Below are 55099 nucleotides of genomic sequence, written 5' to 3' on the forward strand. Positions count from 1 at the left end.
GCAAGATCGTCGAACAGTATCTGAAGAAGGGCGCAAAGGTTTACATCGAAGGCGCGCTCCAGACCCGCAAGTACACCGACCAGAGCGGCGTCGAGAAATATTCGACCGAGGTCGTGCTGCAGGGCTTCAACTCGACGCTGACGATGCTGGACGGCCGCGGTGGCGGCGGCGGAGGTGGCAGCTTCGGCGACGAGCCGGGCGGCGACTTCGGCTCCTCCGGACCCGTCAGCAGCGCGCCGCGCCGTCCCGTTGCCGCCGGTGGCGGCCGCAACAGCGACATGGACGACGATATTCCGTTCTGAGGTCAAATAGCGGGCGCTCGTCCTTTGCATCGGTGTGCTCGCGTGCCGCGCTTGGATTTCTCGTCAATCAACGGGCAAGGCTTGATTTTCTAAGCTTGCCTCATGTTGTGCGTCAGACGGCGAGCCGCTGCCGATCGGGGACTGCTGCATGAGTCTTGGACCGCTTCTTGCTGCTGCTCCGGCGATCCCGCTGCATGCCTTTGCCGCGATGGCTGCATTCGTCCTCGGAATTGTTCAGCTCATCGCCCCCAAGGGCACCCTTCCGCACCGGGCTCTGGGCTGGGTCTGGGTGGTGCTGATGCTCGTCGTGGCGCTCACCTCGTTCTGGATTCACGAAATCCGTCTGGTCGGTCCATGGAGCCCGATCCATCTGCTCTCGATCTTCGCGTTGGCGATGCTCGTATTGGGCGTGACGGCTGCAAGAGCTCACAATGTTCGCCGCCACAAGATCACGATGGCCTCGATCTTCTTCGGCGCACTCGTCATTGCCGGGCTGTTCACCCTCATGCCCGGCCGGCTCATGCATACAGTGGTTTTCGGGCCTTGAGCCGTGGCCGAAATCCACTCTCCGGCGCAGGGGTTGCCGACGTCCGAAGGCTGTCCGGAAATGACCTCCCGTCACCCCGGTAAGTGCATGAAAAAACGAAGGGAAAAAGCGCTTCCGGCGGCCCTGTCAGGGTGGTTATCCAACCCTCGATGCGTTATATGATTCCCAGATAAAACCTCACCGGATTTCCCCTTGGCTGACGACGATAACAAGCCCGGCGACCAGCCGGCGCAACCCTCGGACATTCGCCCCGTCTCCATCCTCGACGAGATGAAGAAGTCCTACCTCGATTACGCCATGAGCGTGATCGTATCGCGCGCGCTGCCCGATGCGCGCGATGGCCTGAAGCCGGTGCATCGGCGCATCCTGTTCTCGATGAACGAGCAGGGCTTCACGCCCGACAAGAAGCACAAGAAGTCCGCCGGTATCGTCGGTGACGTCATGGGTAAATACCACCCTCATGGCGACCAGGCGATCTATGACGCGCTGGTGCGCATGGCGCAGGACTTCTCGATGCGCGAATTGCTGGTGGACGGGCAGGGCAATTTCGGCTCGGTCGATGGCGATCCGGCGGCGGCCATGCGCTACACCGAGTCCCGCCTGACCAAGATCGCGCTGAAGCTGCTCGAGGACATCGACAGCGACACCGTCGACTTCCAGGACAATTACGACGGTTCCGAGAAGGAGCCGGTGGTCCTGCCAGCGCGGTTCCCGAACCTGCTGGTCAACGGCGCCGGCGGCATCGCCGTCGGCATGGCGACCAACATCCCGCCGCACAATCTCGGCGAGGTGATCGACGCCTGTATTGCGCTGATCGACAATCCCTCGCTGACCATCGACGAGCTCATCAACATCATTCCCGGCCCGGATTTCCCGACTGGCGGCATCATCCTCGGACGCCAGGGCATCCGCAGCGCGTACCATCTCGGCCGCGGCTCCATCGTGATGCGCGGCAAGGTCACGTTCGAGACCATTCGCAAGGATCGAGAGGCGATCGTCATCACCGAGATTCCTTATCAGGTGAACAAGGCGACGATGGTCGAGCGCATCGCCGAGCTCTACAAGGAAAAGAAGATCGAGGGCATCTCCGACCTGCGCGACGAGTCTGACCGCGAAGGCTATCGCGTCGTCGTCGAGCTCAAGCGCGACGCCGTGCCCGACGTGGTACTGAACCAGCTCTACAAGTTCACCCCGCTGCAGACGAGCTTCGGCGTCAACGCAGTTGCGCTCGATTCCGGGCGTCCGCAGACGATGAACTTGAAGGATATGTTGACGATCTTCGTCGGCTTCCGCGAGCAGGTCGTCACCCGGCGCACCAAGTACAAGCTGCGCAAGGCGCGTGAGCGCGCCCATGAGCAGGTCGGCCTCGCCATCGCGGTCGCCAACATCGACGAGATCATCAAGGTGATCCGCACCTCGCCGACACCAGCGGCGGCCCGTGATACCCTGATGACGCGCGATTGGCCCGCGCGCGACGTCGAGGACATCATCACGCTGATCGATGATCCGCGTCACCGGATCAACGAGGACGGCACGATCCGCCTGTCGCTGGAGCAGGCGAGGGCGATCCTCGAATTGCGTCTCGCACGTCTCACCGCGCTCGGCCGCGACGAGATTGGCGGCGAGCTGTCGAAGCTCGCCGGGGAGATCGGCGACTATCTCGCGATCCTGCGCTCACGCGCGCGCATCCTGGACATCATCAAGACCGAGCTTGCCGAGGTGAAGGCCGAGTTCGCCTCGCCCCGCCGCACCGTGATCATGGAGCAGGAGGGCGAGGTCGAGGACGAGGACCTGATCCAGCGCGAGGACATGGTCGTCACGGTCTCGCACGCCGGCTACGTCAAGCGCGTGCCGCTGTCGGCCTACCGGGCGCAGCGCCGCGGCGGCAAGGGCCGCTCCGGCATGCAGACCCGCGACGAGGATTTCGTCAGCCGGCTCTTCGTCGCCTCGACCCATACTCCGGTGCTGTTCTTCTCCTCGCGCGGCCAGGTCTACAAGGAAAAGGTCTGGCGGCTGCCGATGGCCGCGCCGAACGCGCGCGGCAAGGCCATGATCAACATCCTGCCGCTGGAGCAGGGCGAGCGTATCACCACCATCATGCCGCTGCCGGAGGATGAATCGACCTGGGGCCAGCTCGACGTGATGTTCGCGACCACGGGCGGCAACGTCCGGCGCAACAAGCTGTCCGACTTCGTCGACGTCCGCCGCTCCGGCATCATCGCCATGAAGCTCGACGACAACGAGGCGATCGTCGACGTGCAGATCTGCACCGAGCGCGACGACGTGCTGCTGACCGCTGCCGGCGGCCAGTGCATCCGCTTCCCCGTCACCGACGTGCGCGTGTTCACCGGGCGCACCTCGATGGGCGTGCGCGGCATCGCGCTCGGCGACGGCGACAAGGTGATTTCGCTGGCGATCCTGCGCCACGTCGACACCACCTCGGACGAGCGCTCGGCCTATTTGAAGATGCGGCGCGCGGTCGCGGGCGAAGCCGCCGCGGAAGAGGCACCGGCCGATGCCGAGGCCGAGGAGACCTCGGGCAGCTTCCAGCTCCCGCAGGAGCGCTATGTCGAAATGTCGGCGCAGGAACAGGTCGTGCTGACCGTCTCCGTCAACGGCTACGGCAAGCGGACCTCGTCCTACGAGTACCGCACCACCGGCCGCGGCGGCAAAGGCATCGTCGCCATGAGCGTCAACAACCGCAACGGCAATCTCGTCGCCTCGTTCCCCGTGGAGGAGGCGGATCAAATCATGCTGGTCACCGACAAGGGTCAGCTGATCCGCTGCCCGGTCGAAGGCATCCGCATCGCCGGCCGCTCGACGCAAGGCGTGATCGTGTTCGACACCGCCGAGGACGAGCACGTGGTGTCAGTCGAGCACATCACCGAAGAGGCCGAGAATGGCAACGGAGCGAACGGGGAGTAACGCTCAGCCAGGCAGCCCGAATTGCGCTGCGCTCGATCCGGGCTGTGAACCGCCTAGCTGACGCGAAATCGTCAAGCCCGATTACGGCGTGCGGTTGGCGGTCACGAGGCGTGCCTCGCGGACATTGGCCTTGGTGCCGGCGCTACGCAGGCAGGAGGCTTCGAAGTTCGGCCAGGCCTGCTGCGAGCAGTCACGGCCGATGCTGCGGATGTCGAGCCGGTCGCTCTTGGCCAGCGGCTGCGGCACGCTGGCTTCAACCTTCGGGGCAAAGCCGGGCAGGAGCGTGAGGGCCGCGGCAACACACGCAGACAGAGCGATCGCTGAAATGGTCTTGATCATGACAGTCCCCTGTGATGCGGCCGCCTACGCCCAGTACGCGGCCCGTCGTTCGTTGGCCCGGATTAGTAACCATGGCCAGTTTCCGGACGTCTTCGCCGATGTGGGAAATGGTTTCGTTCCCGCTCCGTTTTGTTTCGTGGTCGCCCCGAGGGCGAAACAAACCGGCTGCCGCTGACGCCCGACGGGACATTTTCGGAGGGGCTGGACCGGAAACGGGCAAGGAACCTGCCCGGCTTGCCGGCCCGGGCCGGGCGCGGTAGGACGGGGCCATGCCGCGCATCGCCTTCTACCCAGGTTCCTTCGACCCCATCACCAACGGCCATCTGGACGTGGTCCGGCACAGCGTTTCCTTGTGCGACAGGCTCGTGGTCGCGATCGGGGTGCATCCCGGCAAGAAACCGCTGTTCTCGACCGAGGAGCGCCTCAAGATGCTCGAGGACGTCTGCGGTCCGATCGCGGCGCAGGCCGGCTGCGTGCTGGAGGCGACGACGTTCGACGATCTGTCGGTCACCGCAGCGCGCAAGCACGGCGCGACCATCATGATTCGGGGCCTGCGCGACGGCACTGACCTCGACTACGAGATGCAGCTCGCCGGCATGAACGAGGCCATGGCTCCCGAGGTGCATACGGTCTTCCTGCCGGCCTCTCCCATGGTCCGCCCGATCACCGCCACTTTGGTGCGCCAGATCGCCGGCATGGGCGGGGACGTCTCGGCCTTCGTCCCGCCGCAGGTCGCGGCACAGCTCAAGGCCAAATTCGCCTGAAAACGGCGCGCTTCCTCTTCTCTCTGATCCGGAGTTGTCATGATCCGAATTCTCGCAGTTCTTGCCGCGCTTCTGTTCGCGGTACCGGCGGTGGCGCAGCAATTGCCGGCAAATCTCGACAAGGCCAACGCCATCGTCATCGACAGCACCAAGGGCCGCATCGTCATCAAGCTCAGGACCGACATCGCGCCCCAGCATGCCGAGCGCATCAAGCAGCTCGCGCGCGAGGGCTTCTACAACAACGTGCCGTTCCACCGCGTCATGGACGGCTTCATGGCGCAGACCGGCGACGGCGAGAAATTCAACGGCACCGGCGGCTCGAAATACCCGAACCTGAAGCAGGAATTCTCCAAGGTGCATTTTGCCCGCGGCATCGTCGGCATGGCCCGACGCGGCGACAGCGTCGACAGCGCCAACTCGCAGTTCTTCATCATGTTCGCCGACGGCGGCAGCCTCGACGGCCAGTACACCGTGATCGGCGAGGTGGTGCAGGGCATGGACGTCGTCGACAAGCTCAAGAAGGCGCCCGCCGGCTCGCCCGGCGGCTCTGTCACCGATCCCGACAAGATGGTGAAGGTGCAGGTCGCCTCAGACATCAAATAGGCGGGGGCCATGGCGCGCCGCGGTGGCAGGCTCCTGCTGGTTGCCGTGGTGCTGCTGCTCGCCACCTCCCGTGCGGCCGTGGAGGCCGCCCAGGTCGACACGATCCAGGACATCTTCCGGCACCTGCGCACCTGCTGGAGACCGCCGTCGCCGGCGAGGGCCCGCCCACTCGACATCACCGTCCTCGTGAGCTTTAACCGGGCCGGAAACATTCTGGGCCATCCGAGGATTACCTATGAATCCGCGGAGGCCTCCGACAATGACCGGCTGCAATACCGGATCGCGGTGATGGAGGCGTTGCAACGCTGCACGCCGGTGCCATTTACCGATGCAATGGCCGGCGCCGCCGCGGGACGTCCATTCGCGATCCAGTTCCGCAGCCGCAAGACGTCACCCGAGAAGACTTCACCCCCAACGCAAGAGAGACGAGCATGAGCGTCACCGAAAACACCCTGATCCTCGAGACCACGCAGGGCCCCGTCACCATCGAAATGCGCCCCGACCTCGCGCCCGGCCATGTCGCGCGCATCAAGGAGCTGGTCCGTGAGGGCTTCTACGACGGCATCGTGTTTCACCGCGTGATCGAGGGCTTCATGGCGCAGACCGGCTGCCCGCACGGCACCGGCACCGGCGGCTCCGGCAAGAAGCTGAAGGCCGAGTTCAACAAGGAGCCGCATGTGCGCGGCACCGCCTCGATGGCCCGCGCCGCCAATCCCGATTCCGGCGACAGCCAGTTCTTCATCTGTTTCGACGACGCCCGCTTCCTCGACAACCAGTACACGGTGTGGGGCAAGGTCACCGAGGGCATGGAGAACGTCGACAAGATCAAGCGCGGCGAGCCGGTGCAGAACCCCGACAAGATCGTCAAGGCGCGGATGGCCGCGGACAAGGAATAGTCACTCGATCCTCATCCTGAGGAGCGCGGAACGCGCGTCTCGAAGGATGAAGGCCCCACTGCTGCAACCCGGCCTTCATGGTTCGAGACGGCGCTAAGCGCCTCCTCACCATGAGGGTCTGGCTGTGTCGCGCCAAGCCTGCTCATGCGCACCGATCTCTTCGATTTCGATCTGCCGCCCGAGCGCATCGCTTTGCGCCCGGCGAGCCCGCGCGATTCCGCGAGGATGCTGGTCGTCGAGAATGGCGCGCTGCGCGACCAGATCATTTCCGACCTGCCGCAATGGCTGAAGCCCGGCGACCAGCTCGTCGTCAACGACACCAAGGTGATTGCGGCGCAATTGAAGGGTCGCCGCATCGGCCGCGACACCGAGCCGAAGATCGAGGCGACACTGATCAAGCGTCTCGACGGCTCGCGCTGGCAGGCGCTGGTGAAGCCGGCCAAGAAGCTCGCCCCCGGCGACCGCATCCGCTTTGGCAACGAAGGCAAGGTCTGCCTGCTCGGTCATCTCGACGCCGAGGTCGAGGCCAAGGGCACCGAGGGCGAGGTGACGCTGGCGTTCTCGTTCCACGGCCCGGCGCTGGACCAGGCCATCGCCGATCTCGGCAGCCCGCCGCTGCCGCCCTACATCGCCTCCAAGCGCACGCCAGACGATCAGGACCTCGCTGATTACCAGACCATGTTCGCGGCGAATGAAGGCGCAGTTGCAGCGCCGACCGCGGGACTGCATTTCACGCCGGCGCTGGAACAGTCGTTGCGCGACCGCGGCGTTGCCCTCAACCGCGTGACGCTGCATGTCGGGGCAGGGACGTTCCTGCCGGTCAAGGTCGACGACACCGACGGCCACAAGATGCACGCCGAGTGGGGCACGATCTCGGCCGAAACGGCGGAGCGGCTCAACGTTGCGCGGAAGAACGGCGGCCGCATCGTTGCGGTCGGCACGACGTCGTTGCGGCTGCTCGAAAGCGCCGCGAGCGAGGACGGCACGATCCAGCCATTCGCAGCCGAGACGTCGATCTTCATCACGCCCGGCTACCGCTTCCGCGCGGTCGACGCGCTGATAACCAATTTCCACCTGCCGAAGTCGACGCTGTTCATGCTGGTGTCGGCCTTCTCGGGGCTCGCGACGATGAAGCAGGCCTATGCGCACGCGATCGCGCAGGGCTATCGCTTCTATTCGTATGGCGATGCGTGTTTGCTGTTTCGGGCCGAGCGGTAGGGTGGGTTAGCCGCAAGGCGTAACCCACCACTGCTCGTCTCCGCGGAAGCGAAGAGGTGGATTACGCCTTCGGCCAATCCACCCTACGCAACCTTCGTTACGCCATCACCCGCTGCGGCAGGAATTCCGCGATCTGCACCGCATTCAGCGCCGCGCCCTTGAGCAGCTGATCGGCCGCCACGAACATCGAGATCGAGTGCCCGGTGGGGTCGCTGAGATCCTTGCGGATGCGGCCGACCAGGACGTCGTCCTGGCCCGAGGCGTCGATCGGCATCGGGAAGTAGTTCTTGGCGCGGTCGTCGACCACCTTCACGCCGGGCGCCTGCGCCATGATGGCACGGACCTGGTCCTCGCTGATCGGCTTCTCGCATTCGAAGGTGATGGCTTCGCAATGGGCGCGCAGCACCGGCACACGCACGCAGGTGACGCCGACGGCGATGCTGTCGTCTTCGAAGATCTTGCGGGTCTCCTTGATGACCTTGGTCTCTTCGTCGTTGTAGCCGGTCTCGGGGTCGATGGCGGTGTTGTGGTTGAACAGGTTGAAGGCGTAGGGGTGCGGCATCACCTTGGGCGTATAGACCTGCCCGTTGAGGTTGGCGCGGGTGGACTCCACCAGCTCCTCCATCGCGGCGGCGCCGGCGCCGCTGGCCGCCTGATAGGTCGAGATGATCACGCGCTTGATGCGGTTCTTCTGGTGGATCGGCCACAGCGGCACCAGCGCGGTGATCGCGGCGCAGTTCGGGTTCGCAATGATGCCCTTGTGGTCGCGGATGCGGCTCGCGTTGATCTCGGGGATCACCAGCGGCACGTTCGGATCCATGCGGAAGGCCGAGGAGTTGTCGACCACGACGGCACCGGCCTTGACCGCGATGGGGGCGAACTTCTTGGAGATGCTGCCGCCGGCGGAGAACAGGGCGATGTCGACGCCGTCGAAGGAGCGCTCGGTCAACTCCTCGATGGCCACGCTCTGCCCGCGGAACGACACCGTCTTGCCGGCCGAGCGGGCGCTCGCCAGTGCCTTGAGCTTGCCGACGCGAAAGCCGCGCTTGTCCATGGTGGCGATGAATTCGGCGCCCACCGCGCCGGTGACGCCGACAATCGCGACGACGGGATCGTTACTCACTTTGTCCTCCGTTGCATTGAGAATTTAGACAACAAAAAAGCCCCGGACCATCGAGGGCGGGGCTTGCCGTAGAGCTGATGCGTTTAAGTCGACGACCTACGCGCGCACGCCTCCCCGGGCCCCTTCGGCCGTGGTGGTTTTGGTCGTGCGTTTGGTGGTCGTGAACATGGCGGCGACTTATGCGGGAGAGTCTTGCCCCCGTCAATGGCTTTTCGGTCCGGACGATGCCGGGGGCAGCCTGCCGCTATTTGGCACCCGCTATTTCCCCTTGGCGCCCGGTGGCTCCAGGGTGACCTCCTTGAGGTCGTCGCCGCTGACGACGACGATCGAGAAGTTCAGCCGACCGCGTTCACGGACCAGCCCGCCGCTGATGGCCTTGCCCGCGGCGGCACGCTCGGCGACGCGCACGGCATCGGAGAGGCGGTGCCTGATCGCACCCAGCGCTGCGAGGTTGCTACGGTCCTCGCGGTCGAGCTCGGTGAGGGGCAGGGCGGCTTCCCCGCCGACCAGTTCGCCGGTCGAAGCATTGATGGTGTGGCGCCAGATCCGGTCGTTGTGCAGGGTCTTCACCCGGTAGACCGGCACGCCCGAGCCGCCGTCGAAGCTCACATCGGCAGTGGTGGCGCCGGCATGGCGGGCTTCGGCAATCGCCATGGCCTGGCTGATCGTGATCGAGGAGCTGCGGAATCGCTCTATTTCGCGGCTGACTGCCTGGCGGTCCGCTTCGGCATCACCATCTGTGTCGCTGTGAAGCGCGGTCGGCGTGCTCGCGGTCACGACAGCCTGTGCCGGCGCGGCGATGAGCAGCGCGGGCAATGCGATCGCAAGCAGGTGCGAGGTCCATCGTTTGGCAGTCGTCATGCTCGAAACCCTCGGCCAGCGAGTGTGCCGGATGATCGTAAAGAATTCGCGGCCGGCCTTGGGCATCGGCCGGCCGCGGAGCGTCGCGGCAGGCTGTACCCGGCGCGGCGATCTGGGTGATACGGGCCTCCTTTGGGGCTGGTGAAAAAAGCGGTCCGCATCGCCTTATAACTAAACCATACCGTATCGTTTTATTTCGGTCAATGACGCCGCACCGTCGCCCCTTGGGGAAAGCACGCAAGCTCACGGAATTGTCAGCGGGAGGAGCGGCGCCGTGGCGCGAGTTTCGAGGTGTCCTGGACGCGGTCGGCAGGCCCCAGCGCGCCGGCCAGGAACAGCTTGATCGCCGCGCGCATGCGCTTCTCGGCAGCCTTCAGCTCCAGCGCCGTTCCGAACGTCGCCATACGATGGGTGTGGCCGACGACGACGTCGAGGAACACCTCGGCTGCGATGGTGGTGTCGTCGACATCGAGCGCGCCTTGCGCCACCAGATGGTCGAAGAAGCGCGCCGTGGTGGCGACGGCCTTCAGCCAGCCTTCCTCCTTGCCGAGCTTGGCGACGTCGGGGAAGTTGATCGCCTGTGCCGTCATCATGCGGCTGAAGGCGACGGCATCCGGGCCGCAGGTGAAGGTCAGCATCTCGCGTCCGATCTCGACCAGCCGCTGCTCGACCGGGATGTTCGAGGCGCTGGAGAGCTGCGTCTCCGCCGCCGCCGACAGCGGCGCAAGCCAGCGCTCGATCTCGCGCCTCAGCACGGCCGCGAACAGGCCGCGCTTGTCGCCATAGCGGGAATAGACGGTGGGCTTGCTGACCCGCGCAGCTTCCGCGACCGCATCGAGCGAGGTCGCATCGAAGCCGCGATCAAGGAACAGGCGGGTGGCGACCTCGATCAGCCGCAGATCGCGCTCGATCGCAGCAGTCTTCGTCGGCCGGCCACCGCGCGATTTCGGTACCTCGCGCCGTGGCGCTGCCGGTCTTGTCCTGGTCGCAGTCAATCCCATGCCCAATGATTCCTGCGCGGTCGCGATATCGGTCATTCGCTCTATATCGCGCAGCAGCGGAGGCGTCATCGCGAATCTGGCCGAATTGGCCATATCGTCAACGGTTTCGGTACTGCCTCGTTCCGTCACGAGGGATCACGGCAGGGTCGAGGACCAGGCCTGGCCGGATGCAGCCTTCTCGTATCCGTACTGATACAGCGCCCGCATATAGCCGGTATCGAATCCTTCCGACGGCGGGGCGGGATAGTCGCGCGCGATGTAGGAAAGATGGAAGCCCAGCCGGTTGCGCTTGGCGAAATCGTAGGTCGAGAAGATGATCGAGCGCGTCTGCGATTGGGTGATCGCCGACAGGCTGCGTGAAGCGACGTCGATGGTGCCGTTGGAGACGAGCTCGAAGTTGCGTTCGATCTTCTTGTTGACGAGGATGTAAATGTCCATCTTTGTATTGCCGGGCAGACGGCCGCTCTGGAACAGCAGAGCTTCGGGCAAGGTCAGCACCGGCGCGGTCACGCCGCCATCGACATGCATCTCCTGAAACTTGCGGCCCCCGCCTTCGGCATCGATCATGATGGGCGGAAACACCAGGGGAATGCTGGCGGAGGCCGCCATCACGTCGCGAAACAGCTTGAGCGCCTCGGGCGTTCCGACCGCGGCAATCCTGCCCATGTCCCAGATCGCGGTGCGCTGCGTGTCGAGGTCGGTCGTCACCACCAAGAGCCTGCGGCCCTTGGCATTCTCGCGCGCGACCTGCGCCATGATCTCGGGTCCGACATAGCGTGCGACGAGCTCGCGCAGCCGGGTGTTGCCGAATAGGCCGGATCCGAACAGCACGCGCATGATGCTGGGATCGTTCAGGAGACTCTCCGCGATACCGCTGGTGTAGACCTCCTTCAGCGTGTCGTCATATTGCGGTCCGAGAAACGCGAACGGTGCGATCAGGCCGCCGGTGCTGACGCCCGAGACGACCGAGAAGCTGGGGCGGGTTCGGGTCGCGGTCCAGCCGGCGAGCACGCCGACGCCGTAGGCGCCGTCAGCGCCGCCGCCGGAGAGCGCCAGATAGGTTCTCGTGGCAGTGCTGTTGTCCTTCTCGAAGCTGAACTTGGTGACCGGCTCGTCGGCGTAGCGCCGCAGACCCTCGATATCGAGCACGCGCGACGTGCTCGCCTCCGCGGCGGTATAGGGCGTGCGGGGCAGGGAGGTGCAGGCGCCGAACGCCAGGCTGCAGATCAGGAGCACTAATCCGATCAGGCCGACACCAGTCTGCCTGATCCGGTCACGCGAGGAGACGGATGCGTCGGTCGAACACGAAGGGTACGGCATTGTCGGTGGCTGGCGATCACGCATCTACCGCCGCCGGCAAGTTCGCCGCGGCATCTCGTCCAGCCCCGCGTACAAAACTACACTGTATCGTTTCGTTTGACAAGGGCGCGGCGTACAATCCTTGTGTGGTCGGTGTCCCAGTCTGATGCACGAACCGGCCCAAGCGCGGTCGGCGGGTTGATCAGCCTGCTCCGACACGCAATAAGCACCGCCATGAATCCCGACAATGACCTTCCCAATCACTTTGAGTTGCTCGCCACCGACGGGGCCGCGCGCACCGGGCGGCTGACCACCCCGCATGGCGTGGTGCGGACCCCGGCCTTCATGCCGGTCGGCACCGCCGGTGCCATGAAGGGCATGCACTGGCGCGAGGTGCGCGATGCCGGCGCCGACATCGTGCTCGGCAACACCTACCATCTGATGCTGCGTCCAAGCGCCGAGCGGATCGCGGCGCTTGGCGGCTTGCAGACGTTCACAGGCTGGAACGGACCGATGTTGACGGATTCCGGCGGCTTTCAGGTGATGTCGCTGGCGGATTTGCGCAAGGTCAGCGAGCACGCCGTCACGTTCCGCTCGCACATCGACGGCGCCAAGGTCGAGCTGTCGCCGGAGCGGTCGATCGAGGTGCAGCGTTTGCTCGGCTCCGACATCGCCATGCAGATGGATGAATGCGTGCGGTTGCCTGCCGAGCGCGCCGACATCGAGCGCGCGATGCAATTGTCGCTGCGTTGGGCGGAGAGAAGCAAGCGCGCCTTCGCGAGCGCCCCGGATGGCTACATGCTGTTCGGCATCGTGCAGGGCGGCGACGTGCCCGAGCTACGACACGCGAGCGCGCAAGGCCTAGTCGGGATCGGCTTCCATGGCTATGCGATCGGCGGGCTCGCCGTCGGCGAACCGCAGGCGGTCATGCTGGCGATGATCGACGAGACCGCGCCGCTGCTTCCGAAGCAGCGGCCACGCTATCTAATGGGCGTCGGCACGCCCGACGACATCCTCGAAGCGGTGAGGCGCGGCATCGACATGTTCGACTGCGTGATGCCGACCCGCAACGGCCGGCACGGCGTCGCCTTCACGCGCCACGGCCAGGTCAATTTGCGCAACGCGCGCCATGCGGACGATCCGCGTCCGCTCGATGAAGAGAGCTCATGGCCGTCGACGCGGAACTGCGCGCGCGCCTATCTCCATCATCTCGTCAAGGCGGGCGAGACGCTGGGCGCGATGCTGCTGTCCGAGATCAATGTCGCGTACTACCAGTCCCTGATGCAGGGCATCAGGGACGCGATCGCACAAGAAAATTTTGAGGAGTTCTATCAGCGTACGCGCGCGGACTGGGCGAGGGGCGATATCGCCCCGCGCTAGATCAATGGTCCAAACTCAGTTGCACACGAGCCGCCGCTTCACGGCATGCTTGGTCACGAAGCCGTAGCCGCAATTGTCGCACGTCCAGAGGTAGCTGATGATGTGGTCCGAGACGTAGGCAGACGCTTCAGCGGCGACCATGGAGTCGGCGCAGACGGGACAGGTCGGCAACTCGCTGCAACGCGGATCACGCCTTAGCGCTACGGTCGACATCACTTCAGCAACCGCTGACATCGTGGTGACCTCCCTGCTTTCTAGACCTAAGTCTAACATAAGCAGAATCAGTTGACGAGGTCGCAACACAAATGCGTTGGTTTTCTGCTAATTAAAGCTCACGCGATTTTGCGATGCAGCGTATTTAACATGTGCTGCATTGCCGCTTGCGCGTCGCCGCAAGCTGTCCGTAACTGCGCAAGGCCGCGACAGACGTGCAGATCGTCGCCACAGGGAGTTCATCATGGACGCATCGTCCAACACGGGTGCAGCGCACCAACCCGGCCGTGGCCGGATCTATGACTCGATCGTCGATGCCTTTGGCAACACGCCCATCGTGCGCTTGCGCCGGCTGCCCGGTATGCACGACGTGAACGCGACCATTTTGGCAAAACTTGAATATTTCAATCCTGCCGCGAGCGTGAAGGACCGTATCGGAGCGGCCATGATCATCGCGATGGAGAAGGCGGGCATCGTCAAGCCGGACACCGTGCTGATCGAGCCGACCTCCGGCAATACCGGCATTGCGCTCGCCTTCGTGGCGGCTTCCCGCGGCTACCGGCTCAAGCTGGTGATGCCGGAATCGATGTCGATCGAGCGACGCAAGATGCTGGCCTTTCTCGGCGCGGAGCTGGTGCTGACGCCGGCGGCGCAGGGCATGAAGGGTGCCATCGCGGCCGCCGAGGAGCTCTTGAAGACGACGCCGAATTCAGTGATGCCGCAGCAGTTCAAGAACCTCGCCAATCCGGAGGTGCACCGCCGCACCACCGCGGAGGAGATCTGGAGCGACACCGGCGGCAGCATCGACTTCTTCGTGGCCGGCGTCGGCACCGGCGGCACGATCACCGGCGTCGGCCAGGTTCTCAAGCCGCGCAAGCCGGGCTTGCGTGTGGTTGCGGTCGAGCCGGAGGAGAGCCCGGTGCTCTCGGGGGGACAGCATACTCCCCACAAGATCCAAGGCATCGGTGCCGGCTTCGTCCCTGACATCCTCGACCGCTCCGTGATCGATGAGATCGTGAAGATCAACTCGACCACGGCGATCGAGACCTCGCGCGCGCTGGCGCGGCATGAGGGCATTCCGGGCGGCATCTCCTCAGGCGCTGCGATCGCCGCCGCGCTCGAGATCGGCAAGCGGCCGGAAGCTTCCGGGAAGACCATCCTGGCGATCGTGCCGTCCTTCTCCGAGCGGTATCTTTCGACGGCTCTGTTTGAGGGAATCTAGGACATGGCGGATCAAACGAGACGGCCGCGCACGCTGGGCGATGCCAGGACCGAGGCCGAGGCGGCGTTCAAGAAGGTAACGGCCAAGGTCGCCGCCGCGCCGCCCAAGCAAAACGCCGTGCCCGGCATCAAGGAGCAGGTCACGCTGCGCATCGACCAGGACGTGCTGGAGTTCTTCCAGGAGGGCGGTCCCGGCTGGCAGGATCGCATCAACGAGGCGCTGCGCAAGGTGGCAGGGAAGTAGGCTCCGACCGGACACGTCCGACCAGCGGCGTCTCTCCGCAGACTGTGACATCCGTTTGGCGCACATCTCTATCATCGTCGTTGCGAGGAGCTCTTGCGACGAAGCAATCCAGGCTGTCACCGCGGAGAGATTCTGGATTGCTTCGTTGCGCTCGCAATGACGGAGTACGCGGCAGCATCATCGCACCAACGAAAAAGCCCGGCGCGAGCCGGGCTTTTTGCATTGTCGATCTCGTTTCGACTCAACGACGGAACATGCCGCCCATCATGCCGCCGACGACGCCGCCGACGAAGGCCGCACCGGCAGCATCGCCGGGATTGCTGCGTGGCTGGGGAGCCGGTGCCGGCGCGCTGCTCTGAGCCGGGGCGGTGGCGGCGCGCCGAGCCGGCTTCTGGCTGCCGTCGCTCGCCGTCGCCGGGGCAGCCACGATTTCCGAGAGCAGGGCCTTGTGCTGGTGCTTGTTGAGGTAGCCTGACGACGGGTAGCCGCGCGCCGTCTGCCAGCGCTTGAGCACGGACCGCGTTTCGTCGTTGAATACGCCGGTCTGGTTGGTGTCGAAGCCGAGCGCCGTGAGTCGACGCTGCACGTCGCGACGCTTGTTCTTGTCGAGACCGATTTGGTCCTCGGTCACTTGGGTAGCCTCATCCGTGAAGGTGGCGGGATCGACGCCGGCATTGAGCGTGCGGGTCGCGGTCGAGGGGCCGCTCTTGATCGCCGCCAGCCGCGCCAGCGCCAGCGCCTTGAACTGGCCGTTCGGGTAAGCGGTGAGGTAGGCATTGAGCTCCTCGGCCTTGTTGGACTCCTTGACCGAGCGCCAGTATTCGAGCTCGACACCGTCCGAGCTTCCGGTCGCCGCCGGCACGATGCCGGTCGCGGTCGGGGCCGCAGCGGCGACCTGGGTGGTCGGCGCCTGATTGAGATAGACGGAGCCGGTCAGGTTGGTGTGGCCCCAGGGCAGCTGGCCCTTGCGGGTCTCTTCATTGACCTGAGCGCGCACCGACGTCATGGCCTGCTGGATCTCGACGCCAGGCTTGGTGATGTTGTCGATCAACGCCCGCGTGAACGGGCTGTTGTTGCCCTCCTGGCCGTCGAGTGCGGTCTGGCCCGGGCCGGTGGCGAACGCAATCAGCGTGCCTTCGCCGGACTTCATCTCGGCGAGGCCGCTCTGGACGTTGACGCTGCGCGTCGCCGAATTCGACTTGATCTTGGCGGCGAACGGATTGTCGCGGCAGGCATCGAGGAAGACGAGCTTGACCTTGGCATCGCCCATGGTCTGCTCGAGAGTCAGGTCGATATTGATGGCGGCGCCCAGCTTGACGTCCATCTCCGACTTGATGTCGGCGTCGACGGGTAGCAGGTAATTGGTGCCGCTGACGGCGATGCCGTGGCCGGCATAATAGAACAGCGCGATATCGGAGCCTTGCGCCTTGCGGCCGAAATCAAGCAGCTTCTCGGTCATCTGGTCGCGGCTGAGATTGGAGCCTTCGATCACCTCGAATCCGACATTGCGCAGCGTGGCCGCCATCGCCTTGGCGTCGATCGGCGGGTTCGGCAATTGTGCGACATTCTTGTAGGAGCCGTTGCCGACCACGAAAGCGACGCGGCGGTCAGCCTTGGCGGCACTGACCGACAGCGCAATGCACATCAGCGAAGCGAGGAGGGTGAGATAGCGCATTCTGAAATCCCCAGAATCGAATTGCAGGCAGCAACAGATCGGCAACGAACCTACACGAAGTGCCCGACTTCGCGCCACCAAAACGGCAGTCCGTTGCGTTCAACCCGCTGCTGTGTGGCCGAATGTGCACGATGGAGTGTCGCTCCAACGTGATCCAAATCACACGGCCACTTGGTTTTGTCGCGCGAGGCGGCGCGAGGTTCACCTGGCGCGGGCGGGAACCGATGAAGCGGGCTTCAAATTGAGTAAATTGCCAAACAGGATCAGCGCGGCGCCGAGCACAGTCCAGGAGTCGAGCCGCTCGGAATACAACAGCCAACCGGCAGTTGCAGTCAGTGGAACCCGCAGGAAGTCCATCGGAACCACGATCGTCGCGTCGGCGTAGCGCATCGCACTGGCCAGGCAATAATGTGAGAACGTGCCGCAGACGGCGATCACGCCGACCCAGCCCCAGACATAGAGCGACGGCCAGGTCCAGACCATCAGCGTCGGAATGAAGCCAGCAATCGACTGCACCACCAGCATCCAGAACAGGATCGAGAGCGCGCTCTCGGTGCGGGTCAGCGATTTGACCAGCGCCATCGCGACGCCAAATCCCATGGCGGCGCCAAGCGCGATGAGCTGCCCTGGATTGATCTCCCCGGTCGAGGGGCGGACAATGACGATAACGCCGACGAGGCCGAGCACGATGGCGGCGATCTTCCATGGCGTCATCCGCTCGGACAGGAAGCTCGCCGCGAGGACGGCCGTCCAGATCGGCATGGTGAACTCGATTGCCACCACCTGGCCGATCGGAATCAGTGTCAGTGCGAAGAACCAGCCGAGTTGGGCAACATAGTGCACCAAATTGCGGCCGACATGCTGCGGCAGGCGCGATGTCTTGAGCACCCTCCAGCCGCCGGCGCGGTAGATGATCGGTGAGAGCAAGACGAAGCCGGCCAGCGACCTCATTTCCATGATCTGAAAAACATTCAGCTCGCGCGTGGTCTCGCGCCCGGCCACCGCCATGATCAGCATCAGCGACAGCCAGCCGGCCATCCACAGTGCAGCCATCATTTTCGACGGTGTGGTGCTCATCTGCGGCGGATGTGGACGGATAGACCGAGGAGGGGCGGCCGGTATCGGCGACATTGCCGCCGTTTGCAACGGCCAAATCTGTGGATGCAGCGATGCTGGGCTGCATGCTAAGGCAATCAGCGAACAACGACAAAGATCGGGAGGCATTGCCCATGCGCATCTTGCAGCCGGCCGAGTGGAAAAAACCGCGCGGCTTTTCCCATGGCGTCGTGACCGAGGGGCCGGGCCGGTGGGTGGTACTCGCCGGCCAAACCGGGGGCGACGAGGCCGGCAGTTACGATCCCGACATGGCAGCCCAGGTCGCGACGGCGCTGAAGCGGATCGTCAAGCTGCTGGCCGAGGCCGGTGCCGGCCCCGAGCACATCGTCCGCCTGACCTGGTACCTGACCAGCCGCGCCGAGTACGAAGCGGCAGGTGCCGGCATTGGCGCGGCCTGGAAGGAAACGCTCGGCCGCAATTTTCCGCCCTCGACGCTGCTCTATATCGGAGGCCTCGTGGACGAGCGTGCCAAGGTCGAGATCGAGGTCACCGCGTACGTGCCCGGCCCATAAAAAAATCGATCCGGCGCGGGCGCCGGATCGACTGTCGCGTCAACTTGCGTCTTATTTCGACATCGAGATGTTCGCGCCGCGGAACTGACTGTCCGCGCGCATCGTGACGTTCTGCTTGTTGCCGGACGTCTTGAGAGAGATGTTGGCGTTGAAGCCCGCGGTTGAGGCCACCAGCTCGTAGCTTCCGCCGCTGCCGCGGCCCTGGAGCGAACCGGAGATATTGCGGCTGGTCTCGGACCAACTGCCTGCAATGGCGCCGCCTTCGGCCTTCACGTTGGCGCCGAGGTTGAATTTGTAGGCATCGCTGGCACAGGTCAGCGACATCTCCATGGTCGGTCCGATCGGAGCGTATTTGGCCCGGCAGCGGATCCGCTCGGTCGAGCCGTCATCGAGCGTAACCGTGCCACCGCCGCTCCAGCTGCCCGCCAGCGGGGCGAACGGGCCGGACTGGGCCTTGCTTTGGGTGGTAGCGATCCCCGCCGTAAACAAAACGGCGGCCGCAATCAGCAGCCGCCGGTTCCGGGCGCGAGCCTCAATTGGTTTATTGACGCGATGCTTCCCACCGCCCGCTGCACGGTATGCCTGCAGATGCTCCATTCCACTTCCCCGATCCGGCGTTGCCGCTGAGTTGACCGTTGGCATATGCACCATTGATCGAAACTTTCACAAGTCCCCCGCTGCCGATGGTGCCGGAAACGTTAGCGCCGGGCGCGGTGATCTTGCCGTCGGCAACCGTCAGCATCGAGCTTGCGGTCGGCTCGCACGAACCGGTCTTGGTCACGATGGTGACTTGCCAATTGCCGTCATAGGGATTCTGGGCGAACGCGGGGGCGGCGAGGGTGCCAGCGAGAACTGGGGCGGCACAGAACACCGCAATGCGACCAAAACGCATGAATTCGTCCTTGAATGTGTCTGAGTTGCTGACGCTTATTCGGACGAAATGTGACGGAAATTTGTTGCGATGCCAAAGCGAAAATTGTTCCTTTGGGAACAATGGTTTATTTGCGCTTTTGGCTCCAATTTCCGAAGCAGAATCAAGAGCGCCGCACGTTAAGGGTAAACGTCAGGACGACTCGGAAAGAGCTTGCTCCAGGAGACTTCGGCTCAGAGGGCTGGCTCAGAGGGGCTTGGCTCAGGAGAGGCTGGGCGCGGAGGTCGCGAACTGCTCGTCCTGGACTTTGGCGGGTAGCGCCTTGTGGACCTTGGCGTAATCGATCACATCGGCCAGCAGCTTGAGCCCGAGCGGCGCCAGCGCGCGCTCCCAAAGCTCTCGTGCGGTCTCGCCCTTCTTGACGAAGCACCAGTCCTGGGCGGCGATCGCGCCGGCATCCATGCGGTCGGCGAGATGGTAGATCGTGCCGCCGGCGATCGGGTCGCCTTCCTTGATGGTCCATTCCACCGCGGCCTTGCCGCGGTGGCGCGGCAGCAGCGATGGATGATAGCCGATCCCGCCGAGCCTGGCGGCGGCGAGCGCATCCTTGCCGATCCTGGCATGGCTGTGCGCTGTGATGATCAGATCGGTGTCCGGGGCGATCTCGGAGGCCACCACCAGCTTGGGATTGGCTTGCACCTGCACCTCGATGCCCGCCGCCTTGGCCGCCGCGGCAAGGCGGTCATCGGCGTCCGCCACCACGACCCGGACGACCGAGACGCTGTGCTCCCGGAGCATGTTCAGGGTGGTCACGCCAAAATGGCGGGAGCCGACGAGGGTAATTCGCATGGGTGTCCGATCCGTCTCGCAACTGCGTCATCCCCCGATAACACGTCCCCGTGCCCTGTCACCACCCGCGCAGCGTTTGCGTGGGTTATCAACAATGCGCCGGGCGCCTAGCGTTGCCTGGGGCCCTGCGTCGTCGACGAGCGCCTGTAGCGGTTCCTGTGTTTCGTTCTTAACGGAGATGCGTCCGATCAGCTGATAAAGGTGCGCCAACCGGGGGCTGGCGATATTTCAACCCGCATCCGTTTTCGAACCCGGCTTTGGCCGCCGGCGGCCTTTTCACGCCGCGCCTCACGAAGTCATCGGACGGTAACACGATCTCAACCAGCTTGGCGTATCGACGAATCCGTCGCGGATTTGTATTGCGTACCGCGACACCGAAATCGTCTGCCTGCGTGGGCGCGCCGCCGGGCCTTTTCGCCGGGACAGATCTCATGCCGAACGCGATCGAGCAGATCGTCGACGCCTATGTGCGTCTGAAGAACCGCCGTGGACTGGACGAGCTGATGATGCATAGGCAGCGGCTCGCGGTCGATCTGAAGAGCCGGTCCGGCTATGATTTCAGCCTGCCGATCGGCCAGATCGACGAGGAGATCGCGATCATCGAGGCGGGGCTCAGCCGGCTCAAGGCGGACAAATCCACGATCTAGACGTCGGCATCGTGCGTGGGGCTTGGCGTTGACGCATTGTCACAGTCCAAGCTCGGTTCATGCAGGGTTCAGCCCAGCTTTGCCTCAATTGTCATGTCGTTTCGTGGGACGCGAATCCTGATAGGCTTGTCCACGTGATTTGGAGGAATCGTCATGATCGAGCTTGCGCTGGCCGGCTTGCTTGCGTTTGCAACCGTGCCTGCGGCACCGACAGCGCCCATGGTGGAGCAGGTTCAGTTCAGGGGCGGTCCGGGCGGGCAATGTCCGCACGGCTATGATTACAACCACTCGAACGGCCGCTGCTATCCCAACGACCGTCACGCGCCGGGTGTCTACACCGGGGGCCACGGCTCGGGCTATGGGCGCCGTGGTGGCCTGTGCCCGCACGGTTACGACTATAATTACTCGACAGGCGAGTGCTACCCGAATCGTGCGCACGCGCCCGGCACTTACGGTCGCCCTCAATATTACGGACGACGCGGCGGGCTGTGTCCGGACGGCTATGATTACAATTACTCGCAGGGACAGTGCTACCCGCACGGGGCACGTGCGCCGGGCATGTATGGGCGGTAATCATCGCCGTGCTGAGGCGGGCGCGCTCAGTCGCGCCGGCCGCCGTCGATCACCGTGAACAGCGGCCGCGCCGGGGTGGGTTCGACCAGCAGCTCCTCCACCAGTGCGGTTGCGGCATCGACATATTTTCGGGTCGGCTTGTCGAGAGGGCGCTTGGCCTCGTCGTCGAGCGCGGCTTTTGCGGCCTCGACCAGCTTGCGCATGCGCGCGGCATGGTCGTCGCCCGCGGTCAATGTCGCGCGCGCCAGCGAGCGCAGCACGAACAGCTCGCCCTCAAGGCGAAGCAGACGGTCGTTGAGCCTGGTCAGGACGGCGTTGAGGTCGGCCATGGCGTTCGAAGCGGAGGATCCGTCCTGATCTAGCCGCGATCGGTGAACGGAGTGCAAACGGCGCCGGCGCAATTCGGCGGATCCGGCGTCACCGCAGGCGGCTTACCATTCGACGCCGGCCCAGCGCCGCCCGAACACGGGCGGCCTCGTCTTCACGGCCTGCCAGCCGAAGAAGTGGTGCTTGCCGGACCAGGCATGCACGATGCCGCTGCAGATGCCGCATTTGAAGCTGCCGCTGTGAGCCTCGCTGTGCTCCTCTCTGGTCGCGGTGTAGTTCATGCCGCAACTCGCACAGGTGAATTGTTCGATCGTCCAGATGCTGTTGGCCATGGCCCAGAATGCATTTCGGTGACTGCGGATGGAAGGTAGTCACCAGCATTTGCAGCGGCGTAAACCGGCGCGGGGAAATCCGGTTAACCCGCGTTAGCCAAGCCGGGTTGGGACGGACGATGCGGTATCCGGCACCCGGTCGTCTTGACGCCAGATGCGTTGCTGGCAATAACGGCTGAGCCCGCAAGCGCGGAAGTTGCGTTCATGCCGCAAGGAAAGCTGTGCCCGTGAAAAGCCTCCGTCAGTTGCTGACGGGCGAGGACGTCATCCAGCTCGTGATCCGCCTCGGCCTGCTCGCCCTGCTGATCATCTGGACCTTCCTGATCATCCGCCCATTCGTGCCGATCCTGGCCTGGAGCGGCGTGCTGGCGGTCGCGTTCTATCCGGCGTTCAGCTGGGTTGCAAAGATCCTGGGCGGCCGGCCCAAAACCGCAGCAGCAATCCTGACCCTGGTCACGCTGGGTATCGTCATCGGTCCGGCGACCTGGCTCGGCATCAGCGCGGTGGACGGCGTGCGTGAGCTGGCGCACCAGCTCGGCACCGGCGACCTCGTGCTCCAATCGGCGCCGGAGCAGCTCAAGTCCTGGCCGCTGGTCGGCCCCTGGCTCTACGAGCTCTGGGATCAGGCCTACAACAACGTTCGGACGGCGGTGCGCGAGGTGGCGCCGTATCTTCAGCCGCTGGCCGGCCCGCTGCTCTCGCTCGCGGGCGACGCCGGCCTTGGCACGCTCCAGTTTCTCGTCTCCGTGTTCGTGGCCGGCTTCCTGTTTCCGCATGGGCCACGCCTGGTCGCGGCCGGCCGCAACTTCCTGTTTCGCATCGTGCCGGAGCAAAGCGAGCATTTCCTCTCGCTCGCCGGTGCGACCATCCGCGCCGTGGCGCAGGGCGTCATTGGCGTGGCGATCGTCCAGGCGCTGCTCGCCGGAATCGGCTTCAAGCTCGCCTCGGTGCCGAGCGCGGGCCTCCTTGCCTTCATCGTGCTGCTGCTCTCGATCGTGCAGATCGGTGCTTTCCTGGTGCTGCTGCCTGTGATCATCTGGATCTGGACCGCCAAGGACGTCACCACGGCGCTGCTGCTCACCGTGTTCCTCGTCCTGGTCGGCTTCATCGACACCATGCTGAAGCCGCTCGTCATGGGCCGTGGCCTGACCACCCCGACCATCGTGATCTTCGTCGGCGTGATCGGCGGTACGCTGGCCCACGGCATCGTCGGACTGTTCATCGGACCGATCATCCTGTCGGTGGCCTGGGAAATGATGATGGCCTGGATCAGGACCGAGGACCGGGCGGAGGCGGGGAAGGGGTGATCTCGCGCCCGCCAGCGCAGTGTCAGCCGCCCATGCCGGATAGCTCGTGGCCTGTGATCAAGGCGCGTCGCTAACTTGTCTGTTCGACTAGACAAGTTACCATTGGGTCGATTCTGTTTTCGACAACGGCAGCAATGGCAAAGTCTTCCAAGCTGGTTGCCGCCAGGCGCGGCAAGGTATTGTTGGTCAGACGCCGGTCGGACGGCCTTTGGATGTTTCCGGGCGGCCGCAAGCGTGCGCGCGAGTCGGAGAAGGACTGCCTGCGGCGGGAGATCAAGGAGGAATTGCCCAAGCTGAAGCTCGGCAGGATCAGCCTCTGGAAGGAAGTGAAGGCGAGGAACAAGCGCTCCGGCCGCAAGATGAGCGACGCGATCTTCATCGCCAAGTCCGCCAAGGGCAGGCTGGCGATCGGCGACAAGAAGGAGATCGACCGCGCCGCCTGGCACAAGCCCCGCGGCATCCGCCTGACGGCGACCTCGCGCTACATCCGCGACCGCCTGTTTCCGCGCAAGCGGCGGCGAAGTTGAGCCGCTAGTCCTCCCGCGTCGCCGATCGCGTCCTGCCGGCAAACCTCCTCGACTGCGCCACCTCCGGCTCGGGTGCGGCGAGCTTCGCGGCCTGGAGCTCCCGCATCTCCTTGCGGACCTGGCGCGCACTGCGCATTGCCCGCTTGATGAAAGGATGCTGCGAGTCCTCGGCGAAGAACAGCACGACTTCGCAGCTCGGACATTGCCTGGAATAGCCGTCCTGCAACCGGCCGGCGCGATCGCGAAACACGTTCTTGCACCGCGTGCACTGAACCTGGACCGAACTCATGCGCGGATGACAATCACTTTGAAATGGATCGTCAGCTGATCCGAAATGTCTGAAGAAAGCTTGAATGCCGGCGTGGCTGGATGCCGCCAGATATCGCCGAGCCAACAAGGCGTGTGAACCAGTTCACAAGCGCGTGGCGAAACCGCTGCTATGAAGACGTCATTGCTTAACCGATTCATTTCGAACGAAACGCCCCAGCGTGGCTCCAAGCGCTGGGGCTTTTTCGTGCCTCCATTCTCACAGCCAAGAGCAGATCGAAAGGGATCGCGCCGCCGCCTCGAACGTTGTTGAGGAGGGGTGCGTTCGCAGGGCAAATCCCATATGCATGGCGCCGAGCTGCCGATTCGAGGGGCAAGGCGGCTCGCATTCAGTTTGCGGCGGTTCAAGAGCAGAAACGGGTCCAAGTGAGGCTTTCCACGAAGGCAAGGGTGGCCAAGAAGCCGCCGAAGAAGAGCAAGGGATCGCAGCGCACGATCTCGTCTTCGTCGCCTCTCGGCATGATGGCCCTTCATCTGCTTGCACAATGGAAGCAGTCCGGACGCAGCGGCATCGTGTTTCTCGCCGAGAGCGAGAACAGGGCGGAGCGGCTCGGCAGCGTCATTCACGCGCTCGACGCCGCCTGCGAGGTGCTGGTGTTTCCGCGCTTGAACACCTTGCCGTTCGATCAGCTTGAGCCCTCGCACGAGCTCGCGGGGCGCAGAGCCTCCGTGCTGAGGCGCCTTGCGAAATCCAAGAAGCCGGTGTTTCTGGTATCGACGGCCGAAGCGGTGATGGAGCGGATGCCACCACCGGCCAGCCTGTCGCGCTTGAGCCTGAGCTTGAAGGTGGGCGGCACGTTCTCCGAGCAGGAGCTGGAGTCCCGCCTCCAATCCCTCGGTTACGATCTCGACGATGAGCCGGACTATCCGGGCGGGGCGCTGTTCCACGGCCAGACCTTCGAGATATTTCCCGCAGGCGCGCTGGGGCCGTTCCGGATCGAGCATTCGCAGCACACGATCAAACGGATCGTGGCCTTCGACCCGCATGAGCACAGGATCATCTTCGAGACAAAGGAGCTGCTCGTCGATCCCATGTCGGAGCGGCTCGGCCTTGCCGGCAAAGGCGGCAAGCGCGCCAGCCTGTTCGATTATTGCGCGGGCGCCAGATGGATCGCCGATGCCGGCGTGCCGTCACATGCCGACGGATGGCTCGATACAATCGAGGAGGCCGCGCCCCGCAGCGAGCGGGAGCGCGAATATCTCGGGCGCAGCGATTGGAAGCGGCTCTCCAAGGGCATCAAGGTGCTGCCGCGGGCGGCGCCGTTCCAGGCCATCCCGGAATTTTCGAAGCTGACATCCTCTCGGAAGGCGTTGCGCGGCTTCGTCGAGGAGACGCGCCGGGCCGGGTCGCGGCTGATCCTCGTTGCCGCGCACGAGGACGATCTGCGCGTGATGGAGCGGATGAGCGGCGTCAAGGCGGAGCGCTGCGAAGACTGGGAGGAGGCCGCGCGCGTGCGGGGCGGTGAGATGGCGCTGCTCGCCGATCTCGATGCCGGTTTCGTCGTGCCGGCGAAGAAGCCTCTGGTGGTGGTGACGGCGTCCGACGTGCTCGGCAGCCGCGCGCATCATCCGCAGCCGATGGCGCGCGCCTGGAGCGCGGCCTTCGACCATGCCGATGCGCCGGAGCAGGGCACGGTGGTCGTTCATCTCCAGCGCGGCCTTGCCGTGCTCGACGGCCTGCAGACCGTCAATACCGGCGGGGGCGCGATGCGCGAGATGATCCGCCTGAAGTTCGCCGGCGACAATGCGGTGCTGGTGCCGCCGCCCGATCTCGCCTTGATGTGGCCTTACGCCGCCGAGCTCGGCAGGCTTTCGCTCGACAAGGCGGACGGCAGCACGTGGTGGGCGCGCCGCAGCGAGGCCGAGCGCGAGATCCAGATCGCCGGCAAGGCGCTCGCCAAGCACATCAGCCAGCGCCGGCGGCGGCGCGGCGAAAAGCTGGTGCCGCCGGGATCGGCCTACGAGAAGTTCGTCGCGCGTTTTCCTTACTTCACGACGATCGACCAGGCCCAGGCGATCCGGGACGTGCTGGATGATCTCGCATCCGGCCATCCGATGGATCGGGTGATCTGCGGCGACGTCGGCTTCGGCAAGACCGAGGTCGCGCTGCGCGCTGCGGCCGCGGTGGTGCTGTCGGGCAAGCAGGTGGCGGTCGCGGTGCCGACGACGGTGCTGGCCCGCCAGCACGTCGCGACGTTTCAGAAGCGCTTTGCCCCGTTCGGCATCGAGGTCGGCAACCTCTCGCGCGCCACTTCGGGCGCGGCGCTGCGGGAGACCAGGGAGGGCCTGCGCAGCGGCCGGATCAAGGTCGTGATCGGCACGCAGGCGCTCACCGGCAAGGACGTCAGGTTCGACGATCTCGGCCTCGTCATCGTCGACGAGGAGCAGCATTTTGGCGCGGCGGAGAAGGCCAAGCTCGCCGGGCTCGCCAGGAACGTCCATGTGCTGATGATGAGCGCGACGCCGATCCCGCGGACGCTGGCCGCCGGCCTTGCCGGCTTCCGCGATCTCAGCGTGATCGCCTCGCCCCCGGTGCACCGGCTTCCGGTGGCGACCCGGATCGCGCCGCTGTCGGATGCGGCGATCGCCTCGGCGCTGCTGCGCGAGCAGCGCCGCCACGGCCAAAGCTTCTTGATCTGCCCGCGCATCCAGGATCTCGATCCCATGCTGGCGCGGGTGCGGGCCGTGGCGCCGGATCTTCGCATCGTCTGCCTGCACGGCAGGTTGGCGGCCGACGAGATCGACGACCGCATGATGAGCTTCGTCGAAGGTCAGGCCGACGTCCTGCTCGCCACCAACATCGTCGAGAGCGGTCTCGACATTCCCCGCGCCAACACCATCGTGGTGTGCTGGCCGGAAAAGTTCGGCCTTGCGCAGCTGCACCAGCTGCGCGGACGCGTCGGCCGCGGCGGCATCCGCGCCTACGCGCATCTGCTCACCGAGACGGAGTCCGGACAATCCGAGAAGCGCCTTGCTGTGCTCGAGGAATTCAGCCGGCCGGGCGCGGGCTTTGCCATCAGCGAGCGCGATCTGGATCTGCGAGGCGCAGGCGATTTGTTCTCGGAGCAGCAATCCGGCCACGTCCAGGTGTTCGGGCCGGTGCTCTACAGCCACCTGCTGAAAATGGCCTCGGAGAAGAGCGACGAGCAGCTGTGGGTGCCAGACCTCAACCTGCCGGTCGGGGACATGCTGCCCGAGAGCTATGTGCAGTCCGAGCCGGTGCGGCTCGAGCTCTATGCCCGCGCCGCTCGATGCAACGACGAGGACGATCTCGACGACCTCGAGGAGGAAACCTCCCGCCGCTTCGGACCCTTGCCAAAGCTCGCGCGCGACTTCTTCGCCGCGGCCAAGCTCAGGATCGAATGCAAGCGACGCGGCATCATCCGCCTCGACGTCGGCCCTGAAGCTGCCGCCGCGACGTTCCTGCCCGGACGCCTGCGCAAGTCGCGCGGAAAATCGCTGCAACGCGACGGCGACCGCGTCGTCTATCACAGCCCGATGCGTGATGCGCCGTTCGAGCTGGTGGAGGAGCTGTTCGAGCTGCTGGATGAGGGGTAGGGGCTTGCGCGTTCGTCAGCGCGCACAACCGCGAATTCGTAGCGGAAACCCTGCTTCACCATTATAGTTAATTTGGGCGTGGCGAAGGAGATCGTCCGATGTCACATGCCATTCGTCCAGTGATTGCCACGATTGTCGCAAGCTCATGTCTATTGGCCCTGGTGCAAGCAGGCGGCGCAAATGCCGGCTCCGCCGGAGCGGGCATGGGAACGGGGCAGGGTAGCGCTGGCGGCTCGGCGCCTTCTGGAATGGGGACGAGTGCGGGCAATGCAGGTCCCTCAGCTCCCCCAGGGATGGGGACGAAGGACACCGCGCCCGGCGGAGATCTGCGCACCAACAGCGGAGCGACCAATTCGAACGTCCAGCCCGCCACGCCTGCGAGGTCGCGGGCGGCAGCTCAGGCCGCGAGAAATGCCGGGGCTGGTCACGCTCAAAATGGACTGCCGATCGGTGCGATTGGCAGCGGCACGAGCAATGAAGATCAAAAGGCCGCTGGTTCGGCGTTCTCCCAAAGCAGATTCCGACCGGCAACACAGGCTCAAGGAAACGCCAGTGTTGGTTCAAATGGTCTATCAGGAAGAGGCTCGAGCCTTTCGGACCAGATCAGTCGGCCGCGAGCCGCACGAGCTGGAGACAAGGTGCTGGATGCCAAGGCCCAGGTCGAGCGACGAACGACTGTGTCGCCCAAACGCGTTACGAGCCCGATAGGACCAGGCTTGTAATCTGCGAACGACGGGGGAACAGGTCGACTCGGTGCATCGCACCCTCCAAAGCACATGTGGCGCTCGCGGTTTGAGCGGACGCACGAGCTGTTCGAGTTGCTGGACGAGGGGTAAACCGGAAAGTGCGAAAACAACCCCATGCACAGTAGCTATGTGCTTGTGCGATAAGGCGTTCTGCATCGGCGCGTCCATCGCGGCCGAGGTGGGCCCAAGCAAACGTGGTCCACGACCCGGATCAGGCCTATCGTGCCGGGTCCGTGACGGAGGCGCCGTCACTTGGCCGTTGATTTGTCGGGCAAAACAGTGGCATTATGCCAACTTCGGAAAATCCGTTGCTGGCATGGCTGTTGCCGGTGCGCGGCGAGGAGCTTGCACCGGATCCGTAATCAGCCCGGGGTTGCCGGGCCGTCCGCCGTCCGCGCCGCTAACGCGGAATTAATCCAGAAAGCCGACAATTTTAGGCAGTTGTGTATGGGTGCTGCGTAAGCGGATCGTCGCGAGGCGTTCCAGGGGCGGCTTCCTGTTGCTCGCTCCATGGGGGTCAGTGCAAATGACCACGTCCTTCGAAACGCCAAGCTTCGCCGAAGAGCTCGACGCCGTCGCCCTTGCAGACGCTGCAGGCGCGCAGGAGCCCGCAGGCCCGGAAGCTGAAACGCCGCCAATCACGCCCCGCCGCAAGACGATCCTGCCGCTGGCGGTGTGTGCGCTCGCCATCAACGGCGCGGCGGCTATCTATACGTCGCCCTCCGGCATGCCGTCATTGAATGTTACCAGCCTCGCCGAACTGCTGCCGCGGCAGGAGGCACCGGCACCGAAGCCGGATCCGGTCGTCACCGCGCTGAAAGAGATCCAGTCGGCCCAGCAGCAGCACACGGCTTCGCTGCAGGAGAACAACCAGACCCTGCAGCAGAATGCAGCCCTGCTGCAGCAGGATTCGCTGGTGCTGCTGTCCCTGCGGCAGAGCATCACGGAGGAGCGGGTCGACGTGAAGAAGATCTCGTCGCAGCTCTCCACGCTGATCGCCAAGGTCGACTCGCTGCAGAATGTGATGATGTCGGACGTGACGTCGTCCGTTCGCAGAGCGAATGCGCGCTACGGACTGTCCGCCGCGATGCGCAAGCGGCTGGTGCGTGAGCCCAAGCCGCTGGGGCCTCTGGGCCCGGTGTCGATCGGAGGGGCGCCGCTGAGCGTCCCGGCTGCGGTGGCGGGGCCGGAGAGCTGAGGATGCGTCTTAGCTAGGCCGCTTCCTCCTCGAACGAGGTATAGACCCGGCCTGTCGGATCAACGACCTGAACGTCCCAGCATCCGTCCTGGACCAGCTCCCTGGCCTTTTTGAGGGCCGCGGCGAGTGAGGACCGCTTGAGATTGACGACGCCCGCCGTGTCGAAACCGTTGATTTCAAACATGCCGTTCCTCCGGTTTTGGGGAATCCTACACGTTTCCGGCGCGATGTCAGCGGGTTTGTCAAAGTTTCAGTTGCTGGGCCTTGGCCTCCAACCGTATTCCTGATGGGAAATCGTGGCGGTGATGTCGGCCTCTTTGTCTGCCGAGAGGCGCCAGGCCGCCACTCCGAAGCACAACGTCAGGACCAGGGCCGTCGCAAGCAGAAGCATCGAGACGAAATGGCTCACGCGGGTCACCAGCGGTTGGAAGCTACGAGAGAGCGAACACGGGTTGCCGATTCGGAAAATACAGACGGGCTGACCTAAAGCCCTGGTTTCCACATCAAGTCACACAGGACCAAAGGCGCTCACGATCCCGATCGTGATCGGGACCAGCGCGACGATCGTCCATAAGGCGGGCGAGCTGGAAGACAGACCGGCGAAAAAGATCAAGAGACCGAAGCCCACAAGGGCCGCCGAGATGGCATAGGCGAGTGCTTTTTCCATCGTTCGATCCACGAGGAAACGGGATGGATTGCGCCTGTAGGACTCACTGCCGTTCGAAACGTTCCCATGCTGATCTGGATTGGCGGTGCATCGGCATCTCCGCAGCTCCGCTCAGCATGTCGACCACCACTGCGGCTCCGAACTGTCGAACACTTCGCGCTTGGCTGGATCGCTAGCCAAGTCGTGGATCAGGGCGCGTTCGGCCGCATCTTTGCGAAGTTTCTCGATCTGCGCCAGATAGTCCTTCATTGGCAACTGGCTCCGTTTGCGCAAACAAAACGTACAAGCAATGTGCGAAAGCGAGCAGAAGTGATTGCCGATTTTTTCCTAGTCTTCGATGGCTTTGGCCTTCCCCAAGGTCCAAGCACCTCCAGCGGCCCCGGCCTCACACCCCAAAAGCCCCCCACGGTCGGGGCCGTCATTGGATCGTAGCCGTGACGCCTGTCCCGGAACGTTCGCGGATGGAGGAGCCGAGTCGCATCGCTCGAACTGCGACAACGGCGCAGCACTGTTCAAAGGAACTGGCTCCATGCCTCTGCATTCCTCGATTGCATGATTTTCCCACTTTTTGGTCGGCTCGGGTGACGGAGGGGGTACATGGGCACTTTCGATCACACCGCTGTTCTGAAGCAGCGTTTCGATGAGCTTGCTTCTGGGCTTTCCGAATTGGAAGACCTGCGCTCGCGCGTAGTCGCAGCCGAGCAGATGCAAGAGAGGCATAGTCACGAGGGCAAGGCGCCCCCGACAATTCGCAAGGGTGCCAACCCTAAATCGCGATCAGCAGAAACCGATCGGCCAAAGAGGCGCTAGGCGCGGCCCCCGTGCCACGCTTCAGAACGAGGGCCGCCGCTCTGGATAGCGGTCCTACCTGGTTACCATAGGTCCGACATGAAACTTGCCAGCCCTGGTAACGACAGGTTCGTCCTGGAGGGATGTTCCTGCATCAACAAACGTGAATCCAAAGGAACGGCCCCGGGCGTCCCGGGGCTGGCTGCGGACACACCGAGGCCGCCCGACGCACCACTCAGCGTGGCACGCCGGGTCATATCGTCTGCTCAAACATTCGAGCTGGGTGTCTCAAAAGATACCCTCTGGAATTAAATCTTCGAGGTCTAGGCCAGAACCAGCCCCGACGGCAACGCGAACGGTGGCCGGTGAACACGTTCGAATGCGGCGCCCGAGAAAGTGGACCGCAACCTTGGAGGCCCGCCCGTTCACGCCCGCGAGCCACCCCCATTCGCCGCACGCGGTTTCTCCGCGCGCGAGGGCATCAGCAGAAGTAGCAATTGTTCAGCTCGCTCCTTGGTCAGATTGGCCGCCATGTCGGTCCCGATCAGTGCTGGGCCCCTGCGTTCTCGATCGTAGACCATCCAACCCTTGCCGCCCATGCGAATGAAGAATCGGCTTTGCAACGGAACCTCGTCAGTCAATGAAGCATGCTCCCGATTTGCCCAGCACCTCTCAGAAGCGGCATTCTTCTTTGTAGCTTCATTCGCATATGTGAATCGTTTCGGGAAAAAGTGGTAATTGGTCGGGTTTTCGTTCACAGTTGAGTGCAATGTCACCGTAGTTTGTCAGCGGTTTTGGCAGATCCGGTGGGCGGGCTGCTTGGAACGCCTCCCTTGACTTCACGACCGTGGTCACGCGCCAGCGGGCGTTGAGTTCATGGGGAAGCCGATGATGCAGTGTGCATCAACCGGCGAAGGTTCGGCCTTCCTGCGTCAGCTCGAAGCTCTCGCCATTTGCGTGGAGCAAACCAGCCGCGACCATTTGCTTGGCTAATGACAGGCTGCACACCGGATGCGAGCCGCCCGGATGATACAGCCGCGCGCCCCGCGCGATCAGGTGTCCATACAGCAGAGCGAGCCGCAGCGGCTTGATCATCCCGGGCGAGATATTTGGCATTCCTGCCAAAGCGTGCGGAAGGCCCGTCATTCCTGCGTGGAGTCGAACGACTGACAATTGTCAGTCTGCGGAGCATGACCGCGGCTGGCTGCAGCTAATCGCCCGCGAGCGACTGCATCGCTTCCAAGAGGCGTTCAAGCCCGAACGGCTTCTGGAGCATGATGCTCCCGGACACCGGACGCGGAGCGGCGTGCGTATAGCCGGTCGCGTAGATCACAGGCATGCGCGGATTGGATTGCCTGCACTGGATGGCGACATCCCAGCCCGTCAGCGAACCTGCCAACCTGATGTCGGTGAACAAGAGATCGGGTGTGGCTTCGGCACAAAGCTCGAGCGCGCGCTCGCCGCTATCAGCTTCCATCACCTCATGCCCGTGAGTTTCCAGGATGTCGACCACCACGTCCCGGATCAGGTCTTCGTCTTCGGCTACAAGAACCCGCAAGTCTCCCTCCAGTCGCGCTCTTCGTCCACGACGTGAGGACCATGCGCAGAAAACGTAGTGCCGGCTGGTCGGGCCGCCTCGGCCAACGAGCCAGCGAGACTCAAGCTGGAACGGGTGGCCTTTGTTCCTGCCCTCCTGGTGAGCCGGACGGCATTTCGATTTTTGCTACTTGATTTTATTGGTGAGCGCGCTGGGGCTCGAACCCAGGACCCCGTGATTAAAAGTCACGTGCTCTACCGGCTGAGCTACGCGCTCCCATGGCCGCTGATGGCTAAGATAAGAGATCGCCATCGTGTTCGGACATTCGAGAGGCATGTCTTGCCGCTTCGCCTAGAGATCGCGTTGCGGGGAAAACCGGCTGTTTCCGGATCATGCCTTCGGCCCGCGCTGTGTAGGGGGAGTGGCTGCCGAGGTCAATAGTGCGGGTGGTTGCCGAGATCGCGGCAGGAGCGGGGATTGGCCTGGGCTATCCGTCGCTTAGGCCAAAATTCTCACCTCGATTGGCGGCCGGCCATCCACGCCGAAGACCTCGTGACTTCAAAGCACGAGGTCCGAAGACCGGCGTGGAGCAGGATCAGTTCGTCTCCCGCCGCACCTCGCTCGGCACCGGCTGCGGCGTTGCGCTCGGGTGGGGCAGCGCGACAGGGCGCAGGCCGATCAGCTCGGCGGTGCGGATCGCGCTGTCGCGCCAGAACTGGAACGAGTTGATGCGGCTGAGCTCGAGGATGGCGATGGCGACCGCGGCGAGGAACGGCAGGCTCTGCAGCACCAAGACGCCGGCGAAGATGTAGATCTCGGTGATCTGCTTGTAGCTGTTGGTGGCGATCAGCACGCCGGCGCCGACCAGGAGCAGGGTGCCGATCACGGCCTCCCAGAACGCCTGGAACTCGATCGACATGCGGGAAAGGCCGCCTTTGGAGGTGCGGGCGAAGGCGATGTGCTCGGTGATCAGGCCCTGCGCCACCGCGCGCGACACCGTCCATTGCACGCTCATCGCCGCGATCATGGCACCCAGCATCTGGCCGGGCTTGATGGCGACGCGGGCGCGGTACATCGACAGGAAGTGCACCAGCGAGACGATGAAGGCGCCGATAATCGGCAGCGTCAGGATCTTGTCGGGAATGGCGATGTCGGCGAAGGCGACGATCGGCACCCAGATGAGGTTGAGCAGCGCCACGACCACGCCGAGGCTTTCGGCGCCCAGCCAGTTCAGCCAGCCGAGGCCATATTCGCGCTTCTGGTCGGGCGTCAGCCGGCTCGCGCCGGGCAGGAAGCGGCGCCAGTGCTTCTTGACGATCTGCAGGCCGCCATAGGCCCAGCGGTGCCGCTGCTTCTTGAAGGCCTCGTAGGTGTCCGGCAGCAGGCCTGCGCCGTAGCGGGTGTTGGTGTAGTGGGTGGTCCAGCCGAGCTCCTGGATGGCGAGGCCAAGATCGCTGTCCTCGCAGATCGTGTCGCTCGACCAACCGCCGGCCATGTCCATCGCGGCGCGGCGGATCAGGCACATCGTGCCGTGCACGATGATGGCGTTGGCCTCATTGCGCTGGACCATGCCGATGTCGAAGAAGCCGGCATATTCGCCGTTCATGATGTAGTGCATGATCGACAGATCGCCGTCGCGGTGCTCCTGCGGTGCCTGCACGAGGCCGACGCGCGGGTCGGCAAAAGCAGGCACGAGGTCCTTCAGCCAGTCGGGCTCGACGACATAGTCGGCATCGAGGATGCCGATGATCTCGGCATCCGCCGCGGTGCGGTCCATCGCGATCCGGAGCGCGCCGGCCTTGAAGCCCTGCACCTTCTCGGCGTTGATGAATTTGAAGCGTTCACCGAGCGCGCGGCAATGGTCCTGGATCGGCTGCCAGAAGGCGGGATCCGGCGTGTTGTTGATGATGACCACGCATTCGTAGTTTGGGTAGTTCAGCCGCGACAGCGCATCCAGCGTCTGCTTCAGCATCTCGACCGGCTCGAAATAAGCGGGGATATGGATCGAGACCTTCGGGCAGTAATCCTCGGGCACGTTCTCGACCGGCTTGTTCTTGGCGATCAGGCGCTGCGGCGGCCGGCCGAAGGCAACCGCGGCGATCTCGTCGATGCGCGCCATCGCGATGAGGACCAGCGGAACAAGGAGGATCATGCCGAGCGTCAGCGCGAAAGCCGAGCCGAACAGGAAGTAATGGCCGTTCCAATAGGCGAACACGGTCGCGGCCCAGGCGCCGACGCCGTTGGCGGTCCCCGACAGCAGGAAGGCTTGCCTCGCGGTCGCCTTCTCGATCCGCAGGATCGGCAGCGACAGCAGCACGCCGACCAGCAGCGCGATGCCCATCAGCTTCCAATAGTCGGGGTTTTCGACCGGGCCGGTCCAGGCGAATTTCGGCTCGCCGCTGGCATTGAGGACGCCCCAGTACGGACCGACGCCGCCTTCGAAGAACTTCCAGGGCCGATCGAGGGCTTCGACGATGTTGTAGTCCATGCCGAGCGCTTCGGCGCGGGTGACGAAGTTGCGCAAGGTCAGCGCCTGCTGGAACGGACCCGGGTCTGCGTTGCGCAAATTATAGCCTGCGCTCGGCCAGCCGAACTCGGCGATCACGATGCGCTTGCCCGGGAACTGATTGCGCAGGAGGTTGTAGCGGTCCACGGCCTGGTCGACGGCCTGATCCGAACGGAAATTTTCCCAGTAGGGCAGCACGTGCGCGGCGATGAAGTCGACGCTCGAGGCGAGATCCGGGAAATCACGCCAGATGTTCCAGATCTCGCCCGTCGTCACGGGAACACGGACCGCGCTCTTGACCTTCTTGATCTTGCTGATGAGGTCCTCGACCTTCATCTCGCCGCGGTAGATCACCTCGTTGCCGACCACGATGCCGATCACGTTGCTGTTCTTGCGGGCGAGCTCGATGGCGGCCTTGATCTCCCGCTCGTTGCGATCCTCGTCCTTGTCGATCCACGCGCCGACCGTGACCTTGAGGCCGAACTCGGCCGCGATCGGCGGCACCAGCTCGCTGCCTTCCGTCGCGGTGTAGGACCGGATCGCTCGCGTGAGGGTCGAGAGCTTCTTCAAGTCCGACCGAATTTTGTCGGGGTCGACGTTGAGGTCGACGACATGGCCCGGTTCGAACGGCGTATAGGACAGGCTCGGCACCAGGCCCTTGAAGTCCGGCGCAGGCTCCCTGTCGCGCAGGACTCCCCAACTGCCTGCGTGGAGCGCAGACACGAGCAACAGAACGGCGGCGACAACGCGCATCGCGGCTAAACCAATAGGGGCTGAGGTGGCAGGGAAGCGGATCCGACCCCGAGATCCGACCAAGTCCGCGGCAAAGGGAGCATATCTCTGCCGCGCGGTTTCACAACTGTCATGGCCTCATGTCCTTATGAGGGCATGGCCTTTTTGAACGACGCGCGGCAGTGCCAACCGTCTCTATGGCCGGTCGTTCCTGAACGGCAGCTGAAACGACCGGAGCTATTTTGGCTTGGGCTATTTCGCCGGCGTGGGGGACGGGCTTGCCGCAGGCGAGGGGCTCGCGGCCGGCTGCGGCTGCGCATTGGCGGCCGGCGCTGCCGGCTGGGCGGCCGCAGCCGCCGCCTGCTGCGGCTGGGCGGCCGGGTTGATCCAGCACGCGTGCACACGGCTATCCAGGGTTTCCGCCACCTTGGGATCGATCTGGCCGCCGAAGCGGGTCAGGCAGCGGAACGCGGCCTGGATGTGGCCGCCGGGGCAGCCGAAACGGTCGTAGAGGTCGAGATGGCGGAACGCGGTGTCGAGGTCATCCCGCCACATCAGCCGCACCACGCGCCGGCCGAGCCAGACGCATTCGGGATTGCCGGCCGGGCCGTTGATGACCTGGGCGGCTTCCGCGAACTCGTCGGTGCGGCGCTGATTCTGGGCGGCGTCCTTGGCGGCGTCGGCGGGCTGGGCGGCCGCCTTGCCCTGTTCGGGGCCCGGCGGACCGCTCTGGGCGGAGGCGCCGCCAGCACCGGTCAGAACGAGCAGGCAGGAGACGGCCAAGGTGGCGGCGAACTGCCGCAGGACCGCATTTCGTGACTCGAACACCCGTTGCCGCATGAATTCCCCAATGTATCCGCTGGCCGTCCGCGTCAGGAGCCCCGCGGACGCGCTAGCTGATGGCGTCCAAATGGGTCTCCAATGCGGCGGAAAAGTCTTTCGGAGTCCATGACCTGTATTTCGAATTTTGTCCAGCAAAGTCACGATCCTAGATCACCTTTGAACCGGCGCAGGTAAATTCCCTGGGGGCGCGAGGGATCCACCGGACGTGCCCCCTTGGCAGACGGCGTGCGAGAAGGTAATCGACGGCCCTTCGCGGAGGACGGAACCGATTTCTCTTCGTACGCCACTGGCGCTTCTGCTCGTCTCACTGGGTGCGATCGCTGCCGTGTGGTGGTGGCTTGCCACGCCGATCACGCTCGCGCGCGCCCCGATCGATCCCGCCGACAAGGTTCAATGCGTCTCCTACGCGCCGTTCCGCGGCGAGCAGTCGCCGCTGGAGGCATGGACCCATATCGAGGCCGACCAGATCGAGCAGGACCTGCGCCAGCTCAAGGAGATCACCGACTGCGTCCGCACCTATTCGCTGGAGAACGGGCTCGACCAGGTGCCGGCGATCGCCGCCAAGGTCGGCGGGATGAAGGTGCTGCAGGGCATCTGGCTCTCCAGCAACCGCACCAAGAACTACGAGCAGGCCGGGCTCGCCATTCGCCTCATCAAGCAATTCCCTGACGTCATCACCTCCGTCATCGTCGGCAACGAGGTGCTGCTGCGCGGTGAGATGACGACGGCGGACCTCGTCGCTCTCATCCGCCTGGTGAAGACCCAGGTCGGCGTGCCCGTCACCTATGCCGATGTGTGGGAATATTGGCTGAAGAACCGCGAGGTGTATGACGCCGTCGACTTCGTCACGATTCATATCCTGCCCTATTGGGAGGATTTCCCGATCAAGGCGAAGTTCGCTGCCGCCCATGTCGAACAGATCCGCGAGCGCATGGCGGTGGCGTTTCCCGGCAAGGAGATCCTGATCGGCGAAACCGGCTGGCCGAGCGCGGGCCGCATGCGCGACGGCGCACTGCCCTCGCGCACCAATCAGGCGCGCGTCGTCTCGGAAATCCTCGGCCTCGCGAAGGCGAACAAGTTCCGCGTCAACCTCATCGAGTCCTACGACCAGCCCTGGAAGCGCAGGCTGGAAGGCACCGTCGGCGGCTATTGGGGCCTGTACGACTCCGTGCGCCGGAGCCTGAAATATCCGCCGGGCCAGCCGATCAGCAATTTCCCGTACTGGAAATGGTACATGGGCGCGGGCATGGGCCTTTCCGTGCTGGTGTTCGCGGTCGCGCTGATCACGCTGCGCCGCCGGCCGTGGACGCCGCGTTTCCCGGCCTGGCTGGGCGTCGGCATCTCGGCGACGACCGCCGGAATCCTGCTCGGGATCGGCGCCGACAAGATGTATTACGAGAGCTACGGGATCGGCGGCTGGCTGCTCTGGGGCGCGTTGCTGCTGGCCGGCATCCTGTCGCCGATCTTCTGCGCGCAGGCGATGGTGATCGGCCGCAGCCTGCCGACCTTCCTCGACCTGCTCGGCCCGCGCGAGGGTCGGAAATGGTCGAAGCTCACGGCGGTGCTCGGCCTGACGCTGGCGGTGACCGCGGTGATCGCTTCCGCGACCGCGCTCGGCTTCGTGTTCGACCCGCGTTACAAGGATTTTCCTTACGCCGCGCTGACGATGGCGGTGGTGCCGTTTGCGCTTCTGATGCTGAACCGGCCGCAGATCGGCCAGCGTCCGATCGCCGAAGCGGTGTTCGCGGGGGTGCTGGCGCTGTCGGCCGTGTACGTGCTGTTCAACGAAGGCCGCGACAATTGGCAGTCGCTATGGACCTGCGCGATCTATCTGTTGTTCGCCCTCACGCTGTGGCGGGCGCGGGCCGAGCAAAGCCAAGAATAAGCAGGCCGATCGCAAGGCCCGACAGCACGACATTGTAGAGCACGATGCCGAGGCCGGCGGCGATGAGGCCGACGGTCAGCAGCACGATCGACGGCCGCATCAGGTTCAGCGTCGCAACCACCAGCGCCACGATACCGAATACCGAATTCTTGAACAGCACGGTCGAGACCGAGCGCGACTTGCAGACCAGGGTCTGAAGCCCGGCGTCGCAGGCGAGCGCTACTTGCGAAAACTCGATCGCGAGATAGCGCACGTAGAGCGCAGAGCCGACGGTGACGAATCCGACCACGAGCAGGAACTGCACCTGGTAGGGCGTGAGGCGGAAGGGCTTCTTTGTCATGGCGGCAATATGGTCGGGAAGGCGCGGCCAGGCAACAGGGCAGGCGAGGTTTCTGTTGATCCGCCCGGGCACTCTCCAGGAACACGCGAGCCTCCCGCTGGTTCTCAACGTTGTGTTGCCAACACCGCCTAGGAGTGAGGCATGGAGAAGCCGACGCAGGAGCAGCTGAGCGAGCTCAAGAGGCTGAGCAGGGAGGCGCGGGTCGAGGATTGGTCGGAAATCGTCCGCTCGAAGGACGAGGCGGAGATGCGCATCCGCGATCTGAAGGAAAAGGCGCGCATGGAATAGTCATCGCCTGCGCCAAGGACGATCAGCGGGCGATCAATTGCGACCTTGCGTGTTCCGGCTCTGCTCCGCCAGCCGGCGCTCGTATTTTTCAGCCAAGGCGAGCAGTCGCTTCCTGATGTGGGGATCGGCCCGCTCGGCCAGTTCGCGGATCAACGCGAGTTGCTCCCGCAGAAATTCGCGTCCGTCATCTCCGCTCCGAATCAAGTCCGGTGCGGAGTGTGCCGTGTCAGGTTGGTCTCGTTCGTATCATTTGGTACTTGGGCGGAGGCATGAAGCCGCTCACCGGCCGTGTGCGACTACCAGACTTACTTCAACCCCAGGCGACGTTCGAGCCAGCTGAGCGCGAACAGCACGAATAACGTGACTGCGATGGCGGCGCCCACCAGCAGCCAGGCGCCCAGCGCGCAGGCGATGCCAAGACCGGCAGCGATCCAGACTGTCGCCGCCGTAGTGAGGCCATGAACCGTCTTGGCCTTGACGTCGTGCAGGATGACGCCCGCACCGATGAAGCCGACGCCGCTCAGCACGCCGGTAACAATGCCTTGGACCACCCTCGAGACTGCATCCGGGTGGTCGCGCAAATTCTGAAACTCGATCACGGAAATCGAGATCAGCGCAGAGCCCAAGGCCACCAGCGCCAGGGTGCGCATGCCCACCGGCTTGTCGTTCATGTCGCGGTCGATGCCGATCACGAGGCCCGTAGCCGCCGCGACGAGTAGCCTCAGCACATCATCCAGTTCGTTCATCAAGACCCGCGTTTCTGGAGGGGCGACGCTTCGCGCGCGTCGGACATGGACCTGCGAACTTGCTGCCAAGCGCGGCCGAGGTCCAAGCGTCCGTTGGTCGCATGCTGGCTGCGTGCGCGCCGGGACCGAGGCGTCATTGTCGCCTGAAGAACGACGACAGCGTCGATCCCGCGGACGACGCTGCCGCCTCCGGTTTCGCCGGTGCTGGCGCCGGCTGCGCGGCGGGAGCGGGGGCGGGCTCGTCGCGCTTGGTGCGTTTTGAGGAGTAGCTGCGGCGGCGTTGCGGCTTTTCGGGCTTCGCGCTCGACACAGGCGCCGTTTCGGCTGCAGGGCCAGCGTCCTGGCTCGTCTCCGAACCCTTGTCCGGGACTCTGTCCTGAGTCTTCTCTTGCGTCTTGTCGGAGCCACGCATCGACAGGCGCTGGCCGTCGAACACGGTGGTCTCGCAAGGGCGGCCGTTCTCGACGAGACCCGCGCAGAATTTTGCGGCGGCGGCGGCATTGACCAGGGGGCCGGCGCCCAGGCGGAGCTGCATGCCGAGGCCGGTGTTGCCTTCCTTGATCATGATGATCGGCCGCAGCGCTGCGATCTCCGGGTTGGACTTGGTCACGCCGCGCCAGAGCGCGCGCAGGCCGTCGATCGAGTTGGCGCCGCCGAGATCGATCGCAAAGCGCGTCTGCTGAACGGCGATGGCAGGGGATTCGCTCTCGGCTGGCTCTGGCGGCTTGGTTGCTGCCGCCACGATTTCGGCTGCGGCGGGCGCCGGCTCGGCCTTCTGCTCGGCTGTCTCAGGTTGAATCAGTTTCGATGCGGCCGGATCAGGTGGCGCCATGAGCGACTTGGCGGGCACCAGCGGAATGGTCGGCAGCGCCGAAGTCGTTGCTGGAGTCTGTTGCACGAGCGAGGCGGCGGCCGCGGTCTGCGGCGGCGGGCTCGGCGGCTCCTTCAACGTTTCCTTCTGGGCATCCTTTGGCGAATCCTTCTGAGCGTCCTTTTGACCATCCTTGGCGGCTTCGCTGCGCGGCTTCTCGCTCGTCGCCGTCGGCGTCGAAGCGACCGGCGCGACACTGGGAGCCGTGGGTGCTGCGTCCTGCGGCTTCGCGCCCGGCGGCGGCGTGGCCGTTTGCTTGGCAATGGCGCCGGTGACGGAATCGAGCCCTTGCTCCAGCACGGTGACGCGCGAATACAGCCGGTCGCGGTCGCTGTTCAGCGTCTCGATCGCGGCGGCGAGCCGGCGCGCTTCGTTCTGGCTCTCCTTGGTCAGCAGCTGCAGGCGGTCGGCCTGGCGCACGAGATCGGCGGACGCAACCTGGTCGCGCCGCCAGCCGAGCTGGGCCTGGTTGGCCATCACGGCCAAGACGACGGCGCCGACGGCCGCCACGCCCCACGAGCCCAGCCGCCACATCAAGCGCCGGTCGAAAGTGCTTTCCTCGGCCAAAAGTCCGGAGAACAGCCCGCCGGTCTCCTTGGTGGAGAAGGCGTCCGCCAGTGGGTCGGAATCCTTTGCCATGAATGTTAAGCGCCCAGCCCCGTCCGGCTTCCCCGAATCAATCAGGGAACATTAACAGGAAAAGGGCGCCGCACTTGAATTCCGGGCGTTTGCGGGGGTAGCTAGGCGATAGCTTCCGAGGGCGTTGCCGCCCGTCCGCGCCAATTTGATTCGGCCATAGCTGTCAGGATTTCGATGACCGCCCGTTCCAGCCTCACGATCGTGCTCGCCGCCGGCGAAGGCACGCGCATGCGATCGAGCCTGCCGAAGGTGCTGCATACGGTCGCACACCAGAGTCTGCTCGCGCATGTGCTCGCCGCCGCACCCAAGGGAACCGGCACCTCGCTTGCCGTCGTGATCGGCCCCGATCATCAGGCAGTCGCGAATGAAGCCAAGCGCATCCGCCCCGACGCGCTGACCTTCGTGCAAGCCGAGCGGCTCGGCACCGCGCATGCGGTGCTGGCGGCGCGCGAGGCGATCGCACGCGGCGCCGATGATCTCCTGATCGCGTTCGGCGACACGCCGCTGATCTCGGCCGAGACCTTTGCGCGGCTTCGCGCGCCGCTTGCCCGCGGCGCTGCCATTGCTGCGCTCGGCTTTCGCGCCGCCGATCCGACCGGCTACGGCCGCTTCATCGTCGAAGGCGACCGCCTGGTTGCGATCCGCGAGCAAGCCGACGCCAGCGAGCACGAGCGCAAGATCGATCTGTGCAATGCCGGCGTGATGGCGATCGACGGCCGCCGTGCGCTCGACATTCTCGGGCAGATCGGCAATGCCAATTCCAAGGGCGAATATTATCTGACGGATGCGGTCGAAATCGTCCGCAGGCAGGGATGGGAGTCGGCGGTGATCGAAACCAGCGAAGACGAGGTGCGCGGCATCAACACCAAGGCGCAGCTCGCCGAGGCGGAAAGCGTGATGCAGACGCGTTTGCGCAAGGCGGCGATGGAGGCCGGCGTCACGCTGATCGCGCCGGAGACGGTGTATCTGTCCACTGACACCGTGTTCGGCAAGGACGTGACGATCGAGCCGTTCGTGGTGATCGGCCCCGGCGTGTCGATCGCGGACGGCGCGGTGATCCACTCGTTCTCGCACATCGTCGAGACCACGCTCGGCAAGAAGGTCTCGATCGGACCCTATGCGCGGCTGCGTCCCGGCACCTCGCTCGGCGACGGCGCGCGCATCGGCAATTTCGTGGAGACTAAGGCGGCGACGCTGGAGGCCGGCGTCAAGGTCAACCATCTCTCCTATATCGGCGATGCCACCGTCGGCGCCAATTCCAACATCGGCGCCGGCACCATCACCTGCAACTACGATGGCTTCAAGAAGCACAAGACGGTGATCGGGCAGGGCGCCTTCGTCGGCACCAACTCCTCGCTGGTCGCCCCGGTGACGATCGGCAAAGGCGCCTATATCGGCTCGGGATCGGTGATCACGAAAGACGTGCCCGACGACGCGATGGCGCTGGAGCGCAACCAGCAGACTATTCGCGAGGGCGGCGCGGCGCGCTATCGCGAGATGAAGACCGGCGGCAAGAAGCCGGAGACGTGAGAGGCGCTATTCTTCGTCGGCGAATTCGGAGAAGATCGCGCGGGTCAGGCGCCAGCCGCGCGGCTTGGCGCGCTTCACCGGCTCGCCTTCGGGATGCTTGATGAAGAGGGGCTTGTTCTCTTTGCCGCGCAGCGGCGGCGGCCAATGCGCAAGGTGCGTGCCCGTGGTCTCGCTGGCGCGCAGATACATCGACGACAGACCCTTGCGGTCGGATGAGCCTTTCATGGCCTGGTTCTCCCGACCGGAATCGTTGGCCAAATGTATTGACAATAGGTTAACGCGCGCGGTTTAAGCCGGCCAAATCGACGCAGCGGTCGCCCGTGCTGTCTCAATCAGCAATAATTATTGAGTATCTGGTTCCCTGCGATTTTCGCTAAAAACCGGGCGCGTCGTTTAGGCGATTTTTCGACGATTTGGGGGATAGTGATCCGCATGTGCGGGATTGTCGGCATTCTCGGGCGCGCGCCGGTTGCAGAGCAATTGGTGGATTCGCTCAAACGTCTCGAATATCGCGGCTACGATTCCGCGGGCGTTGCCACGCTCGAAGGCAAGCACCTGGAGCGCCGCCGCGCCGAGGGCAAGCTGAAGAATCTGGAGAAGCGGCTCGAGGCCGAGCCGCTCAAGGGCACCACCGGCATCGGTCACACCCGCTGGGCCACCCACGGCAAGCCGACCGTCAACAACGCCCACCCGCACGCGACCGAGCGCGTCGCCGTGGTCCATAACGGCATCATCGAGAATTTCCGCGAGCTGCGCGAGGAGCTCGAAAAGAAGGGCACGGTGTTCCACACCGAGACCGACACCGAGATTGTGCTGCATCTCGTCGACGATTTGCTCACGCGCGGCAATAAGCCAGTGGAAGCGGTGAAGCTGACGCTGGCGCGCCTGCGCGGCGCCTTCGCGCTCGGCTTCATCTTCGCCGGCGACAACGACCTCATGATCGGTGCCCGCAACGGCCCGCCGCTGGCGATCGGCTACGGCGACGGCGAGATGTATCTCGGCTCGGACGCCATCGCGCTCGGCCCGTTCACCGACACGATCAGCTATCTCGAGGACGGCGACTGGGTGGTGCTGACCCGCAAGAGCGCCGCGATCTTCGACAAGGACGGCCATGCCGTCCAGCGCGACAAGATCAGGCACGCCGCCTCGACCTCGCTGGTCGACAAGGCCAATTACCGTCACTTCATGGCCAAGGAGATCCACGAGCAGCCGGAGGTGGTCGGCCACACGCTGGCGCGCTACGTCGACATGGCGACCGAGCGCGTCGCGCTGCCGGTCAAGCTGCCGTTCGATTTCAAGAACATCCAGCGCATCAACATCACCGCTTGCGGCACAGCGAGCTATGCCGGGTTCGTCGCCAAATACTGGTTCGAGCGCTTTGCGCGCCTGCCGGTCGAGGTCGACGTCGCCTCCGAATTCCGCTACCGCGAGGCCCCCTTGCGCAAGGGCGACCTCGCCATCTTCATCTCGCAGTCGGGCGAGACCGCCGACACGCTGGCGGCGCTGCGCTATGCCAAGGCCGAGGGCGTGCACACGATCGCGGTCGTCAACGTGCCGACCTCGACGATCGCGCGCGAGAGCGAGACGGTGCTGCAGACGCTGGCGGGACCGGAGATCGGCGTCGCCTCGACCAAGGCGTTCACGTGCCAGCTCATGGTGCTGGCAAACCTTGCGATCGCGGCCGGCAAGGCGCGCGGCGAATTGTCGGACGACGACGAGACCAAGCTGGTCCACGGGCTCGTCGAGGTTCCGCGCCTGATGGCCGATGCGCTCACGAGCGAGCTCCAGATCGAGAAGCTGGCGCACCGGATCGCCAAGTCGCGCGACGTGCTCTATCTCGGCCGCGGCACCAGCTTCCCGCTGGCGCTCGAAGGCGCGCTCAAGCTGAAGGAGATCTCCTACATCCACGCCGAGGGCTATGCCGCCGGCGAGCTCAAGCACGGCCCGATCGCGCTGATCGACGAGACCATGCCGGTCGTCGTCATCGCCCCACATGATCGCGTGTTCGAGAAGACGGTTTCCAACATGCAGGAGGTCGCCGCGCGCGGCGGCAACATCATCCTGATGACCGATGCCATGGGCGCGGCGGAGGCGACGGTCGAGTCCCTCGTCACCATCGTCATGCCCGATATGGCAGCAGCCTTCACGCCGATGGTCTATGCCGTCCCGGTGCAGCTGCTCGCCTATCACACGGCCGTCGTGATGGGGACCGACGTCGACCAGCCGCGCAATCTCGCGAAATCGGTGACCGTGGAATAGGCAATCTGGATATCGATCGGCCGCTCTCTTCCAAAACCTGCTAGAAGACTCTAGCTTGTGGTAGCGACCGACCTGGAACCCGAATGACCCCCCGCGACGACGCGCCTGCGCCTCTTGATCCCGTTCCGGAACCGCATACCGGTCTGATGGGCCGTTTCCGCAATTATTTCCTGACTGGCCTCGTGGTGACGGGGCCGATCGCTATCACCCTCTATCTGGTCTGGTGGTTCGTCACCTGGGTCGACGGCGTGGTGCGGCCGTTTGTGCCGCTGGCCTACCGGCCGGAAACCTATCTTCCCTACGTCATTCCCGGCTGGGGACTGATTGTCGCATTCTTCACGCTGACGCTGGTCGGCTTCCTCGCGGCCAATCTGATCGGCCGCACGCTGGTCGATGTCGGCGAGACCTTTCTCGGCCGGATCCCGGCGGTGCGCGCGATCTATCGCGGCCTGAAGCAGGTGTTCGAGACGCTGTTCTCGGGCAAGGGCTCGAGCTTCCGGAGAGTTGGCCTGGTCGAGTTTCCTTCGCCGGGCATGTGGTCGATCGTGCTGATCTCGCAATCGCCGAACGAGGACATCTCGCGCAGCCTGCCGGGGCAGGAGGAGCACGTGTCGGTGTTCCTGCCGTGCTCGCCGAATCCGACAACCGGCTTTTTCTTCTATGTCCCCAAGAGCAAGATCATCGAGGTCGATCTCACCGCCGAGGACGCCGCGACGCTGATCATGTCGGCCGGCGTGGTGCAGCCGGGCTCGTCGCCCGATCCGAAGAAGGCGGCCGCGCTTGCGGGCATGGCGAATGCTGCGCGGATCGCCAATGCCTCCACGCTCCGGCCCGAGCCTGCGAAGGCGGAGTAGGGCCATTCCGTTGCGGGATGGTCGCGTTCACGCGGGCGCATTCGTCCTCTGCTAGGCTCAGGTCGACCGAACCTGCCGCTCGGAATTCGACCTGGAGTGCACGATGTCCAAAACCATTGCGATCCTCGCGCCCGGTGCGATGGGCAGCGCCGTGGCCCGCCGCCTCAGCGAGAACGGTGCGCGCGTGCTGACGTCGCTGCAGGGGCGGAGCGAGGCGACGCGCAAACGTGCGGCGGACGCCGGCATGGTCGGCGCCGAGGACGACGCGATCGCGGACGCCGACATCATCCTCTCGATCGTGCCGCCGGGCGAGGCCGTCGCGCTGGCCGAACGGCTGGCCGCGCTGATCGTCAGGCGCGAGAACAAGCCGGTCGTGGTCGATTGCAATGCCGTCAATGTCGATACCGTGCAAAGAATCGAGGAGATCATCGGCTCGGTGCAGGCGCCGTTCGTCGATGCCGGCATCATCGGCTTTCCGCCGCAGCCAGGTGGCAAGAGCCCGGCCTTCTACATGTCGGGCGAGCACGCCAAGGACGTTGCCGTGCTTGGGGATCTCGGCCTCGACGTGCGGATCGTCCAAGGCCCGGTCGGCGCGGCGTCCGCGTTGAAAATGTCCTATGCCGGCATCGTCAAGGGCCTCGCCGGCATCGGCTCGGCGATGGTGATCGCAGCCACGAGGGCGGGCGCAGTCGATGCGCTCCGCGACGAGCTCGCGCTGAGCCAACCCGCCATCCTGGCGCGGCTCGAGATAGCGCTGCCCGACATGATTCCGAAGGCCTATCGCTGGGTCGCCGAGATGCGGGAGATTTCAGGATTCCTCGGGCCCGATCATCCGGCCAGCCAGATCTACGAGGGCTTTGCGAGGTGGTTCGAGCATCTGGCGGAGGATGCGAAGGGGGAGGCTGTGGATGCGGAGCTGATGAAGGCATTCGCGGCGAGCATCGCGCGGAAGAAGGCCTGATCGCGCGCATTCTCGCTCCCTCAACACGTCATTGCGAGCGCAGCGAAGCAATCCAGAATCTTTCAGCGGAGGCAGTCTGGATTGCTTCGCTGCGCTCGCAATGACGTGGAGGATCCGGTGCCTTTGCGTCTGTCACGAACCTTGCGGCACTGCCTCAAAGTTAACCCGCTCCGATCAGCGGAATCGCTTCGTCTCGTTCATAGAGATACAGCAGGCACCGCAGCGCCTCACCGCGCTCGCCTTTGAGCTTCGGATCCTCTTTAAGGATTCGCAGCGCCTCGTCTCTTGCCTGGGCGATCAACTGGCCATGCACCTCCGGGCGCGCGATGCGGTAGCCGGGCAGGCCGCTCTGGCGCACGCCCAGCACGTCGCCTTCGCCGCGCAGCTTCAAATCTTCCTCGGCGATGCGGAAGCCGTCGGTGGTCTCGCGGATCACTTTCAGCCGCGCCTTCGACATCTCGCCGAGCGGCTCGCCATAGAGCAGGATGCAGGTCGATGCTTCGGAGCCGCGCCCGATGCGGCCGCGGAGCTGGTGGAGCTGGGCAAGACCGAAACGCTCGGCGTTCTCGATCACCATGATGGTGGCGGCCGGAACGTCGACGCCGACCTCGACCACGGTGGTCGCGACCAGCAGGCCGATGTCGTGCGCGGCGAACTGGGCCATAACGCGGTCCTTCTCGGTGCCCTTCATCTGGCCGTGGACGAGTCCGACGCGATCGCCGAAGCGCTTTTGCAGGGTCTCGAAACGCTTGGTGGCGTTGGTGAGATGCTCGGTGCCCTCAGCCTCGGACTCCTCGACCAGGGGGCAGATCCAGTAGACCAGCTTGCCGGCTTCGACCGCACGGCCGACGCCTTCCATGACCTCGCCGATGCGGCTCATCGGCACGGCGCGGGTATCGATCGGCCGGCGGCCGGCCGGCTTTTCGCGCAGCTCGGAGATGTCCATGTCGCCGAAATAGGTCAGCACCAGCGTGCGGGGGATCGGGGTCGCGCTCAGCACCAGCACGTCGACAGCCTCGCCCTTGGACGTCAGCGCGAGGCGCTCGCGCACGCCGAAACGGTGCTGCTCGTCGACGATGGCGAGCGCGAGATCCCTGAACACGACATCGTCCTGGATCAGCGCATGGGTGCCGACGAGCAGGTCGATCCCGCCCTCGGCGAGCTCAGTGATGATCTCGCGCCGCTCCTTGCCCTTCTCGCGGCCGGTGAGGATCGCGACCCGCAATCCCGCGCGCTCGGCGAGCGGCGCGATGGTCTTGATGTGCTGGCGCGCCAGGATCTCGGTCGGGGCCATCAGCGCCGCCTGCTTGCCGACCTCTGCAACCGCGGCGGCCGCGAGCAGCGCCACCACGGTCTTGCCTGAGCCGACGTCACCCTGCAGCAGGCGCAGCATGCGCAGCGGCTGCTTGAGGTCTTCGGCAATCGCCGCCGCAGCGTTGCGCTGCGACGGCGTCAGCGCGTAAGGCAGGGCGTCGATGATCTTGTTGCGCAGATGTCCGTCGCCGGCATTGCGCACGCCGGCGGGGCGGCGCAGCTGCGCGCGGATCAGGGCAAGCGCGAGCTGGCCGGCCAACAGCTCGTCGAAAGCGAGGCGCGACCAGAAGGGACGGTCGGGCAGGATGTCGGTCAGCTCGACCGGCTGATGCACGCGGTTGAGCGCTTCCGTAATCGGCGGGAAGTCGCAGCGGCGCAGCACCTCCGGGCTGATCCATTCCGGCAGTGCGGGAAGCTTTTGCAGCGCCTGCGCGATCGCGCGGCGGAGCGAGCCGAGCGCGAGGCCTTCCGTCAGCGGGTAGACGGGGTCGATCCCGGAGAGCTTTGCGATCGCCTCCTCGTCGAGCACGCGATCGGGATGCACGATCTGCGGGATGCCGTCATACATCTGCAGCGTGCCGGAGACGTAGCGCTTCTCACCGACCGGCAGCAGCTTCTCGACATAGCCCGGCTTGGCGCGGAAGAAGGTCAGCACCACGTCGCCGGTGTCGTCGCTGGCGTAGACCAGGTACGGCGCGCGCGAATTGCGCGGCGGCGGCGGCCGGTGGCGATCGACGGTGACCTCCAGCGTCACCATGGTTCCAACGGCCGCGTCGCGGATCTTCGGTCGGGCCCGGCGGTCGATCACCTGGCTCGGCAGATGAAGCAGCAGATCGACCAGCCGCGGCGTCTCGCTCCGGCTGAGCAGGTACTGCAGCAGCTTGTCCTGCTTCGGACCGACGCCGGACAGGCTGGTCACGGGAGCAAACAGCGGATTGAGCAGGCTGGGGCGCATTTGTGCAGCAATCGTCATGCGCGGGCTCGACCCGCGCATCCATCTATTCAAGAGGATGGATTGCCGGGTCAAGCCCGGCAATGACGAGCATAAACAATTGCAACAACAAAGGGCTGACATGGCCTCTTCGAGTGGCTATATCACCCCCGCCCGGCACGTCCGGGCTTTCTGCGTTTGACTGGATCTGAGACATGACGGGAACGACACGATCGAGCAGCGGGCTGGATGAGCGCCGCAAGCGGCTTCTGTTCCGCTGCTGGCACCGCGGCACGCGCGAGATGGACCTGATCCTCGGCCGCTTCGCGGATGCCGAGATCGGCAATCTGTCCGATGACGAGCTGAGCCAGCTCGAAACCTTGCTCGAGGTCAACGATCCCGATCTCTATGCCGCCATCACGGGCGACAAGGTGCTGCCGGCCGACGTCGCCGGCGCGCTGTTTGCCCGCATCAAGGCGTTTCCGATCGCGGACGGCAACGCATGAAGCAGGGAATGAAATCTCCGGCCGAGCTGCTCGCGCCCGGCCGCGCGCTGACGCTCGCCAATGTCGCGGAAGGTGCCGAAGGCCTTATCGTCTCCGATCTCGCCCGTGCCATCGCGGGGCGGCCGAAGAAGCCGGCGGTCAGCCTTGCGGTCGTCTGCCGCGACGGCGGGCGCATGCAGTCGCTCGAGCGCGGATTGCGGTTCTTCGCGCCCGATCTGCCGGTGCTGGCCTTTCCGGCCTGGGATTGCCAACCCTATGACCGCGTCTCGCCGCATGGCGGCGTTCTCGCCCAGCGCCTGACCACGCTGGCGCGGCTGGCCTCGCTCACCGGCAGCGACAAGCCGCTGATCGTGCTGACGACGGTGAACGCGGTGGTGCAGCGCGTGCCTGCGCGCGAGCTGGTCGCGGCGCAGGCGCTGTCGGTCGCGCCGGGCAACGTCGTGCCGATGGACACCGTTGTCGCCTGGCTCGAGCACAACGGCTACAACCGCTCCTCCACCGTGCGCGAGCCCGGCGAATACGCGGTGCGCGGCGGCATTTTGGATTTGTTTCCGGCCGGCCTCGAGCAGCCGGTGCGCTTCGACTTCTTCGGCGACAGCCTGGAATCAATCCGCTCCTTCGACGCCGAGACCCAGCGCACGCTGCTCGACATGCGTTCGCTCGACCTCGTGCCGGTCTCCGAGTTCCAGCTCGTCACCGACACCATCCGCAGATTCCGCATGGGCTATGTCGCCGAGTTCGGCGCGCCCGAGCGCGACGATGCGCTGTACGAAGCGGTCAGCGAGGGCCGCCGCCATCCCGGCATGGAGCACTGGCTGCCGCTGTTCCAGGACCGGATGGACACGCTGTTCGATTATCTGCAAGGCGCTGCGATCGCGATCGAGCCGCAGGCCGAGGACGCCGTGCGCGAGCGATTCAAGCAGATCCTCGACTATTACGAGGCCAGGCGCGAGGCGATGGAGCATCCCGGCGGCGGCGCGATCTACAAGCCGCTGCCGCCCGACCGGCTGTATCTGACCGAGGAGGAATGGGCCAAGCGCCTCGGCGATATCCCGCTGGCGCGGCTGACGCCGTTCTCGGTGCCGACCGACGGCACCGGCGTCGTCGATGCAGGTGCGCGCAAGGGCCGCGATTTCGCGCCGGAGCGCAACGACAGCAAGGTCAACGTATTCGAATCCGTCGTCGCGCATGTGATGGCCTTGCAGGCGCAGCGCAAGAAGGTCGTGATCGCGCTGTGGACGGAGGGCTCGCGCGACCGCATGACCTCGATGCTGCGAGACCACAAGCTCGCCCACACCACCAGCGTCAATTCCTGGCGGACGGTGCAGGCGACGCCGCGCAACGAGACCATGCTCGCGGTGCTCGGCCTCGAGAGCGGGTTCGAGACCGACGAGATCGCCGTCATCAGCGAGCAGGATATCCTCGGCGACCGCCTGGTGCGGCCGCGCAAGGCCAGTCGCAAGCTCGACAATTTCATCTCGGAGGTGACGAGCCTCACCGCCGGCGACATCGTCGTCCACGTCGATCACGGCATCGGCCGATTCATCGGCCTGCAGACGCTGGACGTCGCCGGCGCGCCGCATGACTGTCTCGAGCTGCATTATGCCGCCGAGACCAAGCTGTTCCTGCCGGTCGAGAACATCGAGCTGCTGTCGCGTTACGGCTCTGATCAAACCACGGTCGAGCTCGACCGCCTCGGTGGCTCGGGCTGGCAGACCCGAAAAGCAAAACTGAAGAACCGCATCCGCGAGATCGCGGGCGAGCTGATCAAGATCGCGGCCGAGCGCATGCTGCACGAGGCCCCGAAGCTGCCGGTGCAGCAGGGCGTCTATGACGAGTTCTGCGCACGTTTCCCCTATGACGAGACCGAGGACCAGCTGGGCGCGATCGAGTCCACTCTGAAGGATCTCGAAAAGGGCCGCCCGATGGATCGCCTGATCTGCGGCGACGTCGGCTTCGGCAAGACCGAGGTGGCGCTCCGCGCCGCCTTTGCCGTCGCGCTCGACGGCAAGCAGGTCGCGGTCGTGGTGCCGACCACGCTGCTGGCGCGCCAGCACTACCGGACCTTCAGCGAGCGCTTCAAAGGCTTTCCTGTCAATGTCGCACAGGCCTCGCGCCTGATCCCGACCAAGCAGCTCAACGAGGTCAAGAAGGGTATCGCCGACGGCTCGGTCGACATCGTCGTCGGCACCCATGCGCTGCTCGGCAAGACCATCAAGTTCCGCGACCTTGGCCTGCTTATCGTCGACGAGGAGCAGCATTTCGGCGTCAGCCACAAGGAGCGGCTGAAGGCGCTGCGCGCCGAGGTGCACGTGCTGACGCTGTCGGCAACCCCGATCCCGCGCACGCTCCAATTGGCACTGACCGGCGTCCGCGAGCTCTCGATCATCGCTTCACCACCGGTCGATCGCCTCGCGGTGCGCACCTTCGTCGCCCCGCACGATCCCCTGATGATCCGCGAGGCGCTCTTGCGCGAGCGCTATCGCGGCGGCCAGGCGTTCTACGTCGTGCCGCGCATCGACGACCTCGCCGAGGTCAAGGACTTCCTCGACAAGAACGTGCCCGAGATGAAGGTCGCGGTCGCGCATGGCCAGATGCCGCCGGCCGTGATCGAGGACATCATGACCGCGTTCTACGACGGCAAGTTCGACGTTCTGTTGTCGACCACGATCGTCGAGTCCGGCCTCGACATCCCCAACGCCAACACGCTGATCGTCCACCGCGCCGACATGTTCGGCCTTGCCCAGCTCTACCAGCTGCGCGGCCGCGTCGGCCGCTCCAAGCTGCGGGCCTATGCGCTGTTCACGCTGCCGGCGCAGCAGAAGATCACGGCGCAGGCCGAGCGCCGGCTCACCGTGCTGCAGTCGCTGGAGACGCTGGGCGCCGGCTTCCAGCTGGCGTCCCACGACCTCGACATCCGCGGCGCCGGCAATTTGCTCGGCGAGGAGCAGTCCGGCCACATCAAGGAGGTCGGCTTCGAGCTCTATCAGTCGATGCTGGAGGAGGCGATCGTCAACCTCAAGGCCGGCGTCTCAGAGCCCGCCGCCGATCGCTGGTCGCCGCAGATCACCATCGGCATGCCCGTGCTGATTCCGGAGGACTATGTCAGCGACCTCTCGGTGCGGCTGTCGCTGTACCGGCGCCTGGCCGATCTCGACACCGAGGCGGAGATCGAGAATTTCGGCGCCGAGATGCGCGACCGCTTCGGCGTGCTGCCGGACGAGGTGCGCTATCTGTTCAAGGTCGCCGCGATCAAGGCGTTCTGCCGCAGGGCCAATGTCGAGAAGATCGACGCGGGTCCAAAGGGCGCCGTCATCGTCTTCCGCGACAATTCCTTCGCCTATCCGGAACGCCTCGTGACCTTCATCCGCAGCTACGGCCAGGCTGCCAAGGTGCGCCCCGATATGAAGGTGGTGTTCCTGCAGGATTGGGAGACGCCGGAAGAGCGGCTCGCGGGCACGACGGAGATCATGCGGCAGCTGGCGCAGCTCGCAGAGAGCAAGAAGGCGGCGTAGGCCCGGCTCTCACCACGTCATTGCGAGGAGCCCTTGCGACGAAGCAATCCAGAGTCTCTCCGCGCAGAGAATCTGGATTCCTTCGCTGCGCTCGCAATGACGGTGCTCGTTGCTGCAGCTCGCGAAAAACTACGACGCCGCCCTCGATGCGTCCGCCGACAGCCGCGCCAGCAAGGACCTTGCCGTGTCCGACGGCGACAGCGAGTCCACGCTGACGACGGGATCGCTGCGCATCTCGTGCTTGCCGTTGGAGGTGTGCCGCATCACCGCCGACAGGCGGCGCGCGATCATATGCGCGGTGCGGAAGTCGGTCTCGGCGAACACGACGATGACCGAGCCGTCCTTCTGCGCGGCGCCAAAATCCATCTGCCGCATCAGGCGGCTGAGGATGCGGGCGGCGTCGAGCTGGGCGCGAGGATTGTTGGGATCGAAGGCGAAGCGCGCGACCGAGAGGCCGCCGCCGCGGGCCAGCGTCTGCTCGACAGCCTTGGCGAAATCGCGGGCGAAGGCTTCCACCGTGAGCAGGCCGCTGCGTGGATCGAGCCAGCCGCCGGCATCGATCGAGCGTAGCGTGCGGCTCAGCTGCGCTTCCATGGCGTGCTGGCGGATCAAGGGCAGCGCGTTGGCCGCGATCCTCGGCGGCTCGCCGGTGATCAGCTCGAGATTGGGCAGGTCGTAGCTCTGGGTGAGGTGGTGGGCGGTGACGACCACGGGCAGGCTGCGGAAGCGGGTGTCCTCGGCGAGCACGGTCAGAAACGCATCGGTCACGCGCGCGGTAAAACCTTCGGCGAGCACGACGCCGTCGAGGTCGCGGGTATTGAGGTGTTTTGCGGCAGCCTCGATCGAGAGCGCACCGACCACGCCGACGCGTTCGCCGAACGCGACGGAGAGCGCAGGGTAAGCCGCGCCGCGGCCGATCAGGAGCACGGTGGCATCGCGTGCGGGATCGCCCTGCGGCAGCGCGATTTTCACTTCGGGCAGCCGGCGCAGAACCGTTGCGTGCAATGTCCGCACGCGCAGCGCCGCCCGGAGCCGCGCGATCAGCCGGTCGGGACTGCCGCCGCGCGAGGAGAAGGGCAGGGCGTTGTGCGGCAGCGTGCCCGCCGCATCCAGGGCCACGAAGGGCAGGTAAAGCGATTGAGCGGCGATCGTCTTTGCGAGCCGCGTCACATGCGGCTCGTGCCCGGCATGGACCGCAGCGAGAACCGCGGCCGGCTGCACCTCTTCGACCGCGCGCGGCGCGCTGGTCCAGTCGGTGTCGACGACGGGAAAGAGCCGGGCCTCGTCCAGCGCCGCCACGAAGGCGGGGCGTTCGGCATCGGACACAAACAGGATCGGGCCCGCCTGGGACATGTAAAAACTCTGATCGCGCAACAATTTGCCGCCGCAATCTAGTTTGGCCGCCTTAATGCTGCGTCAACGCAGGCGCTGAAACCGCGCCTAGACCGGCCCGGAGCGGTCGCGAAAAGCCTCGACCATCAGGGGGTTAAGCCCGAGCTCGCTGAGCGCCTCGCGGGCGCGGGCATTGTCCTGGGCTCGCCCGGCGAGCCGGTGACCGGAGAGGCGGTCGGGCAGCGCCGTGAGCAGGGCGCCCTGGCCGAGCCGGCGCGCCCATTCCTGCAAATCGTTGGAGAGGAAGCGATAGCCGCCGACCGCCATGATGCCGGAGGGCGGCGCGGTGATGCAGATCGCGCCGCTCGGGCGATCGAGCCGCGCGGCATAGCCGGTGTCGACATAGTCACGCGGTGGCTGCGCCGTCAGCGTCTCGCCGACCGGCTGCGGCGGGGCGTAGGCCGCGATCGGCACCATCGCACCGCGCAGGCCGAGCGTGCCCTTCGGCGTCAGCAGGATCTCGCCGGCGATGGAGGAGCCGGACTGCTCGCGC

General features: G+C 65.0%; 55 protein-coding genes and 1 tRNA gene (2 of these 56 only partly in view). 26 read left to right on the forward strand and 30 right to left on the reverse strand.

The window, feature by feature from the left end:
• The 3 genes from ACM43_RS02425 to gyrA form a co-directional block, all read left to right on the forward strand.
• Positions 1-302, forward strand: the 3' portion of a protein-coding gene (locus ACM43_RS02425) for a single-stranded DNA-binding protein (RefSeq protein WP_025036423.1). 193 nt of this gene lie to the left of the window's left edge; the window shows 302 of its 495 coding nt (coding positions 194-495); its start codon lies off the left edge, out of view; it ends in the stop codon at positions 300-302.
• A 148-nt stretch (positions 303-450) separates the two neighbouring features.
• Positions 451-849 carry a DUF2306 domain-containing protein gene (locus ACM43_RS02430; protein WP_157286059.1) on the forward strand — a complete coding sequence of 133 codons (399 nt, stop codon included), beginning with the start codon at positions 451-453 and terminating at the stop codon, positions 847-849.
• A 192-nt stretch (positions 850-1041) separates the two neighbouring features.
• Positions 1042-3774 (forward strand): DNA gyrase subunit A, encoded by a 2733-nt coding sequence (gene gyrA / locus ACM43_RS02435; protein WP_271537911.1) that lies wholly within the window; start codon positions 1042-1044, stop codon positions 3772-3774.
• An 81-nt stretch (positions 3775-3855) separates the two neighbouring features.
• Here gyrA and ACM43_RS02440 read toward each other — a convergent pair whose 3' ends face one another.
• Positions 3856-4113 carry a hypothetical protein gene (locus tag ACM43_RS02440; RefSeq protein WP_036012649.1) on the reverse strand — a complete coding sequence of 86 codons (258 nt, stop codon included), beginning with the start codon at positions 4111-4113 and terminating at the stop codon, positions 3856-3858.
• Between the two features lie 269 nt (positions 4114-4382).
• On the opposite strand from ACM43_RS02440, the gene coaD reads away from it, so the two are divergent.
• The 5 genes from coaD to queA all read left to right on the forward strand — a co-directional run bounded on the left by coaD (position 4383) and on the right by queA (position 7594).
• The gene (gene coaD, locus ACM43_RS02445; RefSeq protein WP_036028155.1) at positions 4383-4877 is read left to right on the forward strand and encodes a pantetheine-phosphate adenylyltransferase; all 495 of its coding nucleotides are present in this window, start codon (positions 4383-4385) and stop codon (positions 4875-4877) included.
• Positions 4878-4916: 39 nt separating this feature from the next.
• Positions 4917-5480 (forward strand): peptidylprolyl isomerase, encoded by a 564-nt coding sequence (locus tag ACM43_RS02450; RefSeq protein WP_271537917.1) that lies wholly within the window; start codon positions 4917-4919, stop codon positions 5478-5480.
• A 9-nt stretch (positions 5481-5489) separates the two neighbouring features.
• Positions 5490-5915, forward strand: a complete 426-nt coding sequence (locus tag ACM43_RS02455; RefSeq protein WP_271537919.1) for a hypothetical protein — start codon at positions 5490-5492, stop codon at positions 5913-5915.
• Positions 5912-6376: a peptidylprolyl isomerase gene (locus ACM43_RS02460; protein WP_018642141.1), complete on the forward strand. Its 465-nt coding sequence runs from the start codon at positions 5912-5914 to the stop codon at positions 6374-6376. Before ACM43_RS02455 ends, ACM43_RS02460 begins: the two co-directional genes overlap by 4 nt.
• A gap of 144 nt (positions 6377-6520) precedes the next feature.
• The gene (queA, locus tag ACM43_RS02465) at positions 6521-7594 is read left to right on the forward strand and encodes a tRNA preQ1(34) S-adenosylmethionine ribosyltransferase-isomerase QueA (RefSeq protein WP_271537921.1); all 1074 of its coding nucleotides are present in this window, start codon (positions 6521-6523) and stop codon (positions 7592-7594) included.
• A gap of 97 nt (positions 7595-7691) precedes the next feature.
• On the opposite strand, the gene ACM43_RS02470 is transcribed toward queA, so the two are convergent.
• From ACM43_RS02470 to ACM43_RS02485, 4 genes are all read right to left on the reverse strand, one after another.
• Positions 7692-8717, reverse strand: coding sequence for an aspartate-semialdehyde dehydrogenase (locus ACM43_RS02470; RefSeq protein ID WP_271537923.1), 1026 nt, complete (start codon positions 8715-8717; stop codon positions 7692-7694).
• Positions 8718-8975: 258 nt separating this feature from the next.
• Entirely contained in the window at positions 8976-9578 is a 603-nt protein-coding gene (locus ACM43_RS02475; protein ID WP_192893429.1) for a PepSY domain-containing protein, read from the reverse strand.
• Positions 9579-9832: 254 nt separating this feature from the next.
• On the reverse strand, positions 9833-10579 hold the full coding sequence (locus ACM43_RS02480) for a TetR/AcrR family transcriptional regulator (RefSeq protein ID WP_036012628.1): 747 nt from the start codon (positions 10577-10579) through the stop codon (positions 9833-9835).
• A gap of 135 nt (positions 10580-10714) precedes the next feature.
• Positions 10715-11923: a patatin-like phospholipase family protein gene (locus ACM43_RS02485; protein ID WP_271537925.1), complete on the reverse strand. Its 1209-nt coding sequence runs from the start codon at positions 11921-11923 to the stop codon at positions 10715-10717.
• A gap of 189 nt (positions 11924-12112) precedes the next feature.
• Here ACM43_RS02485 and tgt point away from each other — a divergent pair, with 189 nt between their 5' ends.
• Complete coding sequence (gene tgt, locus ACM43_RS02490) at positions 12113-13258, forward strand: tRNA guanosine(34) transglycosylase Tgt (RefSeq protein WP_271537927.1); 1146 nt, start codon at positions 12113-12115, stop codon at positions 13256-13258.
• A gap of 15 nt (positions 13259-13273) precedes the next feature.
• On the opposite strand, the gene ACM43_RS02495 is transcribed toward tgt, so the two are convergent.
• Positions 13274-13492 (reverse strand): hypothetical protein, encoded by a 219-nt coding sequence (locus ACM43_RS02495; RefSeq protein WP_036028144.1) that lies wholly within the window; start codon positions 13490-13492, stop codon positions 13274-13276.
• A 223-nt stretch (positions 13493-13715) separates the two neighbouring features.
• On the opposite strand from ACM43_RS02495, the gene cysK reads away from it, so the two are divergent.
• Positions 13716-14693, forward strand: coding sequence for a cysteine synthase A (gene cysK / locus ACM43_RS02500; RefSeq protein WP_157286050.1), 978 nt, complete (start codon positions 13716-13718; stop codon positions 14691-14693).
• A gap of 3 nt (positions 14694-14696) precedes the next feature.
• A complete protein-coding gene (locus tag ACM43_RS02505; protein WP_157286049.1) occupies positions 14697-14936 on the forward strand; it encodes a BrnA antitoxin family protein in 240 nt (79 codons plus the stop codon).
• Positions 14937-15177: 241 nt separating this feature from the next.
• On the opposite strand, the gene ACM43_RS02510 is transcribed toward ACM43_RS02505, so the two are convergent.
• Entirely contained in the window at positions 15178-16611 is a 1434-nt protein-coding gene (locus ACM43_RS02510; protein WP_271537932.1) for a caspase family protein, read from the reverse strand.
• Positions 16612-16812: 201 nt separating this feature from the next.
• Entirely contained in the window at positions 16813-17688 is an 876-nt protein-coding gene (locus ACM43_RS02515) for a DMT family transporter (RefSeq protein WP_271537988.1), read from the reverse strand.
• 152 nt (positions 17689-17840) lie between these two features.
• Here ACM43_RS02515 and ACM43_RS02520 point away from each other — a divergent pair, with 152 nt between their 5' ends.
• Positions 17841-18239, forward strand: a complete 399-nt coding sequence (locus tag ACM43_RS02520; protein WP_271537934.1) for a RidA family protein — start codon at positions 17841-17843, stop codon at positions 18237-18239.
• 51 nt (positions 18240-18290) lie between these two features.
• On the opposite strand, the gene ACM43_RS02525 is transcribed toward ACM43_RS02520, so the two are convergent.
• The 3 genes from ACM43_RS02525 to ACM43_RS02535 form a co-directional block, all read right to left on the reverse strand.
• Positions 18291-18836 (reverse strand): hypothetical protein, encoded by a 546-nt coding sequence (locus ACM43_RS02525; protein ID WP_271537936.1) that lies wholly within the window; start codon positions 18834-18836, stop codon positions 18291-18293.
• Positions 18781-19131, reverse strand: a complete 351-nt coding sequence (locus tag ACM43_RS02530; RefSeq protein ID WP_157286043.1) for a hypothetical protein — start codon at positions 19129-19131, stop codon at positions 18781-18783. The genes ACM43_RS02525 and ACM43_RS02530 overlap by 56 nt, the downstream gene beginning before the upstream one ends.
• Before the next feature lie 240 nt (positions 19132-19371).
• Positions 19372-19959, reverse strand: a complete 588-nt coding sequence (locus ACM43_RS02535) for a formyltransferase family protein (protein ID WP_036012580.1) — start codon at positions 19957-19959, stop codon at positions 19372-19374.
• A gap of 431 nt (positions 19960-20390) precedes the next feature.
• Between ACM43_RS02535 and ACM43_RS02540 the strand changes: the two genes are divergently transcribed.
• The gene (locus ACM43_RS02540; protein ID WP_157286042.1) at positions 20391-20606 is read left to right on the forward strand and encodes a hypothetical protein; all 216 of its coding nucleotides are present in this window, start codon (positions 20391-20393) and stop codon (positions 20604-20606) included.
• Between the two features lie 599 nt (positions 20607-21205).
• Here the strand turns inward: ACM43_RS02540 and ACM43_RS02545 are convergent.
• Positions 21206-21508 carry a hypothetical protein gene (locus ACM43_RS02545; RefSeq protein ID WP_271537940.1) on the reverse strand — a complete coding sequence of 101 codons (303 nt, stop codon included), beginning with the start codon at positions 21506-21508 and terminating at the stop codon, positions 21206-21208.
• Between the two features lie 102 nt (positions 21509-21610).
• Positions 21611-21838, reverse strand: coding sequence for a hypothetical protein (locus ACM43_RS02550; protein WP_157286041.1), 228 nt, complete (start codon positions 21836-21838; stop codon positions 21611-21613).
• Positions 21839-22065: 227 nt separating this feature from the next.
• Between ACM43_RS02550 and ACM43_RS02555 the strand changes: the two genes are divergently transcribed.
• Together ACM43_RS02555 and ACM43_RS02560 are read left to right on the forward strand one after the other, a co-directional pair.
• Positions 22066-23145, forward strand: coding sequence for an AI-2E family transporter (locus ACM43_RS02555; RefSeq protein ID WP_404541000.1), 1080 nt, complete (start codon positions 22066-22068; stop codon positions 23143-23145).
• Between the two features lie 134 nt (positions 23146-23279).
• On the forward strand, positions 23280-23672 hold the full coding sequence (locus ACM43_RS02560) for an NUDIX hydrolase (RefSeq protein WP_157286040.1): 393 nt from the start codon (positions 23280-23282) through the stop codon (positions 23670-23672).
• A gap of 4 nt (positions 23673-23676) precedes the next feature.
• Here ACM43_RS02560 and ACM43_RS02565 read toward each other — a convergent pair whose 3' ends face one another.
• Positions 23677-23961: a hypothetical protein gene (locus ACM43_RS02565; protein ID WP_157286039.1), complete on the reverse strand. Its 285-nt coding sequence runs from the start codon at positions 23959-23961 to the stop codon at positions 23677-23679.
• Between the two features lie 497 nt (positions 23962-24458).
• Between ACM43_RS02565 and ACM43_RS02570 the strand changes: the two genes are divergently transcribed.
• Positions 24459-27557 carry a DEAD/DEAH box helicase gene (locus ACM43_RS02570; protein ID WP_271537989.1) on the forward strand — a complete coding sequence of 1033 codons (3099 nt, stop codon included), beginning with the start codon at positions 24459-24461 and terminating at the stop codon, positions 27555-27557.
• A 1272-nt stretch (positions 27558-28829) separates the two neighbouring features.
• Positions 28830-29501 carry a hypothetical protein gene (locus tag ACM43_RS02575; protein ID WP_271537947.1) on the forward strand — a complete coding sequence of 224 codons (672 nt, stop codon included), beginning with the start codon at positions 28830-28832 and terminating at the stop codon, positions 29499-29501.
• 13 nt (positions 29502-29514) lie between these two features.
• Here ACM43_RS02575 and ACM43_RS02580 read toward each other — a convergent pair whose 3' ends face one another.
• The 3 genes from ACM43_RS02580 to ACM43_RS02590 form a co-directional block, all read right to left on the reverse strand.
• Complete coding sequence (locus tag ACM43_RS02580; protein ID WP_198399911.1) at positions 29515-29685, reverse strand: hypothetical protein; 171 nt, start codon at positions 29683-29685, stop codon at positions 29515-29517.
• 324 nt (positions 29686-30009) lie between these two features.
• Entirely contained in the window at positions 30010-30168 is a 159-nt protein-coding gene (locus tag ACM43_RS02585) for a hypothetical protein (protein WP_164936882.1), read from the reverse strand.
• A 111-nt stretch (positions 30169-30279) separates the two neighbouring features.
• Positions 30280-30417: a hypothetical protein gene (locus ACM43_RS02590; RefSeq protein ID WP_271537992.1), complete on the reverse strand. Its 138-nt coding sequence runs from the start codon at positions 30415-30417 to the stop codon at positions 30280-30282.
• A 348-nt stretch (positions 30418-30765) separates the two neighbouring features.
• On the opposite strand from ACM43_RS02590, the gene ACM43_RS02595 reads away from it, so the two are divergent.
• Positions 30766-30978 (forward strand): hypothetical protein, encoded by a 213-nt coding sequence (locus ACM43_RS02595; RefSeq protein WP_271537952.1) that lies wholly within the window; start codon positions 30766-30768, stop codon positions 30976-30978.
• A gap of 404 nt (positions 30979-31382) precedes the next feature.
• Here ACM43_RS02595 and ACM43_RS02600 read toward each other — a convergent pair whose 3' ends face one another.
• From ACM43_RS02600 to ACM43_RS02625, 6 genes are all read right to left on the reverse strand, one after another.
• A complete protein-coding gene (locus ACM43_RS02600) occupies positions 31383-31598 on the reverse strand; it encodes a hypothetical protein (protein WP_271537954.1) in 216 nt (71 codons plus the stop codon).
• 262 nt (positions 31599-31860) lie between these two features.
• On the reverse strand, positions 31861-32073 hold the full coding sequence (locus ACM43_RS02605; protein ID WP_157286034.1) for a hypothetical protein: 213 nt from the start codon (positions 32071-32073) through the stop codon (positions 31861-31863).
• A 94-nt stretch (positions 32074-32167) separates the two neighbouring features.
• Entirely contained in the window at positions 32168-32515 is a 348-nt protein-coding gene (locus tag ACM43_RS02610) for a response regulator (RefSeq protein ID WP_036012559.1), read from the reverse strand.
• Positions 32516-32694: 179 nt separating this feature from the next.
• Positions 32695-32770 (reverse strand) — tRNA-Lys (locus ACM43_RS02615).
• Between the two features lie 319 nt (positions 32771-33089).
• A complete protein-coding gene (locus ACM43_RS02620; protein ID WP_271537956.1) occupies positions 33090-35753 on the reverse strand; it encodes a glycosyltransferase in 2664 nt (887 codons plus the stop codon).
• Positions 35754-35984: 231 nt separating this feature from the next.
• Positions 35985-36572: a hypothetical protein gene (locus tag ACM43_RS02625; RefSeq protein WP_036012549.1), complete on the reverse strand. Its 588-nt coding sequence runs from the start codon at positions 36570-36572 to the stop codon at positions 35985-35987.
• 328 nt (positions 36573-36900) lie between these two features.
• Between ACM43_RS02625 and ACM43_RS02630 the strand changes: the two genes are divergently transcribed.
• Positions 36901-38460: a glycoside hydrolase family 17 protein gene (locus ACM43_RS02630; RefSeq protein ID WP_271537959.1), complete on the forward strand. Its 1560-nt coding sequence runs from the start codon at positions 36901-36903 to the stop codon at positions 38458-38460.
• Here ACM43_RS02630 and ACM43_RS02635 read toward each other — a convergent pair.
• Positions 38420-38800, reverse strand: a complete 381-nt coding sequence (locus ACM43_RS02635) for a hypothetical protein (protein WP_036039729.1) — start codon at positions 38798-38800, stop codon at positions 38420-38422. The two genes, ACM43_RS02630 and ACM43_RS02635, sit on opposite strands and share 41 nt — an antisense overlap.
• A 141-nt stretch (positions 38801-38941) precedes the next feature.
• On the opposite strand from ACM43_RS02635, the gene ACM43_RS02640 reads away from it, so the two are divergent.
• Positions 38942-39088 (forward strand): hypothetical protein, encoded by a 147-nt coding sequence (locus tag ACM43_RS02640; RefSeq protein ID WP_157286031.1) that lies wholly within the window; start codon positions 38942-38944, stop codon positions 39086-39088.
• A gap of 305 nt (positions 39089-39393) precedes the next feature.
• Here ACM43_RS02640 and ACM43_RS02645 read toward each other — a convergent pair whose 3' ends face one another.
• Both ACM43_RS02645 and ACM43_RS02650 read right to left on the reverse strand, forming a co-directional pair.
• A complete protein-coding gene (locus ACM43_RS02645) occupies positions 39394-39834 on the reverse strand; it encodes an MgtC/SapB family protein (protein ID WP_036012541.1) in 441 nt (146 codons plus the stop codon).
• A 133-nt stretch (positions 39835-39967) separates the two neighbouring features.
• Positions 39968-41344, reverse strand: coding sequence for a hypothetical protein (locus ACM43_RS02650; protein WP_271537963.1), 1377 nt, complete (start codon positions 41342-41344; stop codon positions 39968-39970).
• Between the two features lie 174 nt (positions 41345-41518).
• Between ACM43_RS02650 and glmU the strand changes: the two genes are divergently transcribed.
• Positions 41519-42874 (forward strand): bifunctional UDP-N-acetylglucosamine diphosphorylase/glucosamine-1-phosphate N-acetyltransferase GlmU, encoded by a 1356-nt coding sequence (gene glmU, locus ACM43_RS02655; protein ID WP_271537964.1) that lies wholly within the window; start codon positions 41519-41521, stop codon positions 42872-42874.
• A 6-nt stretch (positions 42875-42880) separates the two neighbouring features.
• On the opposite strand, the gene ACM43_RS02660 is transcribed toward glmU, so the two are convergent.
• A complete protein-coding gene (locus ACM43_RS02660) occupies positions 42881-43099 on the reverse strand; it encodes a hypothetical protein (RefSeq protein ID WP_036012532.1) in 219 nt (72 codons plus the stop codon).
• Between the two features lie 207 nt (positions 43100-43306).
• Here ACM43_RS02660 and glmS point away from each other — a divergent pair, with 207 nt between their 5' ends.
• From glmS to ACM43_RS02675, 3 genes are all read left to right on the forward strand, one after another.
• Entirely contained in the window at positions 43307-45133 is a 1827-nt protein-coding gene (glmS, locus tag ACM43_RS02665; protein WP_271537965.1) for a glutamine--fructose-6-phosphate transaminase (isomerizing), read from the forward strand.
• Between the two features lie 83 nt (positions 45134-45216).
• Entirely contained in the window at positions 45217-45987 is a 771-nt protein-coding gene (locus tag ACM43_RS02670) for a DUF502 domain-containing protein (protein WP_157286027.1), read from the forward strand.
• Between the two features lie 103 nt (positions 45988-46090).
• On the forward strand, positions 46091-46948 hold the full coding sequence (locus ACM43_RS02675; protein ID WP_271537966.1) for an NAD(P)-dependent oxidoreductase: 858 nt from the start codon (positions 46091-46093) through the stop codon (positions 46946-46948).
• Positions 46949-47108: 160 nt separating this feature from the next.
• Here the strand turns inward: ACM43_RS02675 and recG are convergent, their stop codons facing one another.
• Entirely contained in the window at positions 47109-49217 is a 2109-nt protein-coding gene (gene recG, locus ACM43_RS02680; protein ID WP_271537990.1) for an ATP-dependent DNA helicase RecG, read from the reverse strand.
• Between the two features lie 191 nt (positions 49218-49408).
• Between recG and ACM43_RS02685 the strand changes: the two genes are divergently transcribed.
• Both ACM43_RS02685 and mfd read left to right on the forward strand, forming a co-directional pair.
• On the forward strand, positions 49409-49699 hold the full coding sequence (locus tag ACM43_RS02685; protein ID WP_271537967.1) for an FAD assembly factor SdhE: 291 nt from the start codon (positions 49409-49411) through the stop codon (positions 49697-49699).
• Positions 49696-53214 carry a transcription-repair coupling factor gene (gene mfd / locus ACM43_RS02690; RefSeq protein ID WP_271537968.1) on the forward strand — a complete coding sequence of 1173 codons (3519 nt, stop codon included), beginning with the start codon at positions 49696-49698 and terminating at the stop codon, positions 53212-53214. Before ACM43_RS02685 ends, mfd begins: the two co-directional genes overlap by 4 nt.
• 129 nt (positions 53215-53343) lie before the next feature.
• On the opposite strand, the gene ACM43_RS02695 is transcribed toward mfd, so the two are convergent.
• Positions 53344-54567 carry a GGDEF domain-containing protein gene (locus tag ACM43_RS02695; protein ID WP_271537969.1) on the reverse strand — a complete coding sequence of 408 codons (1224 nt, stop codon included), beginning with the start codon at positions 54565-54567 and terminating at the stop codon, positions 53344-53346.
• Positions 54568-54654: 87 nt separating this feature from the next.
• Positions 54655-55099 carry the 3' end of a class I adenylate-forming enzyme family protein gene (locus ACM43_RS02700; protein ID WP_271537970.1) on the reverse strand. Its footprint extends 1058 nt past the window's final position, so only the last 445 of its 1503 coding nucleotides appear in the window; its start codon lies beyond the right edge, outside the window — the gene reads right to left on this strand; its stop codon occupies positions 54655-54657.

Origin of the sequence: Bradyrhizobium sp. CCBAU 45321 (assembly GCF_028128975.1) — a bacterium.
Taxonomy (GTDB): domain Bacteria; phylum Pseudomonadota; class Alphaproteobacteria; order Rhizobiales; family Xanthobacteraceae; genus Bradyrhizobium; species Bradyrhizobium yuanmingense.

What these genes read in the sequence shown, in the direction of transcription:
- ACM43_RS02695 (WP_271537969.1), bottom strand. Translation starts at nt 54,567, where the DNA reads ATGTCCCAGGCGGGCCCGATCCTGTTTGTGTCCGATGCCGAACGCCCC.
- ACM43_RS02495 (WP_036028144.1), bottom strand. Translation starts at nt 13,492, where the DNA reads ATGTCAGCGGTTGCTGAAGTGATGTCGACCGTAGCGCTAAGGCGTGAT.
- ACM43_RS02455 (WP_271537919.1), top strand. Translation starts at nt 5,490, where the DNA reads ATGGCGCGCCGCGGTGGCAGGCTCCTGCTGGTTGCCGTGGTGCTGCTG.
- ACM43_RS02605 (WP_157286034.1), bottom strand. Translation starts at nt 32,073, where the DNA reads ATGCCAAATATCTCGCCCGGGATGATCAAGCCGCTGCGGCTCGCTCTG.
- queA (WP_271537921.1), top strand. Translation starts at nt 6,521, where the DNA reads ATGCGCACCGATCTCTTCGATTTCGATCTGCCGCCCGAGCGCATCGCT.
- ACM43_RS02595 (WP_271537952.1), top strand. Translation starts at nt 30,766, where the DNA reads ATGGGCACTTTCGATCACACCGCTGTTCTGAAGCAGCGTTTCGATGAG.
- ACM43_RS02575 (WP_271537947.1), top strand. Translation starts at nt 28,830, where the DNA reads ATGACCACGTCCTTCGAAACGCCAAGCTTCGCCGAAGAGCTCGACGCC.
- glmU (WP_271537964.1), top strand. Translation starts at nt 41,519, where the DNA reads ATGACCGCCCGTTCCAGCCTCACGATCGTGCTCGCCGCCGGCGAAGGC.
- ACM43_RS02450 (WP_271537917.1), top strand. Translation starts at nt 4,917, where the DNA reads ATGATCCGAATTCTCGCAGTTCTTGCCGCGCTTCTGTTCGCGGTACCG.
- mfd (WP_271537968.1), top strand. Translation starts at nt 49,696, where the DNA reads ATGAAGCAGGGAATGAAATCTCCGGCCGAGCTGCTCGCGCCCGGCCGC.
- ACM43_RS02440 (WP_036012649.1), bottom strand. Translation starts at nt 4,113, where the DNA reads ATGATCAAGACCATTTCAGCGATCGCTCTGTCTGCGTGTGTTGCCGCG.
- glmS (WP_271537965.1), top strand. Translation starts at nt 43,307, where the DNA reads ATGTGCGGGATTGTCGGCATTCTCGGGCGCGCGCCGGTTGCAGAGCAA.
- ACM43_RS02625 (WP_036012549.1), bottom strand. Translation starts at nt 36,572, where the DNA reads ATGCGGCAACGGGTGTTCGAGTCACGAAATGCGGTCCTGCGGCAGTTC.
- ACM43_RS02560 (WP_157286040.1), top strand. Translation starts at nt 23,280, where the DNA reads ATGGCAAAGTCTTCCAAGCTGGTTGCCGCCAGGCGCGGCAAGGTATTG.
- ACM43_RS02480 (WP_036012628.1), bottom strand. Translation starts at nt 10,579, where the DNA reads ATGGGATTGACTGCGACCAGGACAAGACCGGCAGCGCCACGGCGCGAG.
- ACM43_RS02485 (WP_271537925.1), bottom strand. Translation starts at nt 11,923, where the DNA reads ATGCGTGATCGCCAGCCACCGACAATGCCGTACCCTTCGTGTTCGACC.
- cysK (WP_157286050.1), top strand. Translation starts at nt 13,716, where the DNA reads ATGGACGCATCGTCCAACACGGGTGCAGCGCACCAACCCGGCCGTGGC.
- ACM43_RS02550 (WP_157286041.1), bottom strand. Translation starts at nt 21,838, where the DNA reads ATGGCCAACAGCATCTGGACGATCGAACAATTCACCTGTGCGAGTTGC.
- ACM43_RS02660 (WP_036012532.1), bottom strand. Translation starts at nt 43,099, where the DNA reads ATGAAAGGCTCATCCGACCGCAAGGGTCTGTCGTCGATGTATCTGCGC.
- ACM43_RS02505 (WP_157286049.1), top strand. Translation starts at nt 14,697, where the DNA reads ATGGCGGATCAAACGAGACGGCCGCGCACGCTGGGCGATGCCAGGACC.
- ACM43_RS02670 (WP_157286027.1), top strand. Translation starts at nt 45,217, where the DNA reads ATGACCCCCCGCGACGACGCGCCTGCGCCTCTTGATCCCGTTCCGGAA.
- ACM43_RS02520 (WP_271537934.1), top strand. Translation starts at nt 17,841, where the DNA reads ATGCGCATCTTGCAGCCGGCCGAGTGGAAAAAACCGCGCGGCTTTTCC.
- ACM43_RS02640 (WP_157286031.1), top strand. Translation starts at nt 38,942, where the DNA reads ATGGAGAAGCCGACGCAGGAGCAGCTGAGCGAGCTCAAGAGGCTGAGC.
- ACM43_RS02620 (WP_271537956.1), bottom strand. Translation starts at nt 35,753, where the DNA reads ATGCGCGTTGTCGCCGCCGTTCTGTTGCTCGTGTCTGCGCTCCACGCA.
- tgt (WP_271537927.1), top strand. Translation starts at nt 12,113, where the DNA reads ATGAATCCCGACAATGACCTTCCCAATCACTTTGAGTTGCTCGCCACC.
- ACM43_RS02585 (WP_164936882.1), bottom strand. Translation starts at nt 30,168, where the DNA reads ATGGAAAAAGCACTCGCCTATGCCATCTCGGCGGCCCTTGTGGGCTTC.
- ACM43_RS02685 (WP_271537967.1), top strand. Translation starts at nt 49,409, where the DNA reads ATGACGGGAACGACACGATCGAGCAGCGGGCTGGATGAGCGCCGCAAG.
- ACM43_RS02590 (WP_271537992.1), bottom strand. Translation starts at nt 30,417, where the DNA reads ATGAAGGACTATCTGGCGCAGATCGAGAAACTTCGCAAAGATGCGGCC.
- ACM43_RS02475 (WP_192893429.1), bottom strand. Translation starts at nt 9,578, where the DNA reads ATGACGACTGCCAAACGATGGACCTCGCACCTGCTTGCGATCGCATTG.
- ACM43_RS02635 (WP_036039729.1), bottom strand. Translation starts at nt 38,800, where the DNA reads ATGACAAAGAAGCCCTTCCGCCTCACGCCCTACCAGGTGCAGTTCCTG.
- ACM43_RS02650 (WP_271537963.1), bottom strand. Translation starts at nt 41,344, where the DNA reads ATGGCAAAGGATTCCGACCCACTGGCGGACGCCTTCTCCACCAAGGAG.
- ACM43_RS02535 (WP_036012580.1), bottom strand. Translation starts at nt 19,959, where the DNA reads ATGCGAATTACCCTCGTCGGCTCCCGCCATTTTGGCGTGACCACCCTG.
- ACM43_RS02525 (WP_271537936.1), bottom strand. Translation starts at nt 18,836, where the DNA reads ATGGAGCATCTGCAGGCATACCGTGCAGCGGGCGGTGGGAAGCATCGC.
- ACM43_RS02545 (WP_271537940.1), bottom strand. Translation starts at nt 21,508, where the DNA reads ATGGCCGACCTCAACGCCGTCCTGACCAGGCTCAACGACCGTCTGCTT.
- ACM43_RS02460 (WP_018642141.1), top strand. Translation starts at nt 5,912, where the DNA reads ATGAGCGTCACCGAAAACACCCTGATCCTCGAGACCACGCAGGGCCCC.
- ACM43_RS02515 (WP_271537988.1), bottom strand. Translation starts at nt 17,688, where the DNA reads ATGAGCACCACACCGTCGAAAATGATGGCTGCACTGTGGATGGCCGGC.
- ACM43_RS02645 (WP_036012541.1), bottom strand. Translation starts at nt 39,834, where the DNA reads ATGAACGAACTGGATGATGTGCTGAGGCTACTCGTCGCGGCGGCTACG.
- ACM43_RS02540 (WP_157286042.1), top strand. Translation starts at nt 20,391, where the DNA reads ATGCCGAACGCGATCGAGCAGATCGTCGACGCCTATGTGCGTCTGAAG.
- ACM43_RS02570 (WP_271537989.1), top strand. Translation starts at nt 24,459, where the DNA reads ATGATGGCCCTTCATCTGCTTGCACAATGGAAGCAGTCCGGACGCAGC.
- ACM43_RS02580 (WP_198399911.1), bottom strand. Translation starts at nt 29,685, where the DNA reads ATGTTTGAAATCAACGGTTTCGACACGGCGGGCGTCGTCAATCTCAAG.
- ACM43_RS02430 (WP_157286059.1), top strand. Translation starts at nt 451, where the DNA reads ATGAGTCTTGGACCGCTTCTTGCTGCTGCTCCGGCGATCCCGCTGCAT.
- coaD (WP_036028155.1), top strand. Translation starts at nt 4,383, where the DNA reads ATGCCGCGCATCGCCTTCTACCCAGGTTCCTTCGACCCCATCACCAAC.
- recG (WP_271537990.1), bottom strand. Translation starts at nt 49,217, where the DNA reads ATGCGCCCCAGCCTGCTCAATCCGCTGTTTGCTCCCGTGACCAGCCTG.
- ACM43_RS02565 (WP_157286039.1), bottom strand. Translation starts at nt 23,961, where the DNA reads ATGAGTTCGGTCCAGGTTCAGTGCACGCGGTGCAAGAACGTGTTTCGC.
- ACM43_RS02510 (WP_271537932.1), bottom strand. Translation starts at nt 16,611, where the DNA reads ATGCGCTATCTCACCCTCCTCGCTTCGCTGATGTGCATTGCGCTGTCG.
- ACM43_RS02530 (WP_157286043.1), bottom strand. Translation starts at nt 19,131, where the DNA reads ATGCGTTTTGGTCGCATTGCGGTGTTCTGTGCCGCCCCAGTTCTCGCT.
- ACM43_RS02675 (WP_271537966.1), top strand. Translation starts at nt 46,091, where the DNA reads ATGTCCAAAACCATTGCGATCCTCGCGCCCGGTGCGATGGGCAGCGCC.